This is a genomic window from Caulobacter sp. AP07 (assembly GCF_000281955.1).
In the GTDB taxonomy this organism is placed as follows: Bacteria; Pseudomonadota; Alphaproteobacteria; order Caulobacterales; family Caulobacteraceae; genus Caulobacter.
Map to the genome: position 1 here is coordinate 1 of NZ_AKKF01000136.1, position 42875 is coordinate 42875.

The window sequence follows — 42875 nt, forward strand, 5'->3', positions numbered from 1 at the left end:
GGCGGTCGGCCGCCGCGGACCAAGGACACCGACACCCAGGCCCTCGAGTCCGACCTGTCGTCGGTGCTCGGCCTCGACGTCGAGATCGACCATCGCGGCGACGCCGGCGCCATCACCATCCGCTACGCCAAGCTCGAGCAGTTGGATGACCTCTGCAACCGCTTGACCCGGGGCCTCTGAGGCTCCGGAAAAGGGTCGTCTGTCGCGCACGGAACAAGGCTTGTCCGCACATCGGGACGCACGATCGGCGAGAAACGACGCGGGGAGGTCCCGTTTTTACGATCAAGCCTTTGAATTATAAGGTGAAGTATCGCTTTTCACCGAGGGTTTGGTCAGGGGGTTCCCGGATCATAATCCACAGGAAATCGCGATCTTTCGCGTTCTGGGTTTGACGGCCGGGCCGACTCAGCGATCCCGCGATCGTCCAGACGCCTGGGGCAGGGGAGTGATCGCCGTCCGGGTCAGGCGGCGCCGTTCACAGTCCCAGCCGTCGCGCCTTGCCGGCGATCTGCAGGGCCAACCGCTCGGAGATCAGCTGGTCTGGTGAGCCGGAAGTCTTGCAGGCCTTGTCGGCGGCCAGCACCTCGGCCTGCACCAGCAGCAGCTGGTCCAGGGTCCAGGCGCGGGCCTGGCGCAGGAACTCGCGCTCGCTCTTCCAGAACACGCCGGAAGCCTTGGCGGCGGCCGCCAGGTCGACGCCGTTCTTGTGCAGGGTCAGGGTGCGGCGCAGGCGGCCCAGGTGATAGCCCATGGCTCGCACGGCGGCCGGTCCGCCTTCGCCCTCGGCCGCGGCGCGCCTAAGACCGGCCTGGGCGGGGCCCAGGCGGCCGCCGAACGCATCGACGGCGGCGTCACCCAGCGAAGCCTCGGGCTCGACGCCCAGGAAGTCGGTCAGGTCGGCTGGGGTGGCGCCGGCGCCGCTGCCAGGGCCCAGGAACAGGGCCAGGCGCTCGATCTCGGCGCGGGCCACGCCGCGCTCCTTGGGCAGGCGCGAGACGAACAGGTCCAGCGCTTCGCCGTTCAGGCTGACCTTGTCCTTGGCCAGGGTCTCGCGGGTCAGCCGGGCCAGGTCGCCGGCCTCGTCCTCGTAGCAGGGGATCACGGCGGCGCCGGCGGCCTTCTCGCCGGCCTTGCGCAGGGCCGAGTTGCGATCCAGGGCCCCGGCCTCGACCAGGAACAGCGCCTCGGGGTTCAACTGGCCCTCGACATGGCGGACCAGGGCCTCGGCGGCCTGCTTGTCGGGCCCGGCCTTCTCGCCGGTCAGGCGCAGGCGCACCAGCCGCCGTCCGCCCATCATCGACAGGGCCGAGAGTTCGTCCTCCAGCTTGCCGGCCTGGGCGTCGAGGTCGCTCTCGGTCAGCTGGGCGGTGTCGAAGGGATCGTCGGGCCGCTCGAACAGCCGCTTGGCCAGCTGGTCGGCGCGATCACGCACCACCCCGCGATCGCGGCCGTAGATGACCACGGCGCGGATCTCCGGCGTCGGGTCCTTCAGGAAGCGTTCGACGTCCTGGCGTTTCGACAGGATCATGGCCAGCGTACTCGAGCGAAATGGATGTCGGTTCGCGTGAAGAGAACGCGCGAGAACAAGGTCGGGTCTCTAGGCGGCCTTGCCCGCGAGCCAGGCGGCGAGGTCCAGCTGGATCTTGCGGGCGACCTCGGCCGCTGCGCGCTCCTGGCTGTCCTGCTGGGCCGCGATGGAGGCGTAGGGTTGGTCGGCGGAGTCGTAGGTGACCGCGGCGGCGGCGGAACCGGCCCGCACCTGCTGGCCGGTCTTGGCGTCGAGAAGACGCCAGTCGGCGGTGAGGTTCAGCTCGTAGCGGTTGGCGACATTGTCGACGCGGACGCCCCGGGCGTAGCGCTGTTCCTTGACGGTGTAGACCAGCCGATGGGACGGCAGGACATTGACGTCGCGCGCCAGGGCGTCCTCCAGCTTCTCGCGCAGCAGATAGCCGGCCCGGCCCTCGGGGGCGACCACCTCGATGGCGCCGAGGCCCTTGGTGACCGACTGGGGGCCGTAGAGGGGGGTGAAGCCGCAGGCCGAGAGCAGCAGGGCGAAGCCGGCGATCAGGGCCGTGGGAAGCAGTCTGGGGAGCATTGCGCGCTTCATGGATCAGCCGGCCACGATGTTGACGATACGGTCTTTCACCACGATCACCTTGCGAACGGTCAGGCCCTCAAGGTGGGCCAGGACGGCGTGATCCGCCAGAGCGATTTTCTCGACCTCGGCCTCGGCCGTGCCGGCCTTGACCTTGATCTCGCCGCGACGCTTGCCGTTGATCTGGATCGGCAGCACGCGCTCGTCGTCGGCCGCCAGCACCGGGTCGGGCTTGGGCCAGGGCGCGTCGACGACCATGCCGCTCTTGCCCAGGCTGGCCCAGGCTTCCTCGGCCAGGTGGGGGGTGAAGGGCGAGATCAGGCGGGCCAGGATCTCCAGCGCCTCGGCGCGAGCGGCCAGGACGCCCTGGGAGGCGGCGCTTCCGTCAGCGAGGGTGGCCGGCGCGGCCTTCAGCATGTTGAGGAACTCGTACAGGCGCGCCACGCCGCTGTTGAAGCGGAAGCCTTCGATGGAGTCCGTCACGAAGCCGATCAGCCGGTGGGCGCCCTTGCGCAGGGCCAGGGCCGCGGCGTCCGCCTCGTCGTGGGCGAAGTCGCCGGCCGGTTGGCCGTCGAACTCGTTCCACACCCGGTGGGTGAAGCGCCAGGAGCCTTCGACGCCGCTGTTGGTCCATTGCACGTCGCGCTCGGGCGGGCTGTCGCTCATCACGAACAGGCGCGCGGCGTCGACGCCGTAGGCGTCGAAGATGTCCTCGGGGGCGACGACGTTCTTCTTGGACTTCGACATCTTTTCGATGTCGCCGATGGTGATCGGCTCGCCGGTCGCGGCGTGGGTCGCGGAGCGCTCGTTGCCCTCGACAGTGATGCGGATGTCGGATGGTTCGACCCACTCGCCGGCCGCGTTCTTGTAGGCCTCGTGAGTGACCATGCCCTGGGTGAACAGGCCGGCGAACGGCTCCTCGACCGACAGCAGGCCCTCGTCCTTCAGGGCGCGGGTGACGAAGCGGGCGTAGAGCAGGTGCAGCACCGCATGCTCGACGCCGCCGATATACTGGTCGACCGCCATCCAGTGGTCGGCGGCGTCCTTGCTGATCGGCTCGGCGGCGGTCGGGTCGGTGAAGCGGGCGAAGTACCACGAGCTGTCGACGAAGGTGTCCAGCGTGTCGGTCTCGCGTTCGGCCTTGCCGCCGCAGGCGGGGCAGGTGGTGTGGCGCCAGGTCGGGTGGCGCAGCAGCGGGTTGCCCGGCTTGTCGAAGCTGACGTCGTCGGGCAGCACCACCGGCAGCTGGTTCTCGGGCACGCCGACGGGGCCGCAGGCCTCGCAGTGGATGACCGGGATCGGGCAGCCCCAGTAGCGCTGGCGCGACACGCCCCAGTCGCGCAGGCGATAGACCGTGGCGCCCTGGCCCTGGCCCTGGGCCTCGATGCGGTTCACGGCCTCGGTCTTGGCGGCCTCGATGTCCAGGCCGTCCAGGAACTCGGAATTGAAGATCGCGCCGGGGCCGACATAGGCCTCCTTGCCGACCTCGAACGTCGCGGCGACCTCGCCGGGCGGCAGCACCACCGGCAGGACGGGCAGGGCGTATTTGCGGGCGAAGTCCAGGTCGCGCTGGTCGTGGGCCGGGCAGGCGAAGATCGCGCCCGTGCCGTAGTCCATCAGGATGAAGTTGGCGATCCAGACGGGCAGGGTGATCGACGGGTCCAGCGGGTGGACGACCCGCAGGCCGGTGTCGCGGCCCAGCTTCTCGGCCCCTTCGATATCGGCCTCCGAGGTGCCGCCCTTGCGGCACTCGGCGATGAAGGCGGCCATGCTCGGATCAGCCGCTCCCAATTGCTCGGCCAGCGGATGCTCGGGCGCGATGCCGACGAAGCTGGCGCCGAACAGGGTGTCGGGGCGGGTGGTGTAGACCTCCAGGCCGGCGTCATGGCCCGCCGGCGCCTTGCCGTCGAACTTGAACGTGAACCGCAGCCCCTTGGACCGGCCGATCCAGTTCTCCTGCATGATCCGGACCTTCTCGGGCCAGCGGTCCAGGGTCTTCAGGCCGTCGATCAGGGCGTCGGCATAGTCGGTGATGCGCAGGAACCACTGGGTCAGCTTGCGCTTCTCCACGGTCGCGCCCGAGCGCCAGCCCTTGCCGTCGATGACCTGCTCGTTGGCCAGGACGGTCATGTCGACCGGGTCCCAGTTGACCGAGGCTTCCTTGCGATAGACCAGGCCGCGCTTCAGCAGGCGCAGGAACCAGGCCTGCTGCTGGCCGTAATATTCCGGGTCGCAGGTGGCGAACTCGCGCGACCAGTCAACCGACAGGCCCAGGGCCTTCAGCTGTTCGCGCATGGCGGCGATGTTGTCGTAGGTCCAGCCCTTGGGGTGGACGCCGCGCTCCATGGCGGCGTTCTCGGCCGGCATGCCGAAGGCGTCCCAGCCCATCGGGTGCAGGACGTTGAAGCCCTGGGCGCGCTTGTAGCGGGCCACGACGTCGCCCATGGCGTAGTTGCGCACATGGCCCATGTGGATGCGCCCCGACGGATAGGGGAACATCTCAAGCACGTAGTACTTCGGACGGCCGTCGGGGGTGATCGGCGTCAGGAAGGTGTTGGCGGTCGCCCAGGCGGCGCGCCACTTCGGCTCGGTGTCTTTGGGATTGTAGCGGGCCATGAAACCAGACTGTTCGTGCGGGACTACGCCTTGGGGGCGCGTTCCGCGGAAGTCTTAAGCGGTTTCGCGGCCTCGACGTGCTTCTAAAAGTGCGAACGGGAGCCTTTTGTCGCCAGGACAAAGGGCTCCCGCGAAGAACTCGGCCGGAAGCCTAGTTCTTGATGTTGGAAAGTCGCAGCTGACGGGCGCGGGTCAGGATGGCGTTCTCGATATCGGTCGCCGTCTGATCGGTGGCGGCCGTGTCGGTCCAGCCGCCAGCGGCGTCCTTGACCTGCTTGAAGATCGTGACGTTCAGGCCGTCGGCCCGCAGGCGGGTGTCGAGGATGTAGACCGTCGCCTTGAAGCGCTCGTCCGGCTTCTCGGGATTGGTGTACCAGTCGGTGACGATCACGCCGCCGTAGGGGTCGGCCGAGGCCAGCGGCATGAAGGCCAGGGTGTCGAGGCTGGCGCGCCACAGGAAGCCGTTGACGCCGATCGAGCCGCTGGACGGCGCGGCCTGCTTGCCGCCGCGGCCGAACTTGAACGGGTTGAAACCCGGCTCGTCGCTTTGGGTGCTGAAGGTTTTGGGGGGGCTGCTGCTGCAAGCAGACACACCAACCAGGACCGACAGCGTCAGAACGCCAGCGGCGACGCCGCGCAACACCGACCCACGCTCAAACGCCATAGTACCTCGCTCCAAATGTATCGCCGGCGCGTCGCGCGAGCTGGCGCGCCCCCGCAGCCGGAAGCGGTCTATAGCATGGTCGCGCTGCGTCAAAACAGGAATCGCGTGGCAGGACCGCCACAGGCGCCGCTTGAATCGCTCCCTGCGACGCTTAGCCCGACCCAAGTGCGGTTGACCGCGCTGTACTCAGGCCTTTAATCGATTTTCAGGGAGCCCGCTCCTATATGTAGGTTGGCCTACTATTAGGTTCGGGTTGGGGATTGGGTTCAGTAGCGATGTTCGCGGCACGGTATTTCATGGCAGGGGCCACGGCGTTGATCCTTTTGGGATCGACTTCGATGGCCTATGCTCAGAGCAAGACGCGTACGGGCGCCGCCGATTTCACCGTGAAGAACGATTTCAGCAATCCCGCCCAGATGATGCCGTTCAACCCGCAGCAAGGCCCGAAGAAGTCCCTGCAGTGGGACAACAAGAAGGGCAAGTGGGGCCTCAAGCTCGACCTCGACCAGCCGGCCAACCGCGAACTCGAAGGCCGGGACGTCCAGGCCGGGGCCTATTACAGCGTCACCCCGTCGATCCGGGTCGGCGGCGCCGTGGCGCTGGGCGACAACAACCCCGCCCTGGCCGCCCGCAAGAACGAGATCCAGGAGCCCGCGCCACGGGTGAAGCTGGAAACCGCGTTCAAGTTCTAGGCGTTTAGCGCCTCCACCGCCGCTATTCCGACGATTCCGCTGCCCAGCAGCTGCTCGACCGTGTCCGCCCGTACGCCGCCCAGGGCGTAGACCGGCGTTTCGACCGCTCCGACGATCCTCTTCAGGCCATCCACGCCCAGCGGCGTTCCCGCCGACGGGCTGGCGCTGGGAAAGACCGGTGAAACCACCAGCGCGTCGGCGCCCGCCGCCTGGCCCGCCCTGGCGGCGGCGGCGTCATGGGCTGCCACGGTGATCAGCCATTCCGGATGACGGGCGCGGATCGCGGGCAGGTGCGCTGACAGCCGTTGCGGCAGATGCAGGCCGTCGGCCTCGACGGCCACCGCCAGGGCCTCGTCCGCCCCGACCAGCAGCAGCAGGCCGCGCCGCCGGGTGATGTCCCGCAATCCGCGGCCCCGGACCTCGGCGTCGAGCGCGCCGAACGCCCGGAACACCACGGCCGCGCCGGCCGGCAGGCGCTCGGCGACGCGTTCGGGGTCGGGGGTCCGGTCCGGGTCGGTGAAGAACAGCAGGCTGGGCAGGGGTTTTCCGCGCACCAGCCATGGGCGAAGGCGCGCGGCCGTTCTAGACAGGGCGTCCATCTCGTCGATCGCGCCCCCGGCGCCCACGCCTGAAGAATCCATGTCCGACGTCTACGCCTCCATCCAGTCCCGTATCCGGGCCGCCGCCGTCGCTTCCGGGCGTCCGGCCGACGCCGTCACCCTGGTGGCGGTGTCCAAGCTGCAGCCCTGGGACCATATCGCCCCCATTCTGGCCGCCGGCCAGCGGGTGTTCGGCGAAAATCGCGTCCAGGAGGCCATGGGCCGCTGGAGCGAGCGCCGCGCGCAGGTCGAACTGCGACTGATCGGACCGTTGCAGAGCAACAAGGCGCACGAGGCCGTGGGTTTCTTCGACGTCATCGAAAGTCTCGACCGCGAGAAGCTGGCCCATGTCCTGGCCGGGGAAATCCAGGCCCAGGGCAAGGCGCCGCGGCTGTTCGTGCAGGTCAACACCGGCGAGGAGCCGCAGAAGGCTGGCGTGGTCCCGGGCCAGGCCGACGCCTTCATCGCCCTTTGCCGGGGCCTGGACCTGCCCGTGGAGGGCCTGATGTGCATTCCGCCGGCCCAGGGTGACCCCGCGCCGCATTTCCGCCTGCTGGGCCAGATCGCGGCCCGCAACGACCTGGCCAAGCTGTCGATGGGCATGAGCGACGATTTCGAGACCGCCATCGCCTGCGGCGCCACCTCGGTGCGGGTGGGGTCGGCGCTGTTCGGAAGCCGGACCTAGGCGACGATCTCGACCGCATCCCCTGGTTTCGCCACCGCCAGCAGGGCCTCGACGTCGTCTCGCGCCAGGGCCACGCAGCCCTCGGTGCCGGGATAGCCGTCCCGCGCCAGGTGCAGGAAGATCGCCGAGCCCAGGCCGGGGACGGGCGGGTCGTCATTGTGACCCAGCACCACCACCAGGTCGTAGACGGGGTCGTCGCGCCACAGCCGCTCGGCGCTGGCCGGGTAGGGCAGCTTGACCGGCTGGTTGTAGGCGGAGTCGCCCGGGGCGTCGCACCAGCCATCGTCGGCCGCGATCGGTTTGGCGGGCAGGTGGGTGGTGGGGCCGTGCGGATAGACGTCGGGCCGGTAGAGCACGTGGCGGATCGGCCAGAGGCCCAGCGGGCTCCTGTTGTCGCCCTCGCGCTTGTCGGCGGCGGCGATGATCCCGGCCTTGCCCAGCGCGCAGCGCGCCACGCGCCCATCCCATGCGATCTGGCCTTTGGCGTGGGCGCGAAAGATCATCGAGGCGGCGTTCTCATCAAAGCGCGCTTGGCGCCGGGGGCCGCAGCGGTGCATGTTCCGCCCTATGGCGCAACGCAAAACCCTATTGCTGGTCGATGACGACGAGGATCTGCGCGGCGCGCTCGCCGAGCAGCTCGCCCTCCACGAGGAGTTCGCGGTCGCCGAGGCTCCCACGGCCGGCGAGGGCGTGCGGATGGCCCGGGAAATCAAGCCGGACCTGGTCCTGCTGGACGTCGACCTGCCCGACATGGACGGCCGCGAGGCCTGCCGGCTGATGCGCAAGAACGGCGTCACCGCCCCGGTGATCATGCTGACGGCGGCGGCCAGCGACAGCGACACCATCCTGGGCCTGGAGTCCGGGGCCAACGACTACGTCACCAAGCCTTTCCGCTTCGGGGTGCTGCTGGCCCGCATCCGCGCCCAGCTGCGCAGCTACGAAGCTTCCGAAGATGCCTTGTTCCGCATCGGTCCGTACGAGTTCCGGCCGTCGGCCAAGCTGCTGATCGACGAAAAGCAGAAGAAGGTCCGGCTGACCGAGAAGGAAACCAACATCCTCAAATACCTCTACCGCGCCGGCTCCAAGCCGGTGTCGCGCGAGGAGCTGCTGACCGAGGTCTGGGGCTACAACGCCGGGGTCACCACCCACACGCTCGAGACCCACGTCTACCGCCTGCGCCAGAAGATCGAGCCGGACCCGACGGTGGCGAGGATCCTGATCACCGAGATGGGCGGATATCGGCTCCAGCCTTGATCCCCGTCCAGGCAAAGAAAAAGCCCCGGCCGCTTCGAGCGGCCGGGGCTTTTTCTTTTACGCTCTGAGTGCGATCAGGCGTTGCCGACCGTCGCGCCGTCGGCCTGGGCCTTGCGGGCCGCATAGACGCCAGCGAAGTCGATCGGGTCGATCAGGAAGGGCGGGAAGCCGCCTTCGGTGGTGACGTCGGCGATCAAGCGGCGGGCGAACGGGAACAGGAAGCGCGGGCACTCGATCAGCAGCACCGGCTCCAGGTCGGCTTCGGGCACGCCGCCGATGTGGAACAGGCCGCCATACATGACCTCGACGTGGAACACCGGCTGGTCGTCGCGCGTGGCGCGGGCCGACAGCTTCAGGTCCACTTCGAACAGGCCGTCGGGACGACCGCGGGCGTTCATTTCGACACCCATGTCGATGGCCGGCGCGGCGCCGCCGGCGCGCAGGGAATCCGGAGCGTGCGGGCTCTCGAACGAGAAGTCGCGGACGAACTGGGCGATGATGCGGATGCCGGTTTCGGCGGCCGCGCCGTCTTCGAGAGCGGCGGGAGGAGCGGCGTTCGTGTCGGTCATGAGCGATAAATCCGTATTCGGCGTCGAAATTGGCCGCTAGGAGAGAGCGGGGCTGCTAACACGGGGGCGGCTGGCGCGCAACGCCAGGCGCCTGACGCGCGAGCCCCTTCTCGCCTATGGATGGGGCCTAGCCTATATAGGCATGATGTCTCGCCTTGGCGTCCGTCCTGGCTGAACGAGCGGAAACTGTCGTGTTTGAATGGATTATCCTCGCGGTTCTGGCCGCGGTCATCCTCTACCAGCTCTACGCCACCCTGGGTCGCCGGGTCGGGCGTCAGCCCGAGGACGCGCCCGCCGCCGTGCCGGCCAACGCGCCGGCGCTCGACGTGAAGGCGCCTGAACTGGCCAGCGACGCCTTGAGCGGTCTGGCCGCCCTGCGCGCCCGCCAGGCCGATTTCGACGTCGGCCACTTCCTGGGCGGCGCCCGCCAGGCCTACGAGATGATCGTCAAGGCCTTCGCGGCGGGGGACCGCGACACCCTCAAGCCGCTGCTGGCGCCCGACGTCATGGCCAATTTCGAGACGGCCATCGCCGCCCGCGAGGCCGAGGGCCGCACCGAGAAGGCCGAATTCATGGTTCCCCCGCGCACCGACCTGGATTCCATCACCGTCGAAGGCGATGTGGCCAAGGCGGTGGTCCGCATCCTGGCCGAGGTCCGCACCCGCTCGACCAGCGCCGCCGGCGAGGCGGTCGACGATCGCCGCACCGCCGACCTGTGGACCTTCGAGCGCGACCTGAAGAGCAGGAACCCGAACTGGACCCTGGTCCGCGTCGACGTCGCGGAGGCGTGATGCCGCGCCTGGGTTTTGTCGCCGCGTTTGCCGTCCTGGCGTTGGCGGCCTGTACGACCGCGCCGCTCAGGCCGACCGGGCCCGGACCGGTCACGACCACGCCGGGCGCCGCGACCGCCCTGTCGTTCAGCGAACTGGCCGGCTGGTCACAGGAAGACCACCTCGGCGCGCTGGACGCCTTCCGCCAGGGCTGCGGTGTCGCCAAGGCGCCGGACCTGGCCGCGGTCTGCCGCAAGGCCCGCGCCGACCGCACGGTCGACGACGCCGGGGCCCGCCGCTTCCTGGAAGCCAATTTCCGGCCCGAACCCGTCGCCGGCCAGGGCCTGCTGACCGCCTATTTCGCCCCGGAATACGAGGCGCGGATGTCGCGCTCGGCCGAGTTCAGCGCCCCGATGCGCGGCAAGCCGGCCGACCTGGTGACGCTGGACCTCAGCCAGTTCGAACCCGCCCTGGCCGGCAAGAAGGTCACCGGCGAGGTCGAGGGCGGCCAGTTCGTGCCCTATCTCGACCGCGCCGCCATCGAGGCCTCGCCCGTCGACCGGCCCCTGGCCTGGATGCGTCCGGAAGAGCTGTTCTTCCTGCAGATCCAGGGCTCGGGCATTCTCGTCCTGCCGGACGGTCGCCGGGTGCGCGCCGCCTTCGCCGGGCACAACGGCCGGCCGTTCGTCGGCATCGCCACCGCCATGCGCGATCGCGGCCTGCTGCCCGACAACAACACCTCCGGCGACGCGATCCGCACCTGGCTGGCCGATCATCGCGGCCCGGAAGCCGACGCCATCATGCAACTGAACCCGCGCTACGTGTTCTTCCAGACCCTGCCGGACGACGGCAAGCAGGCGGTGGGCGCGGCGGGGATTCCGCTGCCGGCCGGTCGCGCCATCGCCGTCGACCCCAGCAAGCACGCGATGGGCGAGCTCTATTGGCTGGACGCCAGCGCGCCGAAGCTGGCCGGGGCCTTCCCGGCCTATCGCCGCCTGGCGGTGGCCCTGGACGTCGGCGGCGCCATCAAGGGCGACGCCCGGGCCGACCTCTACACCGGCACGGGCGCGGCGGCGGGGGCCGAGGCGGGGCGCGTGCGCCACGACCTGCGCCTCTACCGGCTCGTCCCGCAACCCCAGTCCTGAGACCATGAAACGCCCCCCGCGCCAGGACGAGATGCGTCTGTGGGGCATGGTCACCGCCACGGTGCGTGCCAAGCCGACCCAGAAGGCGGTGGGCTGGACGCCCAAGGCGCAGAAGAGCCTGGAGTCGCCGACGACCCTGCAGCCGATGGCTCCGCTGCTGGTCGACCCCAAGAGCCTCAAGCCGGCGGGCAAGCCGCGCGTGCCCGGCCCGCTGGAGGGCATCGAGCCCAACCGCAAGCGCAAGATCGCCCGCGAGCATACGCCGCTGGAGGCCCGCCTCGACCTGCACGGCCTGGACCAGGACCGCGCCAGGCCGGTGCTGGAGGCCTTCCTGCGCCGCGCCTGGGAGGACGGCCACCGCGCCGCCCTGGTGATCACCGGCAAGGGCAAGGTGGGGATGGGCGTGCTGCGCACGCGCACTCCCGAATGGCTGGCCGGCCCGGCCCTGCGCGACATCGTGGCGGGGGTGTCGCCGGCCGATAAGCGGCACGGCGGCGACGGGGCGCTCTACGTGGCGCTGAAGCGCCGGCCGCCGAAGGTCTAAAGCCGCCCCTTCGTCGCCCAGGCCTCGCCACGATTGAAGCGCCAAGCTTGGCGAGCTTCAGGAGCGGCGAATGGACATCGAGATCGGGGCCGAGGCCAAGGACAAGAGCTTCAACCGGCGGGTGGCGATCACCGTGGTGGCCCTGTCGATCTTCATGGGCCTGTGCGGGGTGAAGGACGGCAACATCGTCCAGGCCATGCAGCAGGCGCAGTCGAGCGGGGTCGACGCCTGGAACGAATACCAGGCCACCAAGACCAAGCTGCATATCGACGGGACGGCGTTGGCCCAGGCCCGCCTCCTGGCGCTGACGGGTGGCGACCGGACGGCGGCGGCCGTGGCGGCGGAGACGGTCCGCCTCGACGGCGAGATCGCCAAGTATCAAGCCGAGGCCCCTGCGCTGAAATCCCGGGCCCAGGGCTTTCAAGCCCAGTACGACGCGCTCAACGTCCACGACGACCAGTTCGACGCCGCCGACGCCCTGAACTCCATCGCGGTGTCGATCGCCGCGGTGGCGGCGCTGGTGGAGGTTCCCGCGGCGCTCTGGGCGTCCTGGGCGTTCGGCGCGCTGGGGATCGTCATGGGCCTGGCGGGCTTCCTGGGCTGGAGCCTGCACTCGGCCTTGCTCAGCCGACTGCTGGGCTAATCCCCGTTCGGGGACATGCACTTGTGCGTGTCCCCAATCTCGCCCGCGCCCTCGGGGGACACGCACAAGTGCATGTCCCCGGCTACTGAACCGACCGCGACGCCTTTTCGGCGTGACCCGAGGTCCCCTCGCGCGCCGCCAGCTTGTCGGCCACCGCGTCGAGCGACACGCCCGAGGCCGCCAGCAGCACCAGCCAGTGGTACAGCAGGTCGGCGCTCTCCGAGGCCAAGGCGTCGGGACCCTGAGCCACGGCGGCGATCACCGTCTCGACGGCTTCCTCGCCTAGCTTCTTGGCGGCCAGGGCCGGGTCGGCCAGCAGCTTGGCGGTGTAGGACGCAGCCGGATCGGCGCCCTTGCGGGCCTCGATGGTCGCCGCCAGGCGTTCCAGGGTCTCGAACAGCCGGCTCATGCGGCCCCCTTCAGCTCGTCCAGGCGCACCGGGATGCCGGCGGCGGCCATGGCCCGCTTGGCCTCGCCGATGCTGATTTCGCCGAAGTGGAAGATCGAGGCGGCCAGCACGGCGGCGGCGTGGCCGTCGCGGGCGGCCTCGACCAGGTGCTCGGTCTTGCCGGCCCCGCCCGAGGCGATCACCGGCACGGTCACCGCGCCGGTCACGGCCTGCAGCAGCGGGATGTCGTAGCCGATCTTGGCCCCGTCGCGGTCCATCGAGGTCAGCAGGATCTCGCCGGCCCCCCGCGCCACGCTCAGGGCGGCGTATTCGACCACGTCCAGGCCGGTGTCCTTGCGGCCGCCATAGGTCCAGACGTTCCAGCCCGAGCCGTCGGCGCGCGCCTTGGCGTCGATGGCCACCACCACGCACTGGGCGCCGAAGGCGTCGGCCCCGGCGGCCACCAGGCCGGGGTTTTCCACGGCGGCGGTGTTGATCGACACCTTGTCGGCCCCGGCCAGCAACAGGCGGCGCATGTCGGCCACCTCGCGCACCCCGCCGCCGACCGAGACCGGCATGAAGCAGACCTCGGCCGTGCGGGCGATGACGTCGAGCAGCAGGCCCCGGCCCTCGCTGGAGGCGGTGATGTCGAGGAACATCAGTTCGTCGGCCCCGGCCGCGTCATAGGCGCGGGCCTGCTCCACCGGGTCGCCGGCGTCGCGCAGGGCCACGAAGTTGACGCCCTTGACCACCCGGCCGTCCTTGACGTCGAGACAGGGAATGATCCGGGTCTTCAGCATCAGGCGGCCGCTATGGTCAGGGCTTCGGCCGGCTTGATCGTGCCTGCATAGAGCGAGCGGCCCAGGATGGCGCCGGCGATCTCGACGCCCACGCGGGCCTTCAGGCGTTCGATGTCGGCCACCGAGGCCACGCCGCCCGAGGCGATGACCGGGATCGACACGGCGTCGGCCAGTTCGCCCACGCCCTCGACATTGACGCCGGTCAGGGCGCCGTCGCGGCTGATGTCGGTGACGATCAGGGCCGCGACCCCGACGTCCTCGAAGCGCTTGCCCAGGGTGATGGCGTCCAGGTCGGACAGGCCGGTCCAGCCGTCGATCGCCACCTTGCCGTCGCGCACGTCGACGGCGACGGCGATCTGCTCGGGCCACAGGCGCGCGGCCTTGCGGACCAGGTCAGGGTCGTGGACGGCGACGGTGCCGAGGATCACGCGGGACACGCCCGCCTCGATCCAGGCCTCGACGCCCTCCAGGGTGCGGATGCCGCCGCCCAGCTGCACGGGGATCGAGACCGCTTCCAGGATCGACTGCACGGCGGCGGTGTTGATCGACTTGCCCTCGATGGCGCCGTTCAGGTCGACCACGTGCAGCCACGAGAAGCCGTCCTTGACGAAGCGCTGGGCCTGGTCGGCGGGGGAGGTGTTGAAGACCGTGGCCTTCTCCATGTCGCCGTGCAGCAGACGCACGCACTGGCCGTCCTTCAGGTCGATGGCGGGATAGAGGATCATGGGCGCCATTCCAGGAAGTTGGCGAGCAGGGCGAGCCCCGCGGCTTGGGATTTTTCGGGGTGGAACTGTACGCCGGCCACGTTGCCCTTGGCCACAGCCGCCGTGAACGGGCCGCCGTGGTCGGTGGTCGCCAGCAGGTCGGCCGGATCGGCCGCCGTCAGGGCGAAGGAGTTGGCGAAATACATGTGGGCGCCGCTTTCGACGCCCTTGAACAGCGGATGCGCGCGCACCTGGTCGACGGCGTTCCAGCCCATGTGCGGGATGGTCAGGGCGGGATCGGCGGGCGCGAGCTTCTTCACCTCGCCGGCGATCCAGTCGAGGCCGGGGGTGACCCCGAACTCCAGGCCGCGGGTGGCCAGAAGCTGATGGCCGACGCAGATGCCCAGGAACGGCGCGCCCTTGCCGTGCACGGCTTCGTTCATGGCCTCGTAGACGCCCGAGGCGTCCAGGCCCGCGCGGCAGGAGGCGAAGGCTCCCACGCCGGGCAGCACCACGCGGTCGGCGGCGGCCACGCGCTCGGGATCGGCGGTGACAACGATGTCAGCGTCGATCGCGTGACGGCGGGCCGCCTCGCGCAGGGCCTTTTCGGCCGAGCGCAGGTTGCCCGACCCGTAATCGATCAGGGCGACGGTCTGCATGAAATCAGGTTCCTACAGCACGCCCTTGGTGGAGGGGGCATGGCCGCCGGTCTTGGGGTCGATCTCGACCGCCTGACGCAGCGCCCGGGCCAGGGCCTTGAAGCCGCTCTCGGCGACGTGGTGGGTGTTGTCGCCGTAGAGGGTTTCCAGATGGACGCACGCCCCGACGTTCATGGCGAACGCGTGGTGGAACTCCTTGAAGAGCTCGGTGTCCATCTCGCCGACCTTGGGTCGCTTGAAATCGACCTTCCAGATCAGGTAGGGCCGGTTGGACAGGTCGATGGCGCAGCGCGTCAGGGTCTCGTCCATCGGGATATAGGCGTGACCGAACCGGCGGATGCCCTTGAACCCGTCCAGCGCCTTGTTGATCGCCTGGCCCAGCACGATGCCGGTGTCCTCGACCGTGTGGTGCATGTCGATGTGCAGGTCGCCCTTGGTCTCGACCTTGAGGTCGAAGCCGCCATGGCGCGCGAAGCTCTCGAGCATATGGTCGTAGAACCCGATGCCGGTGGAGATCGTCGAGGCGCCGGTCCCGTCGAGATCGATCCAGACCCGGATCTGGGTCTCCTTCGTCTCGCGGACCACTTCAGCGGTGCGGGCCATGGTGTCCTTACAGTCCGTTCTGGGCCGCGAGATCCCGCAGGCTGACCTGCGGGCGCGGACCATAGTGCGCGATGACCTCGGCGGCGGCCAGGGAGCCCAGCTGTCCGCAGACGGGCAGGGCGCGGCCCTGGGAGAGGCCGTAGAGGAAACCCGCCGCGTATTGGTCGCCGGCGCCGGTGGTGTCCATGACTTTTTCCACGGGGTAGGCCGAGATTTCGTGCAATGCCCCGTTGGAAGCCACGATCGAGCCGTGTTCGCTGCGGGTCACGGCGGCGATCTCGACCTTGCCGGCCAGGGCCCGGACGGCGGCGTCGAAGTCGGTGGTCTGGAACAGGGCGCAGACTTCCGAGGCGTTGGCGAAGACGATGTCGCACTGGGTCTCGATGAAGCCCAGCAGGGCGTCGCGGTGACGCTCGACCACGAAGCTGTCCGACAGGGTGATGGCGATCTTGCGCCCGGCGCCGTGGCTCAGGGCGGCGGCCTTGGCGAAGGCGCGGCGCGCTTCCAGCGGGTCGAACAGGTAGCCTTCCAGATAGGCGTACCGAGCGGCCTCGATGACCGCCGGGTCGACGTCGGCGGCGGTCAGCTCGACGCAGGCGCCCAGATAGGTCGACATGGTGCGCTGGGCGTCGGCGGTGACGTTGATCAGGCTCTGGGCGGTCGCCGGGCCTTCCGTCAGGGGCGAGGTGTCGAAGGTGGCGCCGATGGCGCGCATGTCGTGGGTGAACACCCGGCCCAGCTGGTCGTCGGCGACCTTGCCGATGAAGGCGGCCTTGCCGCCGAAGCTGGCGACGCCGGCCACCGTGTTGCCGGCCGAACCGCCCGAAGCTTCGATGCCCGAAGCCATCACGTCATAGAGGCTGCTGGCCCGATCGACGTCGATCAGGGCCATCGAGCCCTTCACCAGGCCTTCGCGCTCCAGGAAGGCGTCGTCGCACTGGGCGATGACATCGACGATGGCGTTGCCGATGGCGGCGACGTCGTAGAGGGCGGTCATGAAAGGCCTTTTCCGAAAGGGGCGACGCGCGCGAAGTACCGGATCGGGGCGGCCAAGGCAACGCGAGCCTTGCCGGAGAGCCGCTGTCGTTCTACCGCCAAGGCCATGACCGACGTTCTCATCCTCACCCCGGCCGCCGACGAGACGCTGTACGCGCACGCCTGGCGGCCGCTGTTCGACCGCCTGGCCGCGCCGTTGCGGGCCCACGACCTGACGGTCTCGGACCTCGCCTGGGACGCGCCGTTCGACCCCGGTTCGGCCCGGGTGGTGCTGCCGCTGCTGAGCTGGGGCTACCACCTGCGGCCCGCCGCCTGGTTCGCCCGGCTCGACGCCCTGGAGGCGGCCGGCGCGCGCCTGGCCAATCCGGTGTCGGTGCTGCGCTGGAACACCACCAAGACCTATCTGGCGCAGCTGGCGGCCAAGGGCGCGCCGGTGGTGCCGACCATCGCCCTGGACCGCCTGACGCTGGAGGACATGGACCGGGCGCGTGACCATTTCGGCGTCGATGTGCTGGTGGCCAAGCCGCAGATCTCCGGCGGCTCGCAGGACACCGTCAAGCTGCGCCATGCCGACGGCCTGGCGGGTTGCCCGACCGGTCCGGCCCTGATCCAGCCGTTCCTGCCGGCGGTGGGCGAGGAAGGCGAACTGTCGCTGTTCTATTTCGATGGCGTCTTCAGCCACGCGGTGACCAAGGTGGCGACCGGCGGCGACTTCCGCGTCCAGCCGCAGTTCGGCGGCCAGATCAGCGGCGTCGCGCCGGAGCCTGAGGCCCTGCACGCGGCCGAAATGGTGCTGAAGGCGGCGGGGACGCCCCTGACCTATGCCCGTGTCGACCTGATCCGCGGCCTGGACGGCACGCCGCAGCTGATGGAGCTGGAGGTCATCGAGCCGGACCTGTTCCTGGGCCACGCGCATGATGGCGGGGCGGCGTTCGCGGCGGCGGTGGTTCGGGCGCTGTAGAACCCCCTCAGTCGCTTCGCGACAGCTCCCCCGGAGGGGGAGCATCCAGCGCGGCGCAAATCCTCCCCCTCTGGGGGAGGTGGCCCAGAGGGCCGGAGGGGGATCAGCCGCCGAGAAACAATTCCCGCGACGGACACAGATCCGAAATCCGGCACACCTCGCACTTGGGCTTGCGCGCCACGCACACATACCGCCCGTGAAGGATCAGCCAGTGGTGCGCCCGGGTCTTGTAGCGGTCCGGCACGATCCGCATCAGGTCGTCCTCGACCGCGTCGGGCGTCTTGCCGGCCGACAGCTTCAGCCGGTGCGCGACGCGGAACACGTGGGTGTCGACGGCGATGGCCGGTTCGATGTCCAGCTCGTTGAGCACGACGCTGGCGGTCTTGCGGCCGACGCCGGGCAGGCTTTCCAGCGCCGCGCGGTTCAGCGGCACCTCGCCGCCGTGGCGATCCATCAGGATGCGGGCCGAGGCGATGACGTTCTTGGCCTTGGTGCGGTAGAGGCCGATCGAGGCGATGTAGCGCGTCAGCTCGTCCTCCCCCAGCTCCAGCATCTTGGCCGGGCTGTCGGCGATCTGGAACAGCGGGCCGGTGGACTTGTTGACCTGGACGTCGGTGGCCTGGGCCGACAGGGCGACGGCGGTCACCAGGGTGTAGGGGTTGGAATAGTTCAGCTCGGTCTTGGGGTGGTCCTCCAGGCTCTCGAAGCGCGAGAACAGCACCTCGACCCGCTCGCGCTCGGCGGGCGAGACGCGCTTGGCGGCTTTCGGAGCGGCGGGACGTTTCTTGAGCTTGGGGGGAGCGGGCTTGGCCATGGGCGGCGACCATGCCGTGATGCGCCCGTTCCGCCAAGCCGGAGCCTCGCCAAGCGGGGGGCGCGGCATTAAATCAGGACGATGGCCGCGCCGCTGTACATGGACGCCGTGATCAAGCCCAACCGGTCGATGAACCGGCGGGGGCTCTACGTGCTGCTCGGCGTGCTGGTCGCCTGCAACCTGATGGTGGCGACCTTCCTGTTGGTGGTGGGCGCGCCGCCGGTGCTGCCGTTCCTGGGCCTGGACATCCTGGCCATGGGCCTGGCCCTGCGCGCCAGCTTCCGGGCCTCCGAGCGGGCCGAGCATGTGCGGGTCACGGCCGAGGCGGTGACCGTCAGCCGCGAGGACGAGAAGGGCGCGCGCCTGGTCTGGACCTCGCCCACCGCCTTCACCCGGGTCGGGATCGACCAGCCGGGCGAGCACGAGACGCGGGTGCGGCTGATGATGTCGCGCCGGCGCCTGACCCTGGGCCGGGCCCTCAGCCCGCCGGAGCGGTTGGATTTCGCCCGGGCGCTGGAGCGGGCGATCCTGCGGGCCCGGGCCGAGCGGACCTCCTGAAAGGCGCAAGAACCGGGCGGACGCGGCGGCCCGTCCGCACTATCTTTCCCCCATGGCCCTCGATGTTTCCCCCTCGCAAGCCTTCGCCCACCTGACCGAACAGTCGGCGGACTACGACCGCATGGCCAAGGCCCTGGCCTGGCTGGCCGATCGCTGGCAGGAGCGCCCGTCCCTGGACGAGGCCGCCGAGGCCGTCGGCCTGTCGCCGTTCCACTTCCAGCGGGTGTTCAGCCGCTGGGCCGGGGTCAGCCCCAAGACCTTCGTCGCCGCCATCGCTCATGCCGAGGCGCGGCGGTCGCTGGAGGAGGGGGCCAGCGTGCTCGACGCGGCCTATGACGCCGGCCTGTCGGGCCCCTCGCGCCTGCACGACCTGTTCATCGCCCAGGAGGCCGTCACCCCCGGCGAGGTGCGCCGGCGGGGCGAGGGCATCAACCTCGCCTGGGGCTGGGCCCCGACCCCCTACGGCAAGGGCCTGTTCGTCATGGCCCCGCGCGGGCTGGCGGGCCTGGCCTTCTCCGACGGCGACGACGAAGCCACCTTCGACGACATGCACCGGCGGTTTCCCGCCGCCGACTGGCGCCGCGACGACGCGGCGGCGGCCCGCATGGCGATCCACGCCTTCGCCGGCGGCGACCAGCCCCTACCGGTGGTGCTGATCGGCTCGCCGTTCAACGTCCAGGTCTGGAAGGCCCTGCTGCGCATCCCGCCGGGACGGACCAGCACCTATGGCGAGATCGCCGGCTGGGCCGGCAAGCCACGCGCCTACCAGGCCACCGGCGGCGCGATCGGCGCCAACCCGATCTCGCTGCTGATCCCCTGCCACCGGGCGATCGCCAAGGACGGCCGGTTGACGGGCTATCACTGGGGGTTGGGGCGGAAAGCGGCGATGCTGGGCATGGAGGCGGTGGGAGCTTCCGAGCGAGGCCTGACGCTTTAGGTCCTCCCCCCGTGGGGGAGGCGGCCCGAATGGGCCGGAGGGGGGAGTGATCCCACCTCACCCATTATCCCCCCACCGATCGCTTCGCGATCGCCTCCCCCACAGGGGGAGGACCTGAAATCTACAGAATAAACCGGCTGAGGTCGGCGTTGGCCGCCAGGGTCCCGATGCGCATCTGCACATAGGCCGCGTCCACCGTCACCGTCTCGCCGGAGCGGTCGGCCGCCGTGAAGCTGATCTCCTCGACCACCTTTTCCAGGATGGTCTGCAGCCGCCGCGCGCCGATGTTCTCGACCGAGGCGTTGACCGCCACCGCCGCGTCGGCCACGGCGTCGATGGCCTCCTCGGTGAACACCAGAGTTACGCCTTCGGTCAGCAACAGGGCCTGGTGCTGGCGGATCAGGTTGGCTTCCGGCTCGGTGAGGATGCGGCGCAGGTCGTCGCGGGTCAGGCCCTTCAGCTCGACGCGGATCGGCAGGCGGCCCTGCAGCTCGGGCAGCAGGTCACTGGGCTTGGCCACATGGAAGGCGCCCGAGGCGATGAACAGGATGTGGTCGGTCTTCACCGGCCCGTACTTGGTCGAAACCGTCGTGCCCTCGATCAGCGGCAGCAGGTCGCGCTGCACGCCTTCGCGCGACACGTCGGCCCCGCCGCGCTGGCTGGAGGAAGCGACCTTGTCGATCTCGTCGAGGAAGACGATGCCGTCGTTCTCGGCCAGCTCCAGGGCCTCTTGCGTCAGGGCCTCCTGGTCGAGCAGCTTGTCGCTCTCCTCGGCGATCAGCGGGGCCCAGGCGCCGGTGACGGTGGTCTTGTGGGTCTTGGTGCGGCCGCCGCCCAGCGACTTCATCATCTCCGACAGGTTCAGCACCGAGGCGCCCGGCTGGCCGGGGATCTCGAACATGCCGCCGCCGCCGGTGTCGGCCAGCTGCAACTCCACTTCCTTGTCGTCCAGTTCGCCGGCCCGCAGCTTCTTGCGGAAGCTGTCGCGGGCGGCGGTGGCGCCGGGGCCGGTCAGGGCGTCGAGGATGCGCTCCTCGGCCGCCGCCTCGGCCTTGGCCCTGACCCCGGCCCGGCGCCGGTCGCGGACCATGCTCAGGGCGCTCTCGACCAGGTCGCGGACGATCTGGTCGACGTCGCGGCCGACATAGCCGACCTCGGTGAACTTGGTGGCTTCCACCTTGAGGAACGGGGCCTGGGCCAGTCTGGCCAGCCGGCGGGCGATCTCGGTCTTGCCGACGCCGGTGGGGCCGATCAGCAGGATGTTCTTGGGCATGACCTCGTCGCGCAGGTCGGCCGGCACGCGGCGCCGCCGCCAGCGGTTGCGCAGGGCGACGGCGACGGCCTTCTTCGCGTCGGTGTGGCCGACGATGTAGCGGTCGAGCTCGGAGACGATTTCGCGGGGGGAGAATTCGGTCATGGGTCGGTGTTCAGGGTCTCGAAAATCAGGCGCCAGCCGTCGGGTCGCCTCTGCCAGACATGCATATAGTGCGCGGAGACCGCTTTTGGATCGTCGGCGCGCCAAACGGCCTCGCCATGGATCCAGACCAAGTCGCCGGCCGCCGAAACGCCGCCGCCCCTGGGCGTGAGCGCCATCAGCGCGGGACGGGCGACGCGGCGACCGACCAGGTCATCGACCGCCAGGGCGTCGGTCCCCGCCGGACCGGTCAGCAGGGCGTCGGCGCTCAGGGCCGCGTCATAGGCCGTGGGGGCGTCGCGCCTGGCGGCGGCGGCCAGCCGGTCCTCGGCCGCGCGGGCCTGGGCGAAACCGGCCGCCGCCGAACCGGCGCCCTTGGCGGACAGCCTGCCCTGCGTCGCCGGCGTTTCGGGACCCGGAGCCCTCGAAGCGTCGGCCTCGGCGCCGCCGTCATAGACCCATTTCCAGGGCCCGCCCGCGCCCTTGCGCCAGATGGTGGCGTAGTAGCCGCCCCGCTTGCCGTCGATCGCCCAGGGCCCGACCGACAGGCCCAGGTCGCCGGAGCGAGCGATCACCACCCGCTGCGGCCACCATTCGAGCCTCGGCGTCTTGCTGGACGGCCGCTTTTCGTAGAGCGCCTTGGCGTTCACTGGCCCGGGCCGGAAGACGATGGCGTCGTCGGCCATGTGCTTGAGGAAGGAATCCCGGATTCCCAGCGCCAGACCGTCGGCGGCGAAGGCGCGCTCGGCGGCCTCGACCGACGCGGCGGACGGCTGGGCCGCCAGGGCCGGGGTCGCGAGACCGGCGAGGACGAGAGCGGCGAGCAGCGAACGCATGGCGGTCTCCGGGCCGAGGCTGGGCCAGCCAGTCGGACCCCAGAGCGCCAGGCGCGTCAACCGCGTCGCTACAGGCTCTCCACCGTCAGATTGCCGTTGGTGTAGACGCAGATCTCGGCGGCGATGGCCATGGCGCGGCGGGCGATGTCCTCGGCCGTCAGGTCTTGATCGATCAGGGCCTTGGCGGCGGCCAGGGCGTAGTTGCCGCCCGAGCCGATGGCCGCGATCGAGCCGCCGCCGGCGCTTTCGCCCGGCTCCAGGACGTCGCCCACGCCAGTCACGGTGTAGATCGACTCCGCGTCGGCCACCAGCAGCATGGCCTCCAGCCGGCGCAGGTAGCGGTCGGTGCGCCAGTCCTTGGCCAGGTCGACGCAGGCCCGGGCCAACTGGTCGGGATACTGCTCGAGCTTGGCCTCGAGCCGCTCGATCAGGGTGAAGGCGTCGGCCGTGGCGCCGGCGAAACCGGCCACCACCTTGCCGCCGGCCAAACGACGGACCTTGCGGGCGTTGCCCTTGACGACGGTTGGGCCCATGGAGACCTGTCCGTCGCCGGCGATCACGGTCTGTCCGTTCTTGCGCACCGCCAGAATGGTCGTGCCGTGCCAGTCGGGGAAGGAATTGCTGCTTTGCATGGCTTCGCATGTGGCGAGGCTTGGCGTGGAGATCAAGCGCGATGGGGTTTTCACCGGCCGAAGTCGAACGCTACGCCCGCCATCTGGTGCTGCGCGAGATCGGCGGCCCGGGCCAGCAGAAGCTGAAGGCCGCCCGGGTCCTGGTGGTCGGGGCGGGGGGGCTGGGGGCGCCGGCCGCGCTCTACCTGGCCGCAGCCGGGGTCGGGACCCTGGGCCTGGTCGACGCCGACACGGTGTCGCTGTCGAACCTGCAGCGCCAGGTGCTGTTCAACGCGGCCGATGTCGGCCGGCCCAAGGTCGAGGCGGCCGCCGAACACCTGACCGCCCTCAACCCGCACCTGACCGTCGAGACCCATCCGGTATGGCTGGGTGAAGCCAACGCCCGGGCGGTCATCTCCCGGTATGACCTGGTGCTGGACGGCACGGACGACTTCGCCACCCGCTTCGCCGTCAGCGACGCCTGCCTGGCCGAGGGCAAGACCCTGGTCAGCGGGGCCCTGGGCCGCTGGACCGGCCAGGTCGGGGTGTTCGCCGGCCGACCCTGCTACCGCTGCCTGGTGCCGGAAATCCCGCCCGACGCCGAGACCTGCGCCCTGGTCGGCGTGGTCGGGGCCCTGGCCGGGGTGATCGGCTCGATGATGGCCCTGGAGGCGGTGAAGGTGATCACCGGGGCCGGCGAGCCGCTCACCGGCCGCCTGTTGATCTACGACGCCCTGGCCGCCGAGACCCGCACGGTGCGGATCGGGGCGGATCCGGCGTGCCCGAGCTGCGGCGGACGTTAGGCGAACGCCTTCTCGATATGGGCGATCGTCTCGGTGAGAATGGTCTTGGTCGTCACGCGGTCCCAGTCCCGATGGCCAACCCATTTAAGCTCGACGTACTTGACCGGGCGGCGGGCGTTCTTCAGGGCCTTGGACATCGTTTGCGATTGCTCGACCGGTACGATTCCGTCCCGATTTCCGTGGATCAGCAGGACAGGCGCCTGGATTTCTCTTGCCCGTAGCGCGGGCGAGTTGCTGGCCAGCAGCGCCTTGTCGGCGACGGGATCGCCGATAGTCTTGACCCAATATTCGTAGACCGGCGAATCCGGGCCGTCCTCGCGCCGCGCGTTGGCGACGAAGTCGTCCAGGTGGGTGACACCGGCGATGGCGACCACGGCCTTGTAGGCGGCGGGCGTCTTCACCGCCCCCATCAGGGCCGCGTAGCCACCGTAGCTGGCGCCGCAGATGGCGACGCGATTGGGATCGACCTTTCCCGTGGCCAGGACGGCGGCGAGGGCGTCCTCGACATCGTTCTGCATCTCCACGCCCCACCGTTTACGGCCCGCGTCAGCGAACGCCCGGCCATAGCCGCCTGAGCCGCGGAAGTTGACCTGAAGGACCATCCAGCCCTTGGCCGCGAAGGCCTGGATGAAGTTGTTGTAGCCATAGCTGTCGCGGGCTTCGGGACCGCCGTGGGGAAAGACCACCAGCGGACGCGGGCCGGGTAGCTCACCGACGGGCGTGGTCAGATAGGCAGGCAGGTCGAGCCCATCGCGGGCCTTGACCTTGACGATGCTCATGGGCGCCAGCCGATCTCGGAGCCAGGGTCGCGTTTCGCCCAGCGGGGTCAGGGCGCCGGTCGCCGTATCGAAGAACCAGAACGATCCAGGCTGCGTGGGGCTGGTGACCCACAGGATCAGGCGATGGTGGTCGAGGCTGGCGTCGTAGAGCACCACGTTCGCATCGTTCTTGAAGAACTTCGCCAGGCTGCGGTAGTGCGCTTTCAGGGCCGGGTCGAAGAAGGTGTAGTCGAGGCGATCCTCGGTGAACGCGGCGGCCACCAGGTTCGAGCGCTCGTCGATGAAGACCGTGTCGATGTCCCGTCCGGCGTGGGACGCGACGATCTCGCCCATTTCCCAGCTTTTCAGATTGAAGCGCCGGATCACGCGCGTGTCGTCGTCGTCGCGTTGGACGGACACCAGCAGCACGCCGCTCTCCGATGTGCCGCCGACCACCGCGATATCGGCGAACTTCTCCAATTCGTCGCGCCGCAGCTTTCGATACAGCTTCCAATCCGCGTCGCCCGGCGCCCGCGTGAACATCGACACCACCGTGCCGCGTCGGTTTGCGTCCAAACGGACCATCGGCACGCCGTTCTGGGTGAACCAGCTGTAGGTGCCCTGCGCGCCACGCTCGAAGAACGCCGCTTCACCGGTGCTGGTGTTGACCTTGTAGAGGGCCAGGCAACCTTTGTTGCTGTCCCAGGCCTGCATCAGGATGTGATCCGGATCGTCGCTCAGGAAGTCGATGACGGTCGAGAGGTCGAATTCCTGCCGCATGGTCTTACTGTCCTGACCGCCGAACAGTACGGCCGATTGAGAACCGTCGAGGTTCATGGACAGCACGCGGTTCAGGGGGACCTCGAAGAACAGATCGCCGGCGCGCATGCCCGTGACCTTTCCGTCGAGATCCTTGTGGACGTTGACCCAGATCAACAGGCGCTCGTCGCTGGCCCATTCCAGGCGCTGAACGTCGTAGTCGCCGATCAGCACGACCGTGGGCGGATCGCGGGGGCGATCGGCGGGCTGTAGCAGGACGAAGGCCTTGAGCTGTTCGCCGTGCCGCTCCACCCACAAGCAGGCCAGTTGCTGGCCGTTCGGCGAGAGCGCCGCGTTGAGCAGACTGGGTGGCGCGAGAATCTCGTCCAACGAGGGCGGCGTGACGGCGGCGCTGGCTGAGCAGGCCAGAAACGAAGGCGCGACCGTCGCCCCAGCGATGAGGTGACGTCTGGAAATCATGAAAGCCCCCGGTGCAACCTTGCCGAAAGGAACGGCTTATCGCGCTCCGGTCAAGCTTGCGCCGTCACAGCATCGACGGGATCACCCTATCCGGCGGCCGATGCCCGTCCATGAAGGTCTTCACGTTGACGATGACCTTCTCGCCCATGTCGATGCGGCCCTCGACGGTGGCCGAGCCCATGTGGGGCAGCAGCACGACATTGGGCAGCTTCAGCAGCTTGGGATTGATGGCCGGCTCGTGCTCGTAGACGTCCAGGCCCGCCCCGGCGATCTCGCCGCGCGCCAGCATGTTGGCCAGGGCGCCCTCGTCGATCACCTCGCCGCGGGCGGTGTTGACGATGATGCTCTGCGGCCGCAGCAGCTTCAGGCGGCGGGCCGACAGCAGGTGGTAGGTGGCCGGGGTGTGCGGGCAGTTGACCGAGATGAAGTCCATCCGGGCCAGCATCTGGTCCAGGCTCTCCCAGTAGGTGGCCCCGACCTCCTCGGCGATGCGCGGGCTGACCGGCTTGCGGTTGTGGTAGTGCACCTGCATGCCGAAGGCCTTGGCGCGGCGGGCCACGGCCTGGCCGATGCGGCCCATGCCGATGATGCCCAGGCGCTTGCCCCACAGGCGGCGGCCCAGCATCCAGGTCGGCGACCAGCCGTGGAAGCCGCCGGCCTTGACCACCTCGGCGCCTTCGACGACCCGGCGCGAGGTGGCCATGATCAGGGTCATGGTCAGGTCGGCGGTGTCCTCGGTCAGCACGCCGGGGGTGTTGGTGACGATGATGCCCCGGGCGTTGGCGGTGGCGACGTCGATATTGTCGACCCCGGCCCCGAAATTGGCGATCAGCTTGAGCCGGTCGCCGGATCGCGACAGAAGACGGGAATCGATCCGGTCGGTGATGGTGGGCACCAGGACGTCGCACTGGCCCATGGCCTCGGCCAGTTCATCGGCCGTCAAGGGTTTGTCGGTGACGTTGAGTTGCGTGTCGAACAGCTCGCACATCCGCGTCTCCACGGCGTCCGGGAGTTTGCGGGTGACGATGACTTTGAGCTTGCGAGCTGACATGAGCGGTTCGAAAAGCCTTCCCCAATTGGGCGTTTCCCAGGCGGGTGTTTGGAATCTGTAGCAAAGGGGCCGGATGCGGCCAAGCAACATGCCGACGAATCGCCAACATCGTTCGCTCGGCCGTCTGGCCCTGATCGCCTTGACGCTCGTTGGGGCGTCGGCCGTCACGGCTGGAATAGCACAGGCCCAGACCCCCAGGGTCACGCCATCGGGCATGGATGTGCCGCGCTACGTCTCGCTGAAGTATGGCCAGGTGAACGCCCGGGTCGGACCGGACGAGGAACACCGGCTGCTGTGGATCTACCAGGCCAAGGGCCTGCCGGTGCAGGTGGTGGCCGAAACCCGGGAGTGGCGGCGGATCTGCGACCCGGAGGGCGGCGTGGCCTGGGTCCACAAGCGCACCACCGACGGTCGCCGCACCGCCATGCGGGTTCAGGCCTCGCCCTTGCCGCTGCGCGCCCAGCCCAAGGCCGGGGCGCGGGTGACCGCCTACCTGGCCGGCCGCGCGACCGCCAACCTCGACAAGTGCGAGAAGGGCTGGTGCCGCCTGAAGGCCGGCGGCGAGTCCGGATGGGCCCCGGAAAGCGAGATCTGGGGGGCTTCTCCGCGGGTCCAGTGCAAGGAATAGGCGCTCATCGAGGCCCTCGCGGAGCGTCCGGCGTTCACGGGCGTTACCGAAAGTAAGATTGAGGCGCGGCCCGCCGTCGTGCTAGGGCGGGATCATGCAACAAAGTTCCTACACCTTCGACGAGCTCCTGGCCTGCGGCCGGGGCGAGATGTTCGGCCCCGGCAACGCCCAGCTGCCCGTGCCGCCGATGCTGATGTTCGACCGCATCGTTCGCATCGAGTCGGACGGCGGCAAGTACGGCAAGGGCTATGTCGAGGCCGAGTTCGACATCAATCCCGACCTCTGGTTTTTCGGCTGTCACTTCATCGGCGACCCGGTCATGCCGGGCTGCCTGGGCCTGGACGCCATGTGGCAGCTGGTCGGCTTCTTCCTGGGCTGGTCCGGGGCTCCCGGCCGCGGCCGCGCCCTGGGCGTCGGCGAGGTCAAGTTCACCGGCCAGGTCACGCCGGTGGTCAAGAAAGTCACCTACAAGATCGATCTGAAGCGGGTGATCATCCGCAAGCTGGTCATGGGCATCGGCGACGGCGTGATGGAGGCCGACGGCCTGCCGATCTACGAAGCCAAGGATCTCAAGGTCGGTCTGTTCACCGCGGAACAAATGGCGTCGTGATCCGACTGTAGGGTGGCCGCGTAAGAGCCGGCCCCTTTTGGATCATGGGGAGAAAGAGGAATTTTCATGCGTCGCGTCGTCGTCACCGGATTGGGGATCGTCTCGTCCATCGGCAACAACGCCAATGAGGTGCTCGCCTCACTGCGTGAAGCCAAGTCCGGCGTGGTCGCCGCGCCGGAATACGCGGAACTGGGGTTCCGCTGCCAGGTCCACGCCACGGTCAAGCTCGACTCGTGGGAAGCGCTGGTCGATCGCCGCGCCGCCCGCTTCCTGGCGCCCGGCACGGCCTACGCCCACATCGCCATGGAGCAGGCGATCGCGGATTCCGGTCTCGAAGAGTCGGACATCTCCAACGAGCGCACCGGCCTGATCGTCGGTTCGGGCGGCCCGTCCACGCGGGTGATCGTCGAGGCGGCGGCCACCACCCGGGAAAAGGGCCCCAAGCGCATCGGCCCGTTCGCGGTGCCCAAGGCGATGAGTTCGGGCCCGTCGGCGGTGCTGTCGACCTGGTTCAAGATCCGCGGGATCAACTATTCGATCAGCTCGGCCTGCGCGACCAGCGCCCACTGCATCGGCGCGGGCGCCGAGCAGATCCAGATGGGCAAGCAGGACATCGTGTTCGCCGGCGGCTGCGAGGAGCTGGACTGGACGCTGTCCAACCTGTTCGACGCCATGGGCGCGATGAGCAGCAACTTCAACGACCGCCCGGCCGTGGCCAGCCGCGCCTATGACAAGGACCGCGACGGCTTCGTGATCGCCGGCGGGGCCGGGATCGTGGTGCTGGAGGAGTACGAGCACGCCAAGGCGCGCGGGGCCAGGATCTATGGCGAAGTGGTCGGCTACGCGGCCAATTCGGATGGTTTCGACATGGTCGCCCCGTCCGGCGAGGGCGCGGCGCGCTGCATGAAGATCGCCATGGCGGAAGCCGGCGGCCGGACCATCGACTATCTGAACCCGCACGGCACCTCGACGCCGGTCGGCGACAGCAAGGAGATGGGCGCGGTCCGCGAGGTGTTCGGCGACAAGGCCCCGCTGATCTCGTCGACCAAGTCGCTGACCGGCCACAGCCTGGGCGCGGCCGGGGCGCAGGAGGCGATCTACTCGATCCTGATGCTCGACAACGGCTTCGCCGCCCAGAGCGCCAACATCGAGACCCTCGACCCCGAGTTCGCCGACCTGCCGATCCTGCTCGAGCGCTCGGACAAGCCGCTGACCACCGTGATGTCCAACAGCTTCGGGTTCGGCGGCACCAACGGCACGCTGATCATCAGCAAGGCGGACTAGGCTTTGGCGGGCGCCCCGCTGGGGCTGGACCTGGTTCGGCGCGCCGGCCGGACGCTGTGGTCGCCGCGAACCTCCGATCCGGCGGCCCGGGCGACGATCCGGGCCTTGGGCGCGGGTTTCGACGCCGGACGCCGCGACGCCGCCTCCTTGCTCGAGAAAGCCTGGGCCGAACTGGCCCTCACGGCCGCCCAATCGGGCAATCTCGAACGGCTGCGGGACCTGAGGTCGGACGGCGCCCAGCCCTACGCCGTGATCGGCGACAGTCACGGCCGCCTGCTGGTTCGACGGTCCCGGGACGCCCGCGACCGGTGGCTGGCCCCGCTCTGGTGGCTGGAGAGCGGCGCTTCGGCGCGCGGCCTGGGCCAGGCCGAGGCCCGCTCCGGGGCCGGCGGCCGCGTGCGGGCGGCGGTCCAACAGGCCTTGGGGCTTTCCGGGGCGCCGATCCTGCTCAAGTTCGGCCAGGTCGACGTCGAGTTCGTCCAGATGTTCAAGCGCCTGGAGGCGGATCGGCCGGCCTTCGATCCCGCCGTCTTCCGGGCCTTCGCCGACGAGACCATCGGCCGCTATGTGGCCTTCCTGGTCGATGCGGTGGTTCCCGCCGACCGCGCCCGGGCGCACGTCTGCTCGCTGTTTCCGCCCGCGCTGTCCGACGCGGCCTGGCGGACCGGCTATGTCAACGCCCACCTCGTCGACCTGCACGGGCCGGCCGACCGGGAGGGCCTGGCCGGGCGACTGGCGAAGCTGGAGATTCCGGACCTCGCCGCCCGGACGGCGCAGCACGCGGCGTTCAACGCCGCCCTGGCCGCGGCGGCGCGGGCCGAGGGGTTCGCCGTCACCGACGATTTCACGGCGCTGCTGGGACCGGACGGGGTGGTCGATCCGCGTTGGCTGGGTCCGCAGGCCGGGACCGATCACCACCTGGATTTTCACGCGGTTCGCCCTCAGGTGGTTGACCGGCTTTGGCGACTGCCTGAAGGATCGCCCGGCAATTCGAGATCGGCATGACCCTCAAGACACGCTCCGGCGACCTTCCCCAGACCCCGTGGGTCGAATCCGACGATCTGGAGGCCCGCCTGGCGCGGAGCGGGGCAAGCGAGCGGGCCAAGGCCTTCGCCCGTGACCTGGCGCGCGACGGCCTGGCGATCCTCGACCTGGGCGACGACATGCCCGCCCTGTGCGACGAGATCGCCGCCGAGACCGCTGGCCATTTCGCCCGCCCCGGCGTCACCCGCGTGCACGACGCCTGGCGGCGCTCGCCGGCGATCCGCGCCCTGGCCACCCACCCCGTTCTGCTCGAATGCCTGGCCCTGGCCTATGGCCGCGCGCCGTTCCCGTTCCAGAGCCTGAACTTCATGCGCGGCAGCCAGCAGGACACCCATGCCGACGCCCTGCATTTCCACGCCGAGCCGGCGCTGTTCATGTGCGGCGTCTGGCTGGCCCTGGAGGACGTCAAGCCCGGGGCGGGGCCGCTGCGCTACTATCCGGGCAGCCACCGCCTGCCGGTCCTGACCATGCAGGAGGCCGGCGCCGTGATGGGCGCGGCGCCGCACAGGGTCACGTCCGCCAACTACAACGACACCTACGGTCCCGCCATGCTGGCGCGCCTGGCGCAGGGCGGGTTCGAGGCGCGACACGCCTTGCTCAAGAAGGGCCAGATCGCGGTCTGGGCGGCCAACCTCGCCCACGGCGGCTCGCCGATCCTTGATCCTGGCTCCACCCGCCAGTCGCTGGTCGTGCACTACTATTTCGAGGATTGCCTCTACTATACGCCGATGCTGTCGACGCCGGAGCGGGCCTATGTGCGGCTGCCGGCCAATATCGCCACGGGCGGCTGGGTGTGGCCGCGGCGCGCGGGCCGGCGGGTTCCGGTGTCGCTCAAGCAGCTGGCGGCGACCATCGCCTACACCGCCCTGCGCCGGACGCCGCGGTTCTGAGCGTCGGGCCGACCGTCGCCATCCTGAGGTTGATTGGTCGCGAGCCGGCAAGCTAAGACATCAAGCTGGGCCATTGTGACCGGTGAGCGCGTTCGACCATGAGTTTTCACGAGCAACCTCCCACGCCGTGGGTGGAAACCGATGAGGTCGACGCGTACCTCGGCGCCGTCGAAGCCAGCGAGGAACAACGGCGATTTGTCCTGGATCTTCACCGGGACGGCGTGGCCGTGATCGATCTTGGTCCGGAGGGGCATGCTCTCTGCGACCGGGCGATCGCCGAAACCGAGCGCTATTTCGGCGCGGGAGCCCGCCGGGCGCAGGACACCTGGCGACGATCGGCGTCCGTGCGGGCCCTGTCGACCCTGCCGCTCGTGGAGTCGATGCTGGCCCTGGCCTACGGACGTCAGCCGTTTGCGTTCCAGACCTTGAATTTTCTGCACGGCAGCGAGCAGCACGCCCACGCCGACGCCGTCCATTTTCACAGCGAGCCGCCGCGCTTCATGTGCGGGGTCTGGTTCGCGCTGGAGGACGTCGAGATCGACGCGGGCCCGCTGTTCTATCATCCGGGCAGCCACAAGCGGCCGGTGTTCGGCATGGCGGACGCGGGCGTGGTCGGCCGCGCGCCGACGCCGGGCGACTACGAGGCCTTCTATGTGCCGGCCTTCGCGCGTCAGCTCGAAAGCCAGCCGCGCGTCGCCTTGCTGAAGAAGGGCCAGGCGCTGGTCTGGGCGGCCAATCTGGCCCACGGCGGTGTGGCGATCGCCCGCGACGGCGCGACCCGGCGTTCGCTGGTGACCCACTACTATTTCGAGAACTGCCTGTACTACACGCCGATGTATTCCGACCCCGAGAAGGGGCGGTACCATCTGCGGCTTCCCGCGAACGTGCGCACGGGCGGGTGGGTCTGGCCGCGCCACCAGGGCAAGCGGGTGAAATTGCGACCGAAGATCGTGATCAGCGCGATCAAGGAAGCGGTCAGGCGCGCGGTTCACGTCGCCTGAGGTCGACGCCCGGCCTCGCGGACGGGGTTTCGAAGCCTGGTACGTCCTGCTAGCTAGCGGGCAAGGATTCCAGGAGAGCCAACCGATGGCCGACGAATACGCATTCCCCAAGGGCGAGCTGATGCGGGGCAAGAAGGGCCTCGTGATGGGTGTGGCCAACCACAATTCCATCGCCTGGGGCATCGCCTCGCAGCTGGCCGCCCAGGGCGCCGAAATGATCTTCACCTACCAGGGCGAAGCGCTGGAGCGCCGCGTGCGGCCGCTGGCCGAGAGCATCGGCGTCACCACCCTGATCCCGGCCGACGTCACCGACGACGCCTCGATGGACGCGGCCTTCGCCGCCATCGAGGAGAAGTTCGGCGCGCTCGACTTCGTCGTCCACTCGGTGGCCTTCGCCAACAAGGACGAGCTGAAGGGCTCGTTCGTCGACAACACCACCCGCGACGGCTTCCTGCTGGCCATGAACATCTCGGCCTTCAGCTTCGTGGACGTGGCCAAGCGGGCGGCCAGGATCATGCCGAACGGCGGCTCGCTGATCACCATGACCTATCTGGGGTCGGAGCGGACCATCCCGAACTACAACACCATGGGCGTGGCCAAGGCCGCCCTGGAGGCGGCGACCCGCTACATCGCCCGCGACCTGGGTCCCAAGGGCATCCGCTGCAACGCCATTTCGGCCGGCGCCATGCGCACCCTGGCCCTGGCCGGCATCGCCGGCGGCCGCGGGATGATCGCCCAGGGCCGGGCGTTCAGCGCCATGAAGGAAGACACCTCGATGGAAGGCGTCGCCGGCGCGGCGCTGTGGCTGGTCTCGGACCTGGGCCGCTCGACGACCGGCGAGGTCGTCCACGTCGATGCGGGCTTCCACATGATGGGCATGCCCGACGAGGTCGAGGCCTAAGCCGCCAGACGCCGTCATTCCTCGACAGGTGGGGGATGACCACGGCGACAAGAGCGACCAGGTCGGACGAAGGACTTCGCCTTACTCGCGAAAATCCTCTTCTGACCTGATCGCCAGGGGTCGATCTAGGGCGCTTCCCGGCCTGACGGCGTCAGGCCGGGAAGCGCCCTAGGTTTTTGTTTGGCGCATTTTCTTCACGCGAACCGGTATCCGCTTCGCTCGAAAATGCTCTAGGCGGCGACCTGGTTGAAGTAGGTGATCAGGTCGAGGGTCTTTCCGCCGGCCATCGCGGACTGGATCTGGCTCTGCGACATGCCGATCTGCAGCGAGGCCGTATTGACCTGCAGGTTCAGGACCAGGGAGCCGGCCTGGCTGTAGGCGGCGGTCCATTCGGTCTGGGCGCCCTGGAGATCAACGAGCACCGCCTGGTAGTTGGTGGCGTTGTCGTCGGCCAGCGCGGTCTGGATGTCGGTGATCGCCACGGCGATATCGCTGGACAGGGTCTGCCATTCGGCCAGCACCGCCTGCAGCGCCGTCTGGATGGTCTGCGACTGGCTGGCGAGGTTGCTGTAGGTCGTCGACAGGGTGGCCAGCACCGAGCAGGACGCCGTCAGTTGGCTCATGTTCTGCTGGTCCTGGTCGATCAGCTTCTTGTCAGCTTCCAGCTGGATGGCGTCGAGCGCGATGTAGGTCGTGGCCACGGCGATTGCCGGGCCGAGCGCGAACCAGGTGACCAGGCCCACCGGGAACGCGGCGATCGACGCAACGATCCCCAGGGTCAGGGCCGCGCCGTCGGCGATCGAAAGGCCGATGATGGCGGCGGTCAGGGAGTCGACGTCCGCCTGCAGTTGCTGGATCTTCTTCTGCAGGTCCTGGATTTGCGCCTGGTCGGCGTTGTTGTCGGCGATCGCCAGGTTCGAGATCTGGGTCAGGTCCGCGGCCATGGTCGGCAGCTGGTCCTGGAAGCCCTGCAAGGCGTTGATCGCGCCCGACACGAAGTTCTCGACCAGTTGCAGCTGCTGGGGCAACACGGTCAGGTCGTTCTGCAGGGCGACCTTGGCCGCGACGTTGTTCGGATTGGCGATCAGCGCGTTGGTCTGGGTGACCGCGTCCTGTAGGAGCGCGGTGATGGCGGGATTGTAGTTCTGGACGTCCTGCGGCACTTCCAGGAGCCGGGCCATGCAGGTGTTGACCCACTGCAGGGCGATCGTGTTCGCCTGTTCCCAGGCGGTGACGTAGCTCGACCAGTCCGTCGGCTGCACCGGCACCGTCGGCAGCGTGGAGTTCATGACGTTGTTCACGTAGGTGTTCACGACGCAGACATTGGTCTGATAGGTCGTGTTCGCGGCGACGAAGCGCGGCAGGCCGACCTTGATGGCCTGCGCCAGGTTCAATTTCTTCGTCGCTGACGGGCGATCCAGTTCCGATACAACAGCCATTTGACGATCCTTCCCTGAAGGGGTGTGGCGGGGCCTGGAGATCGACGCTCTGACTACGCTAAAAATTGAGCTTTATGGTCAAGCTCCACCCCAGGTATATTAATCTCCCGGGTGGATTTGGAGTCAATCGGCAACTTTTAATGGAATCTCGAGGCCCGAATTCCGGACGCGGCGGTCCGGCCTCCGGGCGCTCGTCGGCTCCGGATCGGTTCGCCGTTCGGGGAAACGCCGTCTACGGCGCGTAGGCCCGCATGAACCGTTCGGCGGCCTCGCGCGCGAGGCTGTCGAACTCCGCCGGCGTCTTGTCGGACGGCAGGCGGAGCAGGGCCCGCAGTTGGCTGTGGCCCATGACCATGCCTGAGAAGAACTCGGCCGCCTGATCGAAGTTGTCGACCTTCAGGCGGCCGATCTGGGTTTCCATCTCCAGGAACGCGGCCAGCTGGCGGCGCGCATGACGCGGTCCGGCCTCGAACACTTCCTGGGCCACGTCCGGCATCTCGCCCGCGCCCTGGATGATCACGCGCATCACCGAATAGCCCTTGGTGGTGACCACGGTCTCCAGCATCGAACGGGCATAGGCCTCCAGCGCTTCGCACGGATTGTCGATCGCGCCGGGATCGCGCAGCGGGGCGGTGATCACCGCCACCCGCCGGGCCATCAGCGCCCGCACCAGCTCGGCCTTCGAGCCATAGTGGTTGTAGACCGTCTGCTTGGAGACCCCGGCCCGCTTGGCGATGGCCTCCATCGGGGCGCCGAGGCCGCGCTGGCCGATCACCTCGACGGCGGCGTCGAGGATGGCTTCGGTCTTGGCGACGTCGATCTGTCCGGCAACCCTGGGCATCAGTGCGCGTCCGACGGCGGGGGCGGCGCGTTCTTGGCTGGCCTGGCCAGCAAGGACACCACCGCGGCGATGAAACAGCCATAGGCCAGCAGGGTGAAGCTGTCGCCGAACGCCAGGACGGTGGCCTGCTGCTGCATCATGCCGCTGATCGCCTTGCGGGCCGCGCCGTCCGGATCGGCCAGGCCCAGCTGGGCCATGCGGGCGGCCAGGCCCTGCATCATGCCCTGGACCCGGGCGTCGCCCTGGCCGACCTCCGAGGTCAGGCCCATGTAGTAGAGCGCCGTCTGGTTGGTGATGCTGGTGGCCAGCAGGGCCAGGCCGACGGCCCCGCCGGTGTTGCGCGACAGGTTCACCAGGCCCGAGGCGTTCTTGACCATGTTCTGGGGCAGGGTGCTCATGGTGATCTGCTGGGTGGCGATCATGGCGATCATCACCCCCACGCCGCGACAGGCCTGGACGCCGGCGAATTCCCAGAACCCCCAGTCCTTGGTCACGCCGTGGGCCATGTACATGCCCCAGCCGGCCAGCATGAAGCCGATGAACATCGGGATGCGCGGGTCCATCTGGCGCACCAGGCGGCCGGCGATCGGGCCGGTGGCGAACATCGACAGGCCCGAGACCACCATGGTGGTGCCCACTTCCGAGGCCGAATAGTGCCGCACCCGGCCCAGGAACTGCGGCAGCAGGAAGGTGCCGCCGAACAGGCTGGCCCCCGACACCGCCGTCATGGCCACGCCGATCGTGAAGTTGCGGTTGGCGAAGGCCTTCAGCTCGACGATCGGGTTGCGATAGGTCAGCGACCGCCAGACGAAGGTCACGCCGGCGACCACCGCGACCACGGTCAGGGCCAGGATGCCGCTATCCTCGAACCAGCCGTCCTTCGAGCCCTCCTCGAGCACGAACTGCATGCTCATCAGGAAGGTGGCCATCACCGCCAGGCCGAACCAGTCGAAGCCCTTGGCCAGGCTGGGATCGCCCTTGTCGAACTGGCCCCAGCGGGCGACGCCGAACAGCACGACCAGGCCGGTCGGCACGTTGATGAAGAACAGCCAGCGCCAGCTGAGCCACTCGGTCAGGTGGCCGCCCAGGGTCGGGCCGACCGTGGGGGCCAGGGTGACGATCAGACCCATGATCACGCTGGCCGTCACCCGCCGTTCGGGCGGGAAGGCGGTGAAGGCCACCGCGAACACCGTCGGGATCATCGCCCCGCCGATGAAGCCCTGCAGGGCCCGGGTGATGATCATCATGTCGATCGACGAGCTGAGGCCCGTCAGCACGCTCATGACGATGAAGCCCAGGCACGACATCAGGTAGACGCGTTGCGTCCCCCAGAGCCGTGACAGGTACCCCGACAGCGGGATCATCACGACCTCGGGGATCAGGTAGGCGGTCTGGATCCAGCTGACCTGGTCGGCGCTGGCGCCCACCCCGGCCTGGATCTGCGGCAGCGAGGCCGCGACGATCTGGATGTCGAGGATGGCCATGAACTGGCCGATGACCATGGCCCCGAAGCCCAGGAACAGCTTGCCCCAGTCGACCTCGGGCGCCGACGTGGCGGCCGGCGGCGCGGAAGACGGCGCGGGGAGGGCGGCGTCGGTCATGGCTTCGATCCTCGACCGGGCGCCTAGCGCGAGACGCCTTGCTGGGCCAGGTGCGCGGCCGGCTGGCCGGCCTCGGCGAAGGACTGGCCCGAGCGGTCGCGGACGTCGACCTTGACGTCCACCGACAGGCCGGGGCGCAGGGCCGCGCCGATCGTCGAGCGGTCGACGATGATCTTCACCGGCAGGCGCTGGGTGATCTTGGTGAAGTTGCCCACCGCGTTCTCGACCGGGATCAGGGCGAACTCCTGGCCGGTGGCCGGGGCGAAGCTGTCCAGCTTGCCGCGGATCACCGACTTGCCGAAGGCGTCGGCGTGGATCTCGACCGGCTGGCCGACCCGCAGGCGGCCGACCTGGGTTTCCTTGAAGTTGGCGACGATATAGCCCTCGCCGACCGGCACGATCGACATCAGGGCCACGCCCGGCTGGACCAGCTGGCCGGGGCGCACCGAACGGGCGCCGACGACGCCGGCCACCGGGGCGCGGATCACCGTGCGGTCCAGGTCGATACGGGCCTGATCGACGGCGGCGCGGGCCGCCACGGCCTGGGCCACAGTCTGGGCGCGGGCCGAGCCCAGCGATTGGGCGGCGCGGCGCTCGGCCTCCAGGGCGGCCTGGGCGCTCTGGACGGCGGCGCGGGCCTGGGTGGCCCCGGCCTGGGTTGTCTGAACCTTCTGGGTGGACACCCAGCCTTGCCCGGCCAGGGTGTTATATCTGTCGAGGTCGGCCTTGGCGCGGCCGGCGTCGGCCTCGGCGCTGGCGACGCCCGCGGCGCGCTGGGCGATCATCGCCTGTTCCAGCACGGCCTTGTCGTCGACGCCGCGCACGGCGGCCTCCAGGGCCTCGGCGTTGGCGATCGCCTGGTCGAGCTTGGCCTTCAGGGTGGCTTCGTCGATGCGGGCCACGACCTGGCCGGCCTCGACCCGCTGGTTGTCGGCCACCAGCACCTCGGCGACATAGCCCGACACCTGCGGGCTGACCTGGACGGTGTCGGCCTGGACGAAGGCGTTGTCGGTGGTCTCGTAGCGTTGCTTGTCGACGAACCACAGTCCGCCGCCGACCAGCAGGGCCACGACGGCGATTCCGCCGACGACCATGGGAATGAGCTTCTTGTTCGACGCGGCGGCCATGGTGCGAAATCCCCAAACAACCCGATGGATCGAGGCGGCGATATATCGGTCCATCGGCCTCGGCAAGGGATAAATGGACGCACCCGTCCAAAAATCAAGCGATTGGGTGAACGATGATCATGCTTGGCGTCGCGGCGAGCCTCAGGCGGCCCGCGCGGCCTGACCGGGAACGCCATCGATGCGGAAGCGGCCGACCAGGCGTTGAAGCTCCGAGGCCTCGTTGGACAGCGAATGGCTGGCGGCGGTCGACTGCTCGACCATCGCCGCGTTCTGCTGGGTGGCCTGGTCCATCTGGTTCACGGCGGTGTTGATCTGCTGCAGGCCGGTCGCCTGTTCCTGGGCCGAGGCGGCGATCTCGGCGACGGTGCGGTTGATCGCCACGACGCCGGCGGTGATCCGTCGCAGGGCCTCGCCGGTCTCGCCGACCAGCGCCACGCCGGTCCCGACCTGTTGCGACGAGGTCGAGATCAGGGTCTTGATTTCCTTGGCGGCGTCGGCCGAGCGCTGGGCCAGGGCCCGCACCTCTTGGGCGACGACGGCGAAGCCGCGACCGGCGTCACCGGCTCGAGCGGCTTCGACGCCGGCGTTGAGGGCCAGCAGGTTGGTCTGGAAGGCGATCTCGTCGATCACGCCGATGATCTGGGCCACCTGCTGCGACGAGGTCTCGATCTGGGTCATCGCCTGGATGGCGCGTTCGACCACCTGGCCGCCGGTCTCGGCGTCGCGGCGGGCCGTCTGCACCGTGCGGTCGGCCTCGCCGGCCCCCTCGGCGGTGCGGCGGACGGTGGCGACGATCTCGTCCAGGGCCGCGGCGGTCTCTTCCAGCCCGGCGGCCTGCTGTTCGGTGCGACGCGACAGGTCGTCGGCCGCGTGGCTGATCTCGCCCGAGCCCGAGCGGATGCCCTGGACCGCGCCGGTGATCACCGTCATGGTCTCGTGAAGCTGGCCCATGGCGGCGTTGAAGTCGTCCTGCAGCTTGCGATAGCTGGCGGGGAAGGTCTGGTTCAGACGATAGGTCAGGTCGCCCCGCGCCAGGTGCTCCAGCGCCTCGCCCAGGTTCTGGACGACGCCCGACTGTTCGCGCGCCGAGGTGGCGCGGCCGCTTTCGTTGGTCTGGCGCTCGTCCTCGGCTTGGCGCCGCTGGTCGGCGGCCTCGGCCTCGACCCGCAGCTTCTCGATCGCGGCGTCCTTGAAGGTCAGGACGGCGGCGGCCATGGCCCCGATCTCGTCCCGGCGGCCCACGGCCGGCACGGCGACGGTGTTGTCGCCGTCGGCCAGCCGGCGCATGGCGGCGGTCATGGCCGCGATCGGCGCGGCGATCGCGCCCGACAGCAGCCAGCCCATCAGCACCGCGATGCCGACGGCCAGGGCGCCGCCGATCGCCAGGGTCGCGCCGGCGGCGGTGAAGGCCTTGGCCTGGCTGGCCGAACGCTCGACCAGCTGGGCGTGTTCGTTGTCGTTGACGCTCTTGAGCACTTCGCGAATGGCGGTCAGGCGGCCGGCCTTGGCGACGTCGGCGCGGGTCGCGTCGCGCAGGGCCGGGTCATTGACGTCGGCGATCTGCTTGCGGGTCTCGGCGCGAAAGATGTCCACGGCGCCGGCCAGGGCGGTGGTGCGCGCTTTCTCGTCGTCGTTCTCGACGCCTTCGGCCAGGGTCTTGAAGTGGGCGTCGTAGGCGGCCTGCTGCTTCTCGTACTTTTCGACGAACGACGGATCGAGGCTGGCGACGTAGCCGCGCGCGGCGTTCTGCTGCTCGACCAGGGCCATCAGCGTCTCGTCGACCGTGCCGATATAGGCGTAGCTGTGCTCGTTGAGGGCGGTGACCTGGCGGATCGTCGACAGGCTGTTCCACACCAGGGCGCCGGCGGCGGCCACCGCCACCACCAGGATCGCGAAAGCAACCAGGAGTTTACGCGCTACCTTGAGATTGTTCAGCATGTCGCCAGTCCGGAAGAGTGTCATTTGACGATCTTCTCGCTGCAACGTTCTTAACAAACTCGTTATTCTGAGTTTTGGAGTCTAGGCGCTCCAAACAATTCCTGAATCGTTTCGAGAAATCTCCATGTTCCCGACAGGATTTGGGGCGTGTGGCGAATTGTCACACGAAGATCTCGAAACAGCATTTGGGCCGTAATACATCTGTGTACGACGTTATTTACAGGCGTGTATGCGCCGCAGGGTTGGTTTTGGAGAATTTCGCGTGAACGGCGAATCGCGGCACATTTCCCGTCGCGTCCGTGCAACCGCGCGGCGGGGGAACGCGTATTTCCAGTAGCGGGTGGCTCACCCGCGCCAAAGGACGCGCCGATGAACGCCGACGACCCGCTCTCGATGCTGCGCCCCGTGTTGTGGCTGGCCGCCGCCGCCTTCGCCGCCGGGTTCGGCGGCTATCTGGTAATGGCCTCGGGCGGCCACGGCGGCTGACGCCGCCGCGACCCCTTCCGTCATAGGCCTATTTGGCGCCGGTCGAACCGAAGCCGCCGGCCCCGCGCGTCGTTTCGTCCAGGCTGGCCACCAGGCCCCACGACGCCTGGGTCACCGGCGCGATCACCAGCTGGGCGATGCGGTCGCCGCGGCGGATGGTGAAGTCCTCTTCCCCCAGGTTGATCAGGATTACCTTCACTTCGCCGCGATAGTCGCTGTCGATGGTGCCGGGGGTGTTGAGGCAGGTGACGCCGGCCTTGGCGGCCAGGCCCGAGCGCGGCCGCACCTGGGCCTCGAAGCCGGGCGGCACGGCGAACGCCAGGCCCGTGGGAGCCATGGTCCGCGCGCCGGGCTTCAGCACGATCGGCGCATCCTCCTCGACCGCCGCCCGCAGGTCCATGCCGGCCGCGCCGACGGTCTCGTAGGCGGGCAGGGGCAGGCCGTGGGCGTGGGCCAGTTGGACGACGGGGATGCGCGGGGTGGTCATGAAAGGCTCTCGGCTATGCGTTGGGCGAGGTCGTGGGCCACGGCGTCCTTGGCCGCCCGGTCCCAGCGTTCGGTCTTGTCCTTGGAGATCAGCAGGACGGCGTTCTCGTCGCCGCCCATCACGCCGGGCTCGGTGACGTCGTTGGCGATGATCCAGTCGCAGCCCTTGCGCGCCAGCTTGGCGCGGGCGTGGGCCTCGACGTCGTTGGTCTCGGCCGCGAAGCCGATGACCAGTTTCGGGCGCCGCGGCCCGGAGGCCGACAGCGTGGCCAGGATGTCCGGGTTCTCGACGAAGACCAGGGCCGGTGGGCCGTTCTTGTCCTTCTTCAGCTTGGTCCCGAACACCTCGTCGATCCGCCAGTCGGCGACGGCGGCGACGAACACCCCGACGTCGGCGGGCAGGGCGGCCTGGCTGGCGGCCAGCATGTCGCGGGCGGTCTCGACGTCGATGCGGTCGACGCCGAACGGGGTGGGCAGGGCGACCGGGCCGCTGACCAGGGTGACCCGCGCGCCCAGTTTGGCCAGGGCGCCGGCGATGGCGTAGCCCTGCCGGCCGCTGGAGCGGTTGGTGATGCCGCGCACCGGGTCGATCGGCTCGAAGGTCGGGCCGGCGGTGACCAGGGCGTGCTTGCCGAGCAAAGGCCGAGCGGCGGGCCCCGCGAGCGCTTCCATGATGGCGTCGAAGATCACCGGCGGCTCGGCCAGGCGGCCGGGGCCGAACTCGCCGCAGGCCATGGCCCCGTCGTCGGGTCCGACGAAGCTCACGCCGTCGGCCTTGAGGGTGGCGATATTGCGCTGGGTCGCCGGGTGCAGCCACATCCGCACGTTCATGGCCGGGGCCATCAGCACCGGCTTGTCGGTGGCCAGCAGGGCGGTCGAGGCCAGGTCGCCGGCCAGGCCGTGCGCCGCCTTGGCGATCAGGTCGGCGGTCGCCGGCGCCACCACCACCAGGTCGGCCGAGCGCGACAGCTGGATGTGGCCCATCTCGGCCTCGTCGGTCAGCGAGAACAGGTCGCCATAGACCTTGTCCTCGGCCAGGGACGACAGCGACAGGGCGGTGACGAACTCGGCGCCCGCCTTGGTCAGGATCGGCCGCACGCCGACGCCGGCCTTGCGCAGCAGCCGCACCAGCTCCAGCGCCTTGTATGCGGCCACGCCGCCGCCGACGATCAGAAGAACCCGCTTGTCGCTCACGTGGTGGTCTCCGGTTCGCGCCTTGCCCCCAGGCGCATAGAGCGACGCGGCGCAAAGCGTAAGCCCCCTTCGGCAAAATCCTTAACGGGGACTCGACAGGCGTTCCGCCTTCGTTCACTAATCGCACAGGTAGAGCAATAAGATGGAGATCGATCATGACGGTACGGTTGGCGTCCTGGTTTTCTGTCCTGGCCACCCCCTTGGCCATCGCGGGCGTGGCCCTGGCGGTCGCGGCCTGCGACGGCGGCGCCTCGGCGGTGAAGGCGCCCAAGGCGGGCGACGTGGCTTCGGTCGAGCCGGCGTCCGACCGTGACGCGCCATCCTTCGAGAGCCGGACGACGCGGAGCGATCCGCGCGACGCGCCCGTGCCCAAGGTCGCGGGCAAGCCGATGTGGGCGGCCAACCGCACCCGCACCGCCGAGGAGAACGCCCAGCGCGGCTTCGAGCGCTACGGGTCCGAGTTCGCCGCCGCCGATGTCGACGACTATGTGCGCAAGGCCCACGCCTTCGTCGCCCACCCGCCGTCCGAGGCCGAGACGCTGACGCGACCCAACGGCGACACCCTGATCTACGACCCCAAGGGCAATGTCTTCGCGGTGGTCACCAAGGCCGGGGCCCCACGCACCATGTTCAAGCCCGACGACGGCGCGACCTACTGGTCGCAGCAGAAGACCCGCGAGAGCCGGCGGACCACGGCGTCGCGCGATCGCGGCGCGAGCGACAACGGCTAGGGCAATGACCTTGGCAGGGCAGGGGGGCCTGTCATCCCGGACGACGCCGAGCGTCGGGCCGGGACCCAGGGGCGGTGCGCACCGCCCCTGGGCGCGGTTTGCACCCTCTCCCAGCGGGAGAGGAAGGGGCCCGACGCGAAGCGTTGGGAGGGTGAGGGATCACGCCGTTTGCGGCTCAATCCCGAAATCCCGAGCCGGGGGCCCGGAACGGCGTGGCCTGCAGGTCCCGGCGATCGTGGCGGTTCTAAACCAGCCAGGCCCCCGCC

46 protein-coding genes and 1 pseudogene are annotated in these 42875 nt (G+C 69.3%); 21 read left to right on the forward strand and 26 right to left on the reverse strand.

All coding sequences use genetic code 11. The features are described 5' to 3' along the window. Positions 1 to 180: pseudogene (locus PMI01_RS09800) on the forward strand (chromosome partitioning protein ParB); the annotation flags it as partial. A 295-nt stretch (positions 181 to 475) separates the two neighbouring features. Here PMI01_RS09800 and holA read toward each other — a convergent pair. The 4 genes from holA to PMI01_RS09820 all read right to left on the reverse strand — a co-directional run bounded on the left by holA (position 476) and on the right by PMI01_RS09820 (position 5390). Further along, on the reverse strand, positions 476 to 1528 hold the full coding sequence (gene holA, locus PMI01_RS09805) for a DNA polymerase III subunit delta (RefSeq protein WP_007667472.1): 1053 nt from the start codon (positions 1526 to 1528) through the stop codon (positions 476 to 478). Positions 1529 to 1597: 69 nt separating this feature from the next. Beyond that, complete coding sequence (gene lptE, locus PMI01_RS09810; protein ID WP_007667474.1) at positions 1598 to 2107, reverse strand: LPS assembly lipoprotein LptE; 510 nt, start codon at positions 2105 to 2107, stop codon at positions 1598 to 1600. Between the two features lie 3 nt (positions 2108 to 2110). Continuing rightward, complete coding sequence (leuS, locus tag PMI01_RS09815; protein ID WP_007667476.1) at positions 2111 to 4711, reverse strand: leucine--tRNA ligase; 2601 nt, start codon at positions 4709 to 4711, stop codon at positions 2111 to 2113. Between the two features lie 151 nt (positions 4712 to 4862). Further along, entirely contained in the window at positions 4863 to 5390 is a 528-nt protein-coding gene (locus PMI01_RS09820; RefSeq protein WP_085954856.1) for a DUF3576 domain-containing protein, read from the reverse strand. Between the two features lie 323 nt (positions 5391 to 5713). On the opposite strand from PMI01_RS09820, the gene PMI01_RS09825 reads away from it, so the two are divergent. Continuing rightward, positions 5714 to 6067, forward strand: a complete 354-nt coding sequence (locus tag PMI01_RS09825) for an NtrZ family periplasmic regulatory protein (protein ID WP_007667480.1) — start codon at positions 5714 to 5716, stop codon at positions 6065 to 6067. On the opposite strand, the gene PMI01_RS09830 is transcribed toward PMI01_RS09825, so the two are convergent. Beyond that, the gene (locus tag PMI01_RS09830; RefSeq protein WP_238537032.1) at positions 6064 to 6708 is read right to left on the reverse strand and encodes a thiamine phosphate synthase; all 645 of its coding nucleotides are present in this window, start codon (positions 6706 to 6708) and stop codon (positions 6064 to 6066) included. The genes PMI01_RS09825 and PMI01_RS09830 overlap by 4 nt on opposite strands. On the opposite strand from PMI01_RS09830, the gene PMI01_RS09835 reads away from it, so the two are divergent. Continuing rightward, positions 6707 to 7351, forward strand: coding sequence for a YggS family pyridoxal phosphate-dependent enzyme (locus tag PMI01_RS09835; RefSeq protein ID WP_007667485.1), 645 nt, complete (start codon positions 6707 to 6709; stop codon positions 7349 to 7351). The two genes, PMI01_RS09830 and PMI01_RS09835, sit on opposite strands and share 2 nt — an antisense overlap. Here PMI01_RS09835 and PMI01_RS09840 read toward each other — a convergent pair. Then, positions 7348 to 7854, reverse strand: a complete 507-nt coding sequence (locus PMI01_RS09840) for a L,D-transpeptidase family protein (RefSeq protein WP_035035615.1) — start codon at positions 7852 to 7854, stop codon at positions 7348 to 7350. The genes PMI01_RS09835 and PMI01_RS09840 overlap by 4 nt on opposite strands. A gap of 64 nt (positions 7855 to 7918) precedes the next feature. On the opposite strand from PMI01_RS09840, the gene PMI01_RS09845 reads away from it, so the two are divergent. Then, complete coding sequence (locus PMI01_RS09845) at positions 7919 to 8605, forward strand: response regulator transcription factor (RefSeq protein WP_007667489.1); 687 nt, start codon at positions 7919 to 7921, stop codon at positions 8603 to 8605. Positions 8606 to 8679: 74 nt separating this feature from the next. On the opposite strand, the gene secB is transcribed toward PMI01_RS09845, so the two are convergent. Next, the gene (gene secB, locus PMI01_RS09850) at positions 8680 to 9174 is read right to left on the reverse strand and encodes a protein-export chaperone SecB (RefSeq protein WP_007667490.1); all 495 of its coding nucleotides are present in this window, start codon (positions 9172 to 9174) and stop codon (positions 8680 to 8682) included. Between the two features lie 191 nt (positions 9175 to 9365). Between secB and timA the strand changes: the two genes are divergently transcribed. From timA to PMI01_RS09870, 4 genes are all read left to right on the forward strand, one after another. Continuing rightward, positions 9366 to 9965: a TIM44-related membrane protein TimA gene (timA, locus tag PMI01_RS09855; protein ID WP_007667491.1), complete on the forward strand. Its 600-nt coding sequence runs from the start codon at positions 9366 to 9368 to the stop codon at positions 9963 to 9965. Further along, complete coding sequence (locus tag PMI01_RS09860; protein ID WP_007667492.1) at positions 9965 to 11089, forward strand: murein transglycosylase A; 1125 nt, start codon at positions 9965 to 9967, stop codon at positions 11087 to 11089. Before timA ends, PMI01_RS09860 begins: the two co-directional genes overlap by 1 nt. A 4-nt stretch (positions 11090 to 11093) precedes the next feature. Then, entirely contained in the window at positions 11094 to 11633 is a 540-nt protein-coding gene (locus PMI01_RS09865; protein ID WP_007667493.1) for a Smr/MutS family protein, read from the forward strand. A 70-nt stretch (positions 11634 to 11703) separates the two neighbouring features. Next, the gene (locus PMI01_RS09870) at positions 11704 to 12276 is read left to right on the forward strand and encodes a DUF4337 family protein (protein WP_007667494.1); all 573 of its coding nucleotides are present in this window, start codon (positions 11704 to 11706) and stop codon (positions 12274 to 12276) included. Positions 12277 to 12358: 82 nt separating this feature from the next. Here the strand turns inward: PMI01_RS09870 and PMI01_RS09875 are convergent, their stop codons facing one another. The 6 genes from PMI01_RS09875 to PMI01_RS09900 are packed head-to-tail and all read right to left on the reverse strand — an operon-like array spanning position 12359 to position 16427. Continuing rightward, positions 12359 to 12685, reverse strand: coding sequence for a phosphoribosyl-ATP diphosphatase (locus tag PMI01_RS09875; protein ID WP_007667496.1), 327 nt, complete (start codon positions 12683 to 12685; stop codon positions 12359 to 12361). Beyond that, complete coding sequence (gene hisF, locus PMI01_RS09880; RefSeq protein WP_007667498.1) at positions 12682 to 13464, reverse strand: imidazole glycerol phosphate synthase subunit HisF; 783 nt, start codon at positions 13462 to 13464, stop codon at positions 12682 to 12684. Before hisF ends, PMI01_RS09875 begins: the two co-directional genes overlap by 4 nt. Further along, on the reverse strand, positions 13464 to 14198 hold the full coding sequence (hisA, locus tag PMI01_RS09885; protein ID WP_162136386.1) for a 1-(5-phosphoribosyl)-5-[(5-phosphoribosylamino)methylideneamino]imidazole-4-carboxamide isomerase: 735 nt from the start codon (positions 14196 to 14198) through the stop codon (positions 13464 to 13466). The genes hisF and hisA overlap by 1 nt, the downstream gene beginning before the upstream one ends. After that, entirely contained in the window at positions 14186 to 14827 is a 642-nt protein-coding gene (gene hisH / locus PMI01_RS09890; RefSeq protein WP_007667502.1) for an imidazole glycerol phosphate synthase subunit HisH, read from the reverse strand. The genes hisA and hisH overlap by 13 nt, the downstream gene beginning before the upstream one ends. Positions 14828 to 14839: 12 nt before the next feature. After that, on the reverse strand, positions 14840 to 15430 hold the full coding sequence (gene hisB / locus PMI01_RS09895) for an imidazoleglycerol-phosphate dehydratase HisB (protein WP_007667504.1): 591 nt from the start codon (positions 15428 to 15430) through the stop codon (positions 14840 to 14842). 7 nt (positions 15431 to 15437) lie between these two features. After that, positions 15438 to 16427, reverse strand: a complete 990-nt coding sequence (locus PMI01_RS09900) for an adenosine kinase (RefSeq protein ID WP_007667506.1) — start codon at positions 16425 to 16427, stop codon at positions 15438 to 15440. A gap of 105 nt (positions 16428 to 16532) precedes the next feature. On the opposite strand from PMI01_RS09900, the gene PMI01_RS09905 reads away from it, so the two are divergent. Continuing rightward, complete coding sequence (locus PMI01_RS09905; RefSeq protein WP_007667508.1) at positions 16533 to 17387, forward strand: ATP-grasp domain-containing protein; 855 nt, start codon at positions 16533 to 16535, stop codon at positions 17385 to 17387. A 103-nt stretch (positions 17388 to 17490) separates the two neighbouring features. On the opposite strand, the gene nth is transcribed toward PMI01_RS09905, so the two are convergent. Next, positions 17491 to 18201 (reverse strand): endonuclease III, encoded by a 711-nt coding sequence (gene nth / locus PMI01_RS09910; RefSeq protein ID WP_007667509.1) that lies wholly within the window; start codon positions 18199 to 18201, stop codon positions 17491 to 17493. A gap of 81 nt (positions 18202 to 18282) precedes the next feature. On the opposite strand from nth, the gene PMI01_RS09915 reads away from it, so the two are divergent. Beyond that, positions 18283 to 18759 carry a DUF2244 domain-containing protein gene (locus tag PMI01_RS09915; RefSeq protein ID WP_007667512.1) on the forward strand — a complete coding sequence of 159 codons (477 nt, stop codon included), beginning with the start codon at positions 18283 to 18285 and terminating at the stop codon, positions 18757 to 18759. 52 nt (positions 18760 to 18811) lie between these two features. Continuing rightward, positions 18812 to 19696, forward strand: a complete 885-nt coding sequence (locus PMI01_RS09920) for a methylated-DNA--[protein]-cysteine S-methyltransferase (protein WP_007667514.1) — start codon at positions 18812 to 18814, stop codon at positions 19694 to 19696. 121 nt (positions 19697 to 19817) lie between these two features. Here PMI01_RS09920 and hslU read toward each other — a convergent pair whose 3' ends face one another. The 3 genes from hslU to hslV form a co-directional block, all read right to left on the reverse strand. Beyond that, positions 19818 to 21113, reverse strand: coding sequence for an ATP-dependent protease ATPase subunit HslU (hslU, locus tag PMI01_RS09925; protein WP_007667515.1), 1296 nt, complete (start codon positions 21111 to 21113; stop codon positions 19818 to 19820). After that, positions 21110 to 21946 carry a nuclear transport factor 2 family protein gene (locus PMI01_RS09930; protein WP_007667517.1) on the reverse strand — a complete coding sequence of 279 codons (837 nt, stop codon included), beginning with the start codon at positions 21944 to 21946 and terminating at the stop codon, positions 21110 to 21112. The genes hslU and PMI01_RS09930 overlap by 4 nt, the downstream gene beginning before the upstream one ends. Before the next feature lie 68 nt (positions 21947 to 22014). Beyond that, entirely contained in the window at positions 22015 to 22578 is a 564-nt protein-coding gene (gene hslV / locus PMI01_RS09935; RefSeq protein WP_007667518.1) for an ATP-dependent protease subunit HslV, read from the reverse strand. A 41-nt stretch (positions 22579 to 22619) separates the two neighbouring features. Between hslV and PMI01_RS09940 the strand changes: the two genes are divergently transcribed. Further along, positions 22620 to 23360, forward strand: coding sequence for a HesA/MoeB/ThiF family protein (locus PMI01_RS09940; RefSeq protein ID WP_007667520.1), 741 nt, complete (start codon positions 22620 to 22622; stop codon positions 23358 to 23360). On the opposite strand, the gene PMI01_RS09945 is transcribed toward PMI01_RS09940, so the two are convergent. Together PMI01_RS09945 and PMI01_RS09950 are read right to left on the reverse strand one after the other, a co-directional pair. Further along, positions 23357 to 25267, reverse strand: a complete 1911-nt coding sequence (locus tag PMI01_RS09945; protein ID WP_157223727.1) for an alpha/beta hydrolase family protein — start codon at positions 25265 to 25267, stop codon at positions 23357 to 23359. The two genes, PMI01_RS09940 and PMI01_RS09945, sit on opposite strands and share 4 nt — an antisense overlap. A gap of 154 nt (positions 25268 to 25421) precedes the next feature. Continuing rightward, complete coding sequence (locus PMI01_RS09950; RefSeq protein ID WP_007667523.1) at positions 25422 to 26408, reverse strand: 2-hydroxyacid dehydrogenase; 987 nt, start codon at positions 26406 to 26408, stop codon at positions 25422 to 25424. An 88-nt stretch (positions 26409 to 26496) separates the two neighbouring features. On the opposite strand from PMI01_RS09950, the gene PMI01_RS09955 reads away from it, so the two are divergent. The 7 genes from PMI01_RS09955 to PMI01_RS09985 all read left to right on the forward strand — a co-directional run bounded on the left by PMI01_RS09955 (position 26497) and on the right by PMI01_RS09985 (position 32766). Then, positions 26497 to 27036, forward strand: a complete 540-nt coding sequence (locus tag PMI01_RS09955) for an SH3 domain-containing protein (RefSeq protein ID WP_051989945.1) — start codon at positions 26497 to 26499, stop codon at positions 27034 to 27036. Positions 27037 to 27130: 94 nt separating this feature from the next. After that, entirely contained in the window at positions 27131 to 27646 is a 516-nt protein-coding gene (gene fabA / locus PMI01_RS09960) for a 3-hydroxyacyl-[acyl-carrier-protein] dehydratase FabA (RefSeq protein ID WP_007667527.1), read from the forward strand. A gap of 66 nt (positions 27647 to 27712) precedes the next feature. Further along, the gene (gene fabB / locus PMI01_RS09965; protein ID WP_007667528.1) at positions 27713 to 28930 is read left to right on the forward strand and encodes a beta-ketoacyl-ACP synthase I; all 1218 of its coding nucleotides are present in this window, start codon (positions 27713 to 27715) and stop codon (positions 28928 to 28930) included. Positions 28931 to 28933: 3 nt separating this feature from the next. Beyond that, positions 28934 to 29935, forward strand: a complete 1002-nt coding sequence (locus tag PMI01_RS09970; protein ID WP_007667530.1) for a hypothetical protein — start codon at positions 28934 to 28936, stop codon at positions 29933 to 29935. Then, positions 29932 to 30864, forward strand: coding sequence for a phytanoyl-CoA dioxygenase family protein (locus PMI01_RS09975; RefSeq protein ID WP_007667532.1), 933 nt, complete (start codon positions 29932 to 29934; stop codon positions 30862 to 30864). The genes PMI01_RS09970 and PMI01_RS09975 overlap by 4 nt, the downstream gene beginning before the upstream one ends. 98 nt (positions 30865 to 30962) lie before the next feature. Beyond that, positions 30963 to 31865, forward strand: coding sequence for a phytanoyl-CoA dioxygenase family protein (locus PMI01_RS09980; protein WP_007667535.1), 903 nt, complete (start codon positions 30963 to 30965; stop codon positions 31863 to 31865). Between the two features lie 85 nt (positions 31866 to 31950). After that, a complete protein-coding gene (locus PMI01_RS09985; protein WP_007667538.1) occupies positions 31951 to 32766 on the forward strand; it encodes an enoyl-ACP reductase FabI in 816 nt (271 codons plus the stop codon). Between the two features lie 230 nt (positions 32767 to 32996). Here PMI01_RS09985 and PMI01_RS09990 read toward each other — a convergent pair whose 3' ends face one another. From PMI01_RS09990 to PMI01_RS10010, 5 genes are all read right to left on the reverse strand, one after another. Beyond that, the gene (locus PMI01_RS09990) at positions 32997 to 34205 is read right to left on the reverse strand and encodes an HBL/NHE enterotoxin family protein (protein WP_007667541.1); all 1209 of its coding nucleotides are present in this window, start codon (positions 34203 to 34205) and stop codon (positions 32997 to 32999) included. Between the two features lie 232 nt (positions 34206 to 34437). Then, on the reverse strand, positions 34438 to 35046 hold the full coding sequence (locus PMI01_RS09995) for a TetR/AcrR family transcriptional regulator (protein WP_007667552.1): 609 nt from the start codon (positions 35044 to 35046) through the stop codon (positions 34438 to 34440). After that, positions 35046 to 36647 carry a DHA2 family efflux MFS transporter permease subunit gene (locus PMI01_RS10000; RefSeq protein WP_007667555.1) on the reverse strand — a complete coding sequence of 534 codons (1602 nt, stop codon included), beginning with the start codon at positions 36645 to 36647 and terminating at the stop codon, positions 35046 to 35048. The genes PMI01_RS09995 and PMI01_RS10000 overlap by 1 nt, the downstream gene beginning before the upstream one ends. A 23-nt stretch (positions 36648 to 36670) precedes the next feature. Further along, positions 36671 to 37774, reverse strand: coding sequence for an HlyD family secretion protein (locus PMI01_RS10005; protein ID WP_007667558.1), 1104 nt, complete (start codon positions 37772 to 37774; stop codon positions 36671 to 36673). Positions 37775 to 37915: 141 nt separating this feature from the next. Then, positions 37916 to 39736 carry a methyl-accepting chemotaxis protein gene (locus PMI01_RS10010; RefSeq protein WP_238537033.1) on the reverse strand — a complete coding sequence of 607 codons (1821 nt, stop codon included), beginning with the start codon at positions 39734 to 39736 and terminating at the stop codon, positions 37916 to 37918. Between the two features lie 345 nt (positions 39737 to 40081). Between PMI01_RS10010 and PMI01_RS27820 the strand changes: the two genes are divergently transcribed. Further along, complete coding sequence (locus PMI01_RS27820) at positions 40082 to 40198, forward strand: hypothetical protein (protein ID WP_007667563.1); 117 nt, start codon at positions 40082 to 40084, stop codon at positions 40196 to 40198. Positions 40199 to 40226: 28 nt separating this feature from the next. On the opposite strand, the gene dut is transcribed toward PMI01_RS27820, so the two are convergent. Continuing rightward, complete coding sequence (dut, locus tag PMI01_RS10015) at positions 40227 to 40685, reverse strand: dUTP diphosphatase (RefSeq protein ID WP_007667565.1); 459 nt, start codon at positions 40683 to 40685, stop codon at positions 40227 to 40229. Then, entirely contained in the window at positions 40682 to 41878 is a 1197-nt protein-coding gene (gene coaBC / locus PMI01_RS10020) for a bifunctional phosphopantothenoylcysteine decarboxylase/phosphopantothenate--cysteine ligase CoaBC (RefSeq protein WP_007667566.1), read from the reverse strand. The genes dut and coaBC overlap by 4 nt, the downstream gene beginning before the upstream one ends. 155 nt (positions 41879 to 42033) lie before the next feature. Between coaBC and PMI01_RS10025 the strand changes: the two genes are divergently transcribed. Next, the gene (locus PMI01_RS10025; protein ID WP_007667567.1) at positions 42034 to 42609 is read left to right on the forward strand and encodes a hypothetical protein; all 576 of its coding nucleotides are present in this window, start codon (positions 42034 to 42036) and stop codon (positions 42607 to 42609) included. Positions 42610 to 42875: the final 266 nt, after the last annotated feature.

Bases quoted from the DNA above. Each gene is read 5' to 3' on its own strand.
- lptE (WP_007667474.1), bottom strand. From the start codon at position 2,107: ATGAAGCGCGCAATGCTCCCCAGACTGCTTCCCACGGCCCTGATCGCC.
- PMI01_RS09975 (WP_007667532.1), top strand. From the start codon at position 29,932: ATGACCCTCAAGACACGCTCCGGCGACCTTCCCCAGACCCCGTGGGTC.
- PMI01_RS09905 (WP_007667508.1), top strand. From the start codon at position 16,533: ATGACCGACGTTCTCATCCTCACCCCGGCCGCCGACGAGACGCTGTAC.
- hisA (WP_162136386.1), bottom strand. From the start codon at position 14,198: ATGGCGCCCATGATCCTCTATCCCGCCATCGACCTGAAGGACGGCCAG.
- PMI01_RS09940 (WP_007667520.1), top strand. From the start codon at position 22,620: ATGGGGTTTTCACCGGCCGAAGTCGAACGCTACGCCCGCCATCTGGTG.
- PMI01_RS09990 (WP_007667541.1), bottom strand. From the start codon at position 34,205: ATGGCTGTTGTATCGGAACTGGATCGCCCGTCAGCGACGAAGAAATTG.
- hisF (WP_007667498.1), bottom strand. From the start codon at position 13,464: ATGCTGAAGACCCGGATCATTCCCTGTCTCGACGTCAAGGACGGCCGG.
- PMI01_RS09835 (WP_007667485.1), top strand. From the start codon at position 6,707: ATGTCCGACGTCTACGCCTCCATCCAGTCCCGTATCCGGGCCGCCGCC.
- PMI01_RS09920 (WP_007667514.1), top strand. From the start codon at position 18,812: ATGGCCCTCGATGTTTCCCCCTCGCAAGCCTTCGCCCACCTGACCGAA.
- PMI01_RS09995 (WP_007667552.1), bottom strand. From the start codon at position 35,046: ATGCCCAGGGTTGCCGGACAGATCGACGTCGCCAAGACCGAAGCCATC.
- PMI01_RS09930 (WP_007667517.1), bottom strand. From the start codon at position 21,946: ATGCGTTCGCTGCTCGCCGCTCTCGTCCTCGCCGGTCTCGCGACCCCG.
- PMI01_RS09985 (WP_007667538.1), top strand. From the start codon at position 31,951: ATGGCCGACGAATACGCATTCCCCAAGGGCGAGCTGATGCGGGGCAAG.
- PMI01_RS09830 (WP_238537032.1), bottom strand. From the start codon at position 6,708: ATGGATTCTTCAGGCGTGGGCGCCGGGGGCGCGATCGACGAGATGGAC.
- hslU (WP_007667515.1), bottom strand. From the start codon at position 21,113: ATGACCGAATTCTCCCCCCGCGAAATCGTCTCCGAGCTCGACCGCTAC.
- nth (WP_007667509.1), bottom strand. From the start codon at position 18,201: ATGGCCAAGCCCGCTCCCCCCAAGCTCAAGAAACGTCCCGCCGCTCCG.
- secB (WP_007667490.1), bottom strand. From the start codon at position 9,174: ATGACCGACACGAACGCCGCTCCTCCCGCCGCTCTCGAAGACGGCGCG.
- hslV (WP_007667518.1), bottom strand. From the start codon at position 22,578: ATGCAAAGCAGCAATTCCTTCCCCGACTGGCACGGCACGACCATTCTG.
- PMI01_RS09840 (WP_035035615.1), bottom strand. From the start codon at position 7,854: ATGATCTTTCGCGCCCACGCCAAAGGCCAGATCGCATGGGATGGGCGC.
- PMI01_RS09980 (WP_007667535.1), top strand. From the start codon at position 30,963: ATGAGTTTTCACGAGCAACCTCCCACGCCGTGGGTGGAAACCGATGAG.
- PMI01_RS09955 (WP_051989945.1), top strand. From the start codon at position 26,497: ATGCCGACGAATCGCCAACATCGTTCGCTCGGCCGTCTGGCCCTGATC.
- PMI01_RS09950 (WP_007667523.1), bottom strand. From the start codon at position 26,408: ATGTCAGCTCGCAAGCTCAAAGTCATCGTCACCCGCAAACTCCCGGAC.
- PMI01_RS10010 (WP_238537033.1), bottom strand. From the start codon at position 39,736: ATGACACTCTTCCGGACTGGCGACATGCTGAACAATCTCAAGGTAGCG.
- PMI01_RS09900 (WP_007667506.1), bottom strand. From the start codon at position 16,427: ATGACCGCCCTCTACGACGTCGCCGCCATCGGCAACGCCATCGTCGAT.
- PMI01_RS09870 (WP_007667494.1), top strand. From the start codon at position 11,704: ATGGACATCGAGATCGGGGCCGAGGCCAAGGACAAGAGCTTCAACCGG.
- PMI01_RS09845 (WP_007667489.1), top strand. From the start codon at position 7,919: ATGGCGCAACGCAAAACCCTATTGCTGGTCGATGACGACGAGGATCTG.
- PMI01_RS10000 (WP_007667555.1), bottom strand. From the start codon at position 36,647: ATGACCGACGCCGCCCTCCCCGCGCCGTCTTCCGCGCCGCCGGCCGCC.
- holA (WP_007667472.1), bottom strand. From the start codon at position 1,528: ATGATCCTGTCGAAACGCCAGGACGTCGAACGCTTCCTGAAGGACCCG.
- PMI01_RS09860 (WP_007667492.1), top strand. From the start codon at position 9,965: ATGCCGCGCCTGGGTTTTGTCGCCGCGTTTGCCGTCCTGGCGTTGGCG.
- leuS (WP_007667476.1), bottom strand. From the start codon at position 4,711: ATGGCCCGCTACAATCCCAAAGACACCGAGCCGAAGTGGCGCGCCGCC.
- PMI01_RS27820 (WP_007667563.1), top strand. From the start codon at position 40,082: ATGAACGCCGACGACCCGCTCTCGATGCTGCGCCCCGTGTTGTGGCTG.
- fabB (WP_007667528.1), top strand. From the start codon at position 27,713: ATGCGTCGCGTCGTCGTCACCGGATTGGGGATCGTCTCGTCCATCGGC.
- PMI01_RS10005 (WP_007667558.1), bottom strand. From the start codon at position 37,774: ATGGCCGCCGCGTCGAACAAGAAGCTCATTCCCATGGTCGTCGGCGGA.
- PMI01_RS09865 (WP_007667493.1), top strand. From the start codon at position 11,094: ATGAAACGCCCCCCGCGCCAGGACGAGATGCGTCTGTGGGGCATGGTC.
- PMI01_RS09825 (WP_007667480.1), top strand. From the start codon at position 5,714: ATGGCCTATGCTCAGAGCAAGACGCGTACGGGCGCCGCCGATTTCACC.
- dut (WP_007667565.1), bottom strand. From the start codon at position 40,685: ATGACCACCCCGCGCATCCCCGTCGTCCAACTGGCCCACGCCCACGGC.
- PMI01_RS09915 (WP_007667512.1), top strand. From the start codon at position 18,283: ATGGCCGCGCCGCTGTACATGGACGCCGTGATCAAGCCCAACCGGTCG.
- PMI01_RS09875 (WP_007667496.1), bottom strand. From the start codon at position 12,685: ATGAGCCGGCTGTTCGAGACCCTGGAACGCCTGGCGGCGACCATCGAG.
- hisH (WP_007667502.1), bottom strand. From the start codon at position 14,827: ATGCAGACCGTCGCCCTGATCGATTACGGGTCGGGCAACCTGCGCTCG.
- PMI01_RS10025 (WP_007667567.1), top strand. From the start codon at position 42,034: ATGACGGTACGGTTGGCGTCCTGGTTTTCTGTCCTGGCCACCCCCTTG.
- hisB (WP_007667504.1), bottom strand. From the start codon at position 15,430: ATGGCCCGCACCGCTGAAGTGGTCCGCGAGACGAAGGAGACCCAGATC.
- fabA (WP_007667527.1), top strand. From the start codon at position 27,131: ATGCAACAAAGTTCCTACACCTTCGACGAGCTCCTGGCCTGCGGCCGG.